Source organism: Providencia sp. PROV269, from assembly GCF_028477785.1.
Lineage (GTDB): Bacteria > Pseudomonadota > Gammaproteobacteria > Enterobacterales > Enterobacteriaceae > Providencia > Providencia rettgeri.
Window position 1 is genome coordinate 1 of the sequence record NZ_JAMPLV010000013.1, and the last position, 54275, is coordinate 54275.

Sequence of the window (54275 nt, forward strand, 5' to 3'; positions counted from 1 at the left end):
TTTCGAGTACTGATGGACTTAAAAAATCCTGCATATTTAAACGGTTAGGTATTGATATTTAACCGTTTTTTATTTTTAGTGTGAAATAAAAGCCCCCCAGTTAAGGGGGGAATAAGACTACCAACAGGGACTAGGAATGGAACTTAAATCTGAGCGATTAAGCGATACTTGCCATTTCTTGTTGAGCTTCTTTGGGCGTTACTTTTTTGACAATGGCATAAAGCACACCAGAAACCACCGTACCAGCTACTATCGCGAATAAATACATCAATACATGATTAATAGCTCCGGGTATTAACAGCACAAATAAACCACCGTGAGGTGCCATCAACTGAATACCAAAGTACATGGATAGCGCCCCAGTTATTGCACCACCAATGATACAAACAGGAAGAACACGGATAGGGTCTTTGGCGGCAAACGGAATAGCACCTTCTGAAATAAAACATAAACCGAGAACAAAAGAGGCTTTACCTGCTTCGCGTTCAGCGGGAACAAATTTATGTCTCGCTATTAATGTGGCAATCCCCATTGCCAGTGGCGGCACCATACCTGCAGCCATAATCGCTGCCATTGGTGCGTAGGTTTGTGAACTTAATAGGCCGACACCAAAGGCGTAAGCAGCTTTGTTGACCGGGCCTCCCATATCCGTACACATCATGGCACCCAATATTGCACCTAAGATCACTGCATTGGTGGTTCCCATGGTATTTAGCCAGTTGGTTAACCAGTCCATCAACCACGCTACAGGGTGACCAATCACATAGATCATGGCTAAACCGGTAAATAAAGTCGAAATCAATGGCACGATTAAAATCGGTTTTAACGCTTCCATTGTTTGCGGTAATTTTAATCGAGTGCTAATAAAGTGAGCACTGTAGCCCGCAAGGAAACCGGAAATGATCCCGCCTAAAAAACCTGCACCTAAGGTGGTCGCAAGTACCCCACCGACTAAACCCGGGGTTAGCCCTGTTCTGTCAGCAATGGAATAGGCGATATAACCCGATAGTACAGGCACCATTAATGCAAGGGCTGTTTGCCCACCAATTAGGCTAAGCGCCCAGGCCAGAGAGCCTTCTACATTGGATGCATCTAAACCAAAAGCAAATGAAAGTGCAGTACACAATCCTCCTGCCACAACCATCGGGAGCATATAAGACACACCTGTGAGTAAGTGCTTATAGACTCCGCGTTTTTCGTTGGATTGGCTTGATTGTGATGAGTTTTTGCCATTTTGTGGCGAAAATGTACTCGCCTCCTTTATCGCTCTATCTAATTCCTGTGCTGTTTTCTTCAATGCTGCACTGGTAGAGGTGCGGTACATTGGCTTTCCCGCAAATTTATCCACATTGACTTCGATATCAGCAGCGACAATGACTAAATCAGCTTGTGCAATTTCTTCTGGTGTAATTTCATTTCCAACCCCTACAGAACCACGGGTTTCTACTTTGATATTCCAGCCTCGTTTTTTTGCTTCAGCTTCAAGTGCTTCTGCGGACATATAAGTGTGAGCAACCCCTGTAGGGCAAGCTGTAACGGCCAATATAGAGAAAGTTTTTGTGTGCTGCGGTTCGGCAATTTGTTGTTCACAAAGTGTGGCTTCATTAATTGCTGATGTCAGGAATTCAGCAGGTTGCCTAACAGCGACATCGGGGTGGCCGAAATAGATTTTTTTGTCTGCACAATTGAAATCTTCAGGCAACTGAGTGTCAAAACAAATCACAATATCAGCATCAGTAAGCTGTTCAGTGAAGGAGATATTTTGTAAGGCAGATACATTCTTTAAGGCATCGATGGCTAGCCAGCAAATAGCAGGGCCTTGCTGGTGGCTTGGAGCGATTAATATTTTCATGTTTTTCATCCTCATTGAGCCGTAAACGGTTGTAAGTCAACCTTTGTCATCATATGTGCAAGTTGCGCTCGGTCTGTGATACCGACATTGGGTTGGGAGACTGCAAGTGCAGAAATGGCAGTAGCTAAGCGTAGTGTGTGCTCACTTGTCTGCCTCATCATTAGTCCGTAAATTAACCCTCCTACCATTGAGTCCCCTGCGCCAACGGTGCTGATAACGTCACATTCAGGTGGTTTAGCAAACCAAGCGCCTGATGAATTGACCCACATGGCACCTTTTTCGCCTAAAGAAACCACCACATGGGCAATACCTTGTTGGCGAAGTTGATTTGCGGCATCAACAATATCTTGATGAGTGGGAAGAGGTTTTCCTGCCCAAATTTCAAGTTCACGATGATTCGGTTTTACTAACCAAGGAGAAGCTTTGAGTCCAGCAACAAAAGCTTCACGGCTACTATCAAAAATGACACACATGCATTGTTCTCTAAGGCGTAACATCCATTGAGTAAAATCTTTTAAATCAACGCCTTGAGGTAAACTTCCACTGACGCAAATCATATCAAACTGACCCGCCCAGCTGAGTGAGTCGGTGACGAAACGTTGCCAATCCGCTTTAGTGACACTGAAGCCTGAAAAATTAAAATCGGTAACTGCACCGGTGTGCTCTGTCAGTTTTACATTGATACGGGTGCGGCCTTCGACAACCTGAAAGCGGTTAGCAATTCCTGTTTCGCTGAACGCTTTTTGGAAACCATCTTGGTTTTCTTTACCTAAAAAACCACCAACAGTGACATCAATTCCTAAGTTTTTAAGTACTTTGGCCACATTTATGCCTTTTCCAGCGGCATGAAGCCCAGCAGTTTTGACTAAATTCACATCACCTCTATGAATATCAGGTAAAAGCCCAACTAAATCATAGGCGGGGTTTAACGTGATAGTTGCGACTCTTCTGCTCATGCGATTTCTTCTCCAAGTCCTGAGTTAATTGCCTCGCCAATGGTAACGATAGCTTCTTGTGCATCTGTACCTTCTGCGTGAATTCGTAAACGGTGCCCACATTTAGCGCCTAAACTGACGATTTTCATTAAGCTGCGACCATTTACGGGAGTCGCAGTACCATCAAGATTACTCACAGTAATAGTGCTTTCGAACTGCTTAATGGTGGTGACTAACTGGGTGCTCGGGCGCGTATGTAGCCCATGTGGATTAAGAACGGTGAAGTCCTGAGTGATTCCGGATGTACTTGATGATTCACTTTCCGTGTGTGAATCTTCACTACGCAATAAATTAATTAGATTGTTAACGTTATCAGTGTTGTTAATTAGATTTAATTCTTTATTTTTCAATAAATTATTTATTTTAAGTAAAAAAGTTTCTATCTGATAATTAGCGTAAGAGAGAGTGATTAGGGCATTGACTGGGTTACCTTGAAAGCTAAATGTTTTTTTTACGGTCGTTATCGCAATCGCATTCTGAATATTTCCAATAGGGCTATCACTTAACCAAATACCTTGACCTAAATACGAAGGTGTTTGGGTGAGAACTTGGGTAATAAAGTCAGTACTAACAGCTCGGGCGTTTTGTAAGTTAATAATATTCTGTATTTTTAATGTGTTTATATTATCAACTTGAGCACTAACAGTGACCATTGAGTCATCAAGTTTCACTGGTTGAGTTTGGCGTTCACCCATTAGAAGTTGCTTTAAGGCTTCAGGGGTGTCAGCTTTGGCCATCGCGTCAGCTGTGTGCTCATCACTGATAATGTGGGTTAACTGGCGAAGTAATTCGAGATGTTCATTGGATTGAGCCGCAATGCCAATAACAATATAAGCAGTTTGGTTATCACCCCAGTCAATACCATTAGGGAATTGGAAAACAGCAAAACCTGTTTTCAACACTTGGTCTCGTGTCTGCGTTGTCCCGTGTGGGATTGCGATACCATTACCCAAAAAGGTGGGAGCTTGGGTTTCTCGGTTAAGCATTCCTTGTGCGTAACCGCTTTTTGCATAACCTGCATTTTCGAGAGCCTTAGCGACTTGTTCTATTGCATTTTTTTTATCAGATGCAGCAGCTGCAAGGTGGATATCGCTTATTGGTAAGTTAAACATAATTTCTCCTGATTATTATTTATTGCCGGATCAGCCAGAAGACTTGCAAGCGGATCTGATTGTTTGTTAATCATGTTATCGTTAACAAGGTTAGCTGAATCGTTTAGCCTTGTCTATGTCGCTAAGGTACGAAATACAAAAAATGAGAGCTAAGTTAAATTTTTTAAGGGGAGGAACTGAGTGTTTTTTATCTGTCTTATGACAAAGCTGAAGTAATTGCTGAAGCTTTTTGTTTTTGTAAACCAATAAGTTAAATTATCAATATGCTTGGTTATTTGAATGTTTAATACACTAAATATGGCTAAAGAAAAAATCTTCTAAAACCTCAAAAGAGCTTTGGTCGTTTTACAATAAATCGGATTATTTTGAACAAAGGGGGAAAGGGAGGTGGTTATTTATTATGCAAAGAGAGGTAAGCTGAAATTTTTCAGCTTACCTAAATGTATTATTCTACAACTTTAATTTTTTGGCTGCCCATTGAAACGATTTTACCCGCGACAATTTTACAGCGTTTACGTGTTTCGACCACACCATCAACTTCAACTAAGCCATCTGCAATCATGGCTTTTGCCATTGCACCGCTTTCCGCCCAGCCTTCAATTTTTAGCAAATCACACAGTTCGACGTGTGGGTGCCCATTTAAATTGAATATATCCATGATTACTCCAAAATTACATTAAATATCGTGGTACTCTTCACATGCTTGAAGGGTGTTTTGAATTAAAGTCGCAACGGTCATTGGGCCAACACCACCAGGCACTGGGGTGATCCAAGCTGCGTTTTTCGCGGCTTCGTCAAAATCGACATCTCCTGTGACTTTGCCGCTATCTAAGCGGTTGATACCGACATCGACCACAATCGCGCCAGGTTTAATCCATTCACCAGGAATAAAATTGGGTTTCCCCACTGCGACAACAACTAAATCAGCATGGCGAACGTGGTGTTCTAAATCTTTGGTAAAGCGATGCGTTACTGTTGTAGTGCAACCCGCTAGCAGAAGCTCTAAGCTCATTGGACGACCAACAATATTGGATGCGCCAATAATTACAGCGTTTAAACCATAAGTGTTGATACCGCAGCGCTCAAGTAGAGTAACAATCCCTTTAGGGGTGCATGGGCGAAGGCGCGGCGCACGTTGGCACAAGCGGCCGACATTATACGGATGAAAACCATCAACATCTTTGTCTGGATGAATACGCTCAATAACTTTGACGTTATCAATCCCCGCAGGTAATGGTAGTTGAACTAAAATTCCGTCAATTTCAGTATCTTGATTTAAATCATCAATCAGTTTGAGTAATTCAGCTTCTGTTGTTGTATCTGGCAAATCATAAGAACGTGAAATAAAACCGACTTCTTCACAAGCACGGCGTTTGCTGCCGACATAGATTTGTGACGCGGGGTTAGCGCCAACTAAAATCACAGCAAGCCCAGGGGCGCGTTTTCCTTGTTCTAAACGTAATTGTACTTTTTGAGCAACTTCTTGCCTAATTGTCTGCGCAATCGTTTTCCCATCAATAATTTTTGCTAACATCTGTAACTTAATCCATATATGAGACACGGTAATGACTCTATTTTGTCAGAAGTTAAGGTCATTGTCAGTTCAAACTATTACATAAAATGAGCATATAGTTATTTTAGTAGCGAAAAGCCATTGACTCAGCGCGCAGCAACCGTATAATTCAACGCCATCAGCCAGATAGGCTGCCCGCATTATCAATGCGCCCTTAGCTCAGTTGGATAGAGCAACGGCCTTCTAAGCCGTAGGTCACAGGTTCGAATCCTGTAGGGCGTACCATTAATTTTCAATCACTTACCATCATTTAAAATTCTCCACTTTTGCTAACTGGGACGTATTTGGGACGCAAGTACCGAAAATAGTGTCTATTTGCTTCGCATGTTCAGTTAAATGATTAGGTGCTAAGTGAGCGTATCTTCTCACCATATCAACCGATTCCCAGCCTCCCATTTCTTGTAGAACTGAAAGCGGGACGCCAGACTGAATTAACCAACTAGCCCATGTATGCCGCAGATCATGAAAGCGGAAGTTTTCTATTCCTGCTCTTTTTAGTGCGGCTCTCCATGCTGTGTTAGAATCAACTCGCATTTTTCTAACGCTTGGCGTTAATGTTCCGTCTGGCCTCTTTTGGGATTCAGTGTGAACAAATACCCATTTGTGATGGTTTCCTATTTGTTCCTTAAGAACCTGACAAGAGGTATCATTTAAAGCCACGCCGATAGCCTGACCTGATTTGCTTTCCTCTGGATTTATCCAAGCGACTTTTCTTTGCATATCAATCTGATTCCACTCTAAATTGATTATATTGGAACGTCGCAGCCCAGTAGCTAGAGCAAATATAACTACGGATTTCAGTGGCTCAGGGCATTCGCGGATCAGCCTTTGTGCTTCGTGATGCTCTAGCCACCGAACCCGCTTTTCTCTCACTGTTGGCACTTTAATAACAGGTGACTTTTCTAGCCATTTCCATTCTCTCTCAGCAGTTCTTAGCAATGACTTCATAATTGCCAAATGCTTTGCTTTGGTAGCTGTTGTTACTTGTACTTCTGAATAAGCAGGGATTTCCTTTCCCTTTCGATTAGCGGCTTCCGCTTGCTTTTCCCATCGCTCTCTAACCTTCCTATTTCTCATCTTGCTTACAGCTGCATAAATTTTTGCTTCTGTAATATCTTTCAGCTTCACACCTTCGAAGTGATCTAACCAAAAGGAAAGCCGACCTTTATCATCATCCAGTGATTTTTTATCAGCTTTTTCCTCTATCCAACGAACAATCGCTTCCTCAAATGTGACATCAGGGAAGTCACCAAGCTTTTCTATACGCCACAGTTCAGACTTTCGTTTGTCGTGTAACTCCTGTGCTTGCTTCTTGTTCGCTGTGCCAAGAGACTCCTTGATACGCTTGCCGCTTGGCGTCGTGTAGTCCCCGTACCAGATTTTTCCTCTTTGGAATATTGACATGGTTTCCTTTCTCCTGTCTCACCAGTGTTCACTGGTATAGTGTGAATTGATTTGTTGGCCGCTGCAATACATGCTGCTCTAGTGAATAAGTAAGGGGAATTTTTCTTTAGAGGGTTTTTCTTTGTGAATGCGATCATTCCTTGCTTGCACCACTGTGATAGTGTGTTTTCGGTTATACCAATTATTTCTGCCGCTTCTTTTCTAGATATGGTTATTCCTGTCACCATTAATCTCCTTATCTATCGTCATAACATAGTGATTGAGCCACATGTTAGGTGTGTACTTTTGTTTCTTATCGGATGGTAAATATTTAGTGAATTCGGGTAGGTGCTTGAGTAGAGTTTTGGTTGATATTTCGTTGGTTATTTTTTCGTATTTCTTCAGTTCTGTGTGGCATTTCCTTGCCACTGCTCGCAATCCGTTTTCATGCTCCTGTGGTGTCATAGGCCACCTATGCTATTTTCCATTCATTTAATATTTGATTGCCGATATTCATTAATTCATCTCTATCGACAGTGCTAATTATCTTTCGTGGCTTAATGTAAGGTCGCCATATTAAAAGCATTGAGCCTTTATTATTTCCGTTAACTGGCTTATTTGTTCCGGCATTAATAAAAGATATTCGACCTCCTGTAATTAATCTCACTTCATCAACTGTTTCCAGTGCAGAATTAAACCATCCGACGGAAGTATCAGACGGTATTAACATCACGACAGGCTGTAATTGTTTTTTACATTGTTCGGCGGCCTTATTAATCCAAGGCTGAATTTCGCTATATGGGGGATTTAAGAATATCGCGCCGTAGCTTTCCCAGTCACAATTTAGTGAGTCGTCTTTTTCGGTGAGATAATGAGTGCAAAGATGGTTATTATTATCGGCGGCGGTATCTAAATAGAAACCGAATTCAGCGTCCAATGCTGTGAATAAAGGTAGGGGAGTTTGCCATCTGTCACGCAATTCCTTTGGTGTGTGGCTACCTCCGTAGTCAGCCTTCATTCTTGCTATCACTTATATTAAAAGGCAATCCATCAGCTTCCATTGGCTTTATGTTAGTAAACGTACATGGGATAATTACACCGCCGAACTCTTGAGCAAACATCAATACTTGCTTCGCCTGAAGAGAAACGTATTTCCTTGGTAATGCTATTTGATAAGTAACGCCATCAATTAATACTAGCGTCGTCATTGCTTGAACTTGTTTCATTGATCATTCTCCGCATCCTTCATTAATAAATATGCAATACTAATCCCGCGCGATAAATTTGCTTCACTCACCATCGGTATGTGTATATTGCGAACAATCCAAGACTCACAGTCATTATTAAAGTCTGGATGAATTGATAATTTAGCTTCTAGTATTAATTGCCATGCATCGGATGGATAATTACACGGATTAAACTTTTGAGTCTGACCATTATTAAACTTTCTAAAAATAGTTTGTTCTTTTTCAAAATAAACATACCTATTCTTATTGTCCATTTCTGCTATTCGCCTGTTAATCTCGAAGTCAGATAGTTCAGTGTATTTATTCATTGTCATCCTCTAAGATTTCATTAATTGTGTCTCTAATATCAATTAAGTCTTGTTTTGTTACATCCATATTCCAAGACGGAGTGTTTAAAATAAAACAATCTTTTATTGTTGGTTCTATTTCAATGCAATCTCTATAATTTTCTAATCCAGCATAATATTTATCTTTCATTCCACACCTCGCCGCACTTAATCTCAACATCCCGCACATGCATTATCTGCATTGCGCGAGCCTCGCATTCTTGCTGTGTGTATATTTGCTCTGCAACAGGCACAGCAGAGCCCTGTATTACAAGAAGTAATACATATCCGATTATTATTTTCATATTTAATCTAATCGATATAGTGGAATTGAATTATCTTCTTTGCTCGGCTTAATTGCTGCATTTAATTTTCTTTTAATACATAACTGAGCTACAGGGTTAATATAACCAACAGGCTCCAAGCTATTAATTAAGCTCTCGCGTGATGCTTGCCAGCTAATCCACATTAAATCTACATATTGGTCAGCGTAATTTAACCCGTTATTGGCGCGTTTAAGTTTTAATTCAAATTCTGACGGGTCGCTGAGTGACTTTATTGTCTCTTCAAATTGCTGCCTTGATTTATCCATCACTCCACCTTTTTAAATTCAATCACCCATACCCATTCGTTATTCATCCAGCTATCAATTCCGTATATACCAATCCATACAGCATAGAAGTCAGATGTATATGAGTTTAATTTCCCATCGAACCCTTCGGCTTTAGCATCGCTTTCACTGATATCATTTACTTGCTGCAACCAAACATCAGTAATCTCAATTTTCCCTTTGATATTACCGTCTTTATCTGCAGCGTTAATGATGTCGCCAATTTCACCATACGGGCAATCAGGGTCAATAAAGCCATGCCGCCATGCTGCACATACTTGCTCTGATAGTGTGTAGCCATCTTGCCATGCACCTAACTTGCGTAATTCATCCTCGGTTACTTTTGGTTGTGGCTTAATCGGTCTGCGAGTCTGCGTTTTTCTGCCATTCATGACAGCCGTTAACATTGCATCGTTAAACTTAATTCTGTCTTTCATTGTTCCACCTTTTAATGTGTAAGAAAGTATTAATAACTAAAAGTTATCCTATTAAGATGATTGGTTTAAGAGTAATTTGTATGTGTGAGTTCTAGTCAGGATGAATAGCGTGATTTTCCATAAAAGAAATGATGATAATCAGCCAATAAATGCTATTGATACAATTGTTTGCGTATTAAAGTTCACAGTAACTCTTGTGACGATTAGCTGTTTTGTCACATTGATATTATTGCTTTTTGCTTGCGAACTTTAACTGGTATTCATTCCTCTTCATTTAATAACGCCAAACCTTCATCAGTAAGCTTTATCATGTGAGTATCATCAGCAAAGCCACTAAATCCACTATCGCTTATGAAGTCCATAAAAACATCAAGTTGCGTATCTAAATCACCATCGGGCTTACCGGCACATAAATAATCAGCCTCTATTCTTTCAACATATTTCCCGTTTAATCCATGTATTTTTGCTAAAACTGTGTAGAATTTCCCGCCAGAATTTTTAAAGTCTTTAACCGCTTTCTTAATTCTATTAAATGCCCGTTGCTGCTCAGGCGTCATTTCAATTAATTCTTGCGCTTCCATTATTCACTCCTCTTATTGCATCCCTGCGAGTTAAATTAAGCTGTCCGTAGCTTTTCGATTTCAGGATATAACTCACGAGTTATTTTTAATGCCTGTTCAGTGCTGACGGAACCTTCCATTTGCTTATTAAACCAAGCATCAATATCTCCAGCGTTCTTTTTCATTTCGTCGTAAAATTCTGAATCAATCCACTGGAATATACTTTGAGCCCATAAGTGAGCTTCTTTAGGGTTATTTTCTGAAAGGTAATGCTCAACCACTAAAAGCAATAAATTTAGCCTGTGTAACTCCCATGAATACACATGCCCGCGAGCTACCTCTTGCTGTAGTGAGCTAATTTCATCTTTGATTATGTCCGTCATATCTATCTCCTGTTTGCATCCTTGCAAATATATCCTTTGGTTATTTGATACTTTTCTTAATTAGGTAAGAAAGAAAACGTAATGCTCTCTGATAGAATTCAGGTCTATCATCCCAAATGTTGTAGCCAGCATATCCAGTGTCGGATTCATACGGCTCAGGCGGGTACTTCTTGAATATTCTCGCTTTAGCTTCGGCTTTGATTGCAGCTTCCTTGCTGAAATATCGCCTATTCCTAGTTGGCGAGTAATAGACTTTCACCACCTCAGTAGTTACAGGCATGGTTATATCCTTTGGTTAAATCACATAGGGAAGGGTCAGAATGGGATTTCCTGATCATCCCAATCCATTGGTGGCTCATTCTGCGGTGCTTGTGACTGCTGCGGTTGCCGCGCTGGCTGCTGGCTTCCTGCCTGATTGCCGCTGTTACCACCCAGCATCTGCATAGAGCCGCCTATATTTACGACCACTTCAGTGGTGTATCTGTCTTGACCGCTTTGGTCTTGCCATTTACGTGTTTGCAAAGAACCTTCGATATAGACTTGTGAGCCTTTTTTCAGATATTCGCCTGCAACCTCAGCCAACTTGCCGAAAATTACCACACGGTGAAACTCAGCTTTTTCTTTCTTTTGTCCTGTTTGTTTGTCAGTCCAGTAGTCATTTGTTGCTAATGTAAAGTTGGTGACAGCACCGCCATTTGGCATGTATCTAACAGTCGGGTCATCACAAGTATTTCCAATTAATATGACCTTATTTACGCCTCTAGACATTAGATGTGGCTCCATGTTTTTCTTCTGATAATTGAACTTATCGCAAGTTGCGATACTTTGTATTTAGCGGCTAATTCATACTGATTTAGCTGCTTTCTTTCATATGCATTTCTTATTTCTATAACTTGTATTGAGTTGAGTTTTGAATTGCCGTTATTCTCACCTCTTGCCGCATAGATTTTATCCTTTTGCCTGCCTTTCATTAGCATGTCACTTGTATTGCTTTTAATTGTTCCTAGCATTAAGTGATTTGGATTACAGCAAGAAGGGTTATCACAAGTATGGCAAACGATGTAGTTACTAATGATTGGTCCGTTTGCTAAAATAAATGCCACTCGGTGAGAGGTGAGGTATTTTTTATTTATTCTTACGTTCCCGTATCCTTTTGTCTTTTTTGCGCCATTCCATTCCCAGCACTCGTGATTATCACTCGTAATGGCAACTTTTGACCAAAAAGCAATTTCCTGATCCTTGGTAATTGCTAGTGATTCTTTACTTATGATTTCCATTTTCACCTCATCGGCTAAGCGGCCTCCAATTCTGATTTTCTAATGTCATAAACTTCTTTAGCTTTTGCTTGCTCTGGCGTGTTATCGAGCAACTTCCATGTTTTACCAAATTCAGCTTTTAACGTTTTTATGTTGCTAATATTCATAGCGTTTCCAGTAAACTCAGATAGGACAACATCAGGTTTGAAGTTTTTTTCCTGTTGCTTATGTTCATTGCTATCTGCATCTTTTGAATCATCAATAGCGAACAATCCATTTAAGCAATACTTACGAGCATATGAGCTTGTGGCCCCTGTTACCTGAGCGTCATCCATTCCTTTTTTTGACATCGGCTCTCTTGCTAAAGCTGATACGCTATGTGAATTCTCTCCATCCGTGAGAGTTGCGGTTGATTTAACGTAAATGCGATCACCGACAGCAATAACATCATCAGTGATACTTAACACCAAGCCATCAAGTAATGGTTTAACTGACTCTAAAATCCCTTCGCAACTCCTGTATGCGTAGTTCCCGAATGAGTTATTTAGGTTTTTTGGTGCTTTTAGGTTCTGTTGTATAGCTGCTATTTTCTGGAAGAATTCTTTACTCATATTTCTTCTCCATCCAATAATTAATACTAAACTCAACATCAGGGTCTAAATCAGGTTGGCCTAGCAGCCAAGTTAAATACCCTGCGTTTTCTTTCTTTACTTCGGTAAATGGGATCCCTTTGTACTTACCGAAGCGCAACCTGCTTAATAGTGATGGCTGATTAGTTATTTCTAACATTTCCGTATCTGACCACCCTGAATCATCCTTGATCCGCTTAAATAATGACGCTGTAACAATGCAGTCATATAGCGCTCTGTGAGCATGCAACCCCTCTGGCACGTGAACATCCAGTTTCAGTGCGTATCGCAGATATTGATTGCTGTGGCTTTCCAGCTCTGGCCATAAACGCCTTGCTAGTTTTAGAGTGCAAATAAAAGGCACGTCCATTTCTGGCATCATTCGTTTATCGAACTCGGCATTATGTGCAACCAGATAATCAGCGCCTTTATAAACATCAATTACATCTTCAATAAGCGGGGATAGTTCAACCATCTCATCGGTGATATGGTGAATAGCCATTGCGCTTATTGAGATTGGTTTCTGAGGGTTTACAAAGTGGGATTGCTGCGAGTTATAATCAATTTCCGTGTCGTTTAAATCGATACTTGCTATTTCAACTATTCCACTATCAAAATCACAAGTTTCGGTATCTATTGTTCTGTATTTAGTCGCCAACTTTTCTACCTCCCATTGGTAGTTCTGGAATATTTAAATAAGGGTCAAAGTTATCTTTGAATAAATGCCTTGCATATCGCTCCAAGTTAGCCTGTCTTCGTTGCGCTTGAATGTGTTCAGGTAGAGGAGGGTAGAATTGAGACATTTCTAAGTTTTGACTTTTAACTAGTGCGGCATGAGCTAATTCTAGTGTTGAAATCCTTTCAACTGGTTGAATTTCATTGCCCGTTAGGTCACGTACTCTTCGCCTTTCGATATCTTCATCAATCATTGATAAAGCATATTTCAGGGCAGCATCCTTGCTTTTATGACTGGGGAATGCAGGTATTAAATATTTACCCATATTCACCTCTCATCCACCTGCTAGGCGTTGATTGTGGCTGAATACCAAGGCTTTCCATGCGATAGTATTCAGCTTCTTCCTCGCGTTCCCTGCGTCGTCTTTCGGCATCCTGCCTTTGCTTGAGTTCATACTCTGAAATTCTCATGCTGCGTCCTCATACCGTTCCCTGAGTATCTTCTCCAACAGTTCCTTTGTTGGGTTTAAACTTAATATCAGCCACTCCATGGCATTGGTTTCTATCCCTGTGTGTGAATCAAATTCGAGTGATATGCGCTGTCCTTGGTGCGCTGCTGGCGATGAAGATATGTAAATCCCTTTACCTTCAATCGTTAGTGTTTGCATAAGTCACCTCGATATCAGCGTTAAAATAATGAGCAGGGCGATAACAACAGCTATCCAATCCCACTTAATTTTGTTTTTAACCTCATCCTTGAAGCTCTCGCTATTCAGTCGATAGCTGAGTTCCTGACGTTTTAATTCGTTAATTTTTGGCATAAGAAATCCCTCACTTATCGATTGATAGCGATTGTTATTAGTTGAAAGTTTCTGGTGTTGGTGCGGTGGGTATTAGTAATTCATTGTCATGTGGGGGATTTGGTTACTTGCAACTAGCTTAATAAATTCAGTCGCTAATTTTTCATCAAATCCGTTACTGACTAATGCTTGTAATGTTTCTTGGTTGTACTTGCGGCGATGTTCTTTATCTTCTTGACGCTTCGCATCTTCCTGACGTTTACGTTCTTCTTCTGCCAGTCGCGCTTGTTCAGCTTTAAGAGCTTTCTTGCGCTCAGCTTCGATAGCTGCTTGTTTTTCGCGCACAGCTCGTTCCTGAGCTTCTTTAGCGTCACGCTCAGCCTTTTCCTTGGCTTCTTTAGCTTCTTGCTCTGCACGTTGAATGGCTTCCTGCTTTTCACGCTCTGCACGTTCGGCGGCTTCCTTTGCTTCACGTTCGCGCTGTGCTGCTGCTTCGATTTCTTGCTGTGCTTTTTGTTCGGATTCTAACCTAGCTTGCTCTGCTGCTTGTTTCTTCAGCTCTTCTTCGTGTGCAATACGTTGGCGTTCTGCTTCGGCTTTAGCTTCTGCTAAATCACGGTCGAATTTCTCATTCATGAGCAGGGCGATTTCATGGTCTGACTCGATGCGTTCAGCAAGTGCCTTATCGAATGCTGCATTCATTTCTAGCGCTTCTTCGTGCCACGCGAACATTTGCTTTTCTGCTTCGATTCGCTCTTGCTCGGCTTCCCACTCAGTTAATGGCTGTCGAACTTTATCGCGCAATGTATCGAAACGCTCTCGCACAGTTCGGCGATTGGCGTCGATTAGCTTTGGTATTTCTTTTAACTCTGCTACTAAGTCTTTACCGAGCCCATCAAGGTAAGTTTTTGATTGAGCGACTTTGTAGGCCAATGAAGCAATTTCCTTGCGACCTTTAACGGTGGTGACATCAGGAATAAAAGAGTTAACTTCTTGCTCTACTTTACGAATGATATCTTCGACGCTATCCGATGACTTAAATACTTCAAGCGCCGTTGACTTCTCAATTACGACTAATTCATTTGCCATTTCCTATGTTCCTTATGTGCGTATTCCTCACTATTAATAGCGATATGAATGATTAAGTGGTGGGTTACTGCTGACTATTTGATGCGCTTTACTTGTTGGCGAGCAAATTTCTTTGTGTGACCTTCAGCGATTAGGCGTTTAACTTGATAATCACGATTGAGCTTTTTAGCCTCTTTCGTATTTTCAGGTTTAACTCCTCTGTTATATTTTTCGTTCATATCACCCCCTAGCCTTTAACATTGCATCTGCCATCTTGTAGGCTGATAGTGCTGTACTGTAGAAGTCACCTTCACATTCCTCCCTTAAAGACCATGGTAGCGGTATTGTGCCAATCATTGCATTCATAGCCTTAGCTGCTAGGTAATCTCTAAAAGAGATATCAGCTAACATCAGCTCAGGCTCTTTACCATCTGGACGCCACAGCAAATCATAATCGCCGTTATCGTCAAAGCTGGTTACTTGGTATTTCCAGCGGTGACCTTCATATTCGAAGGTTTCATTTATGCCGGATGAGTAACCTCTTTTTCTTGGGAATCGCGCTGTTAGATACTTACTATACTCAGGCGAGTCTTTATATACTTTCAGTGTTATTGCCATCTCTATCTCCTATCTATTAATCAACTCACCACAGCCCACCTTGATGGACTGTAATTAGTTAACTAGCCGAATTTAGGTAATAAAAAACCCCGCAGTTGCGAGGTTTATCTTTTCTTCCCTAGCGAGGGTAATACGCCTTGCATTGGTGGCGAACCGTTGTGTTTATTTATGCTTTTTAGCAGGTAATGTTTGTTCTTTATTGGCTTTTCGCTACCTAGAACCTTACGCTTGGCGTCTCTAATTTTAACCAGCTCATTATCACTTGCATTCGCATGGTACTTATCAATGTGATATTTAGGATTCATCGGGTTGAAAAGCCTTTTACATACAGGGCATTCAATTCTCATTGGCGCTTCCACTATATTAAGCTCTCGCAGTTACTTCTCCAGATTCCAACAGCGTACCAGATTTTCTATATTTAGCTGAGTAAATACTAGAATTCGGTAAGCAGGTGTTATCTGCTGAGTCATAAACTTTAGTGCTGCGAATTGAAATTGCTTTTTCAACTCGGTTAACCTTTGCCGTCTCAATAGTTGGTAATAGTGAATTTAATTTCAATTCAATCTCTTGCCTTGCAATGGCTTCAGCTTTTCTTCTTGCGTGACGTCTATTTGCTGATGAACCACGTAAAAACTCAGGCTTGCGTGATTTTTTCACTGTGATAGTTGCCATATATCCTCCAAACAATTGGCTTTGGTGATTGGAGGTAGGTGCTGATCTCCTACTTTCGGTGTTACGTCATGCGACACGCGACTTACTGAGTTATTGCCGATCCCTATCTAGCTAATCAGCCTTAGCGCTCACCAATCCCAAAACCTTTTGAGAAGGTTGTCGCTTTGTCAGCGACTCCATTCTGATAGCTAAACTAAATTGCTATCAACGTTGTTAAAGAACTAGGCGTATATTTCATGTTGCTTGCCTTCGATGTGACAATAATATGCATTTTACGCAAATGCGTCAAGCGCATATTTGAAAATAAATATATGCGTACATAGCGTTTTCACGCATGTTCATGATTTTGTTTATAAATTAATTTTATTTATTTTCTTGATGAGTGAGGAAAATCACACTGGCGGGGAATTTCGGGCACAAAAAAGCCCTCGCGGGGAGGGCTGGAAGGGCTAATCGTCAGATTTTAATTTCTTTAGAAGCTCTTCTTTTTTCTTTTTCTTATCAGCTCTATGTATCATTAAATTCTTAAACGACTGAATTTCATGCATTATTGAGCGAATGTATATGAGTGTTGATAGCGAAGAAAAAATCAAGCCAAAGCAAATAGAAATGATTGTGCTCATACTTATAAATTGCTGTTCAAGCAAAAATAGCACTACAAAAATTATGGCTGAAACGAAATAAAAGCAAATAAGAGCATACAGCCTATTTTGTTTTGCGGTTACTATCCCTTTTAACCTACGAATCTCCGAAGATGTTAGTTCGGTGTGCTCGCTAGACTCTGGTAATTTAAGCATAGCTTGCACAGAAAAGGTGGCTGGGAATAATAAAAGCGTCACGAGTATCCAAGGCGTTATTGTGGTGTTTATTGCCATGTAGTTAGACGCAATCTTAGTAACTAAAAAACCAATAATGAAGGCTACTATCATATTAAAAAGCAATTTTTTAGTGCTCATATAGCCTCCTATTTACTTAATCTTTAGCTCCGATCTCCCCCGCATCTACTTTGGATAAAAGCCATTTATGCATTTGCAAATATAAGTGATTTTCGTCAATTAGTCCATTGTTGTATTGAACGTTTAGATTGCCTCTTAGCCTTAGCTCACTGCCTTTTATCATACCTCCACCATCCAGATCTATTTGTATATCTTCCTCGTCAATATGTCTCATTGAGCTTGCTAAGCTGTCTAACACAGCTTGTCCTGATTTCGATGTTTTTCTAAAGTAAGTTATCTCTAAAGTAACTTGAATATTGGCATCATCTAAGGCGTCTTCTAATTTGAGGTTGCTGAATTCCTTATCCCCAAGCATGGCTCTGATTATATTGCCACCTCGTCCAGTTGGCATATATTTTATTTTTTTGACTCTTTCTTGCTTGCTTTCTGATTGGTGTTTAATTGAGATATCGCCATTTCCACTTTCTGCTTTAACTGGAACGCTGCCAAGTTTTATTTTTCGAACTGGGGTGCTTTCCATAATAGATATGGTTTTTTCTGCTGGCTTATCTTGCAAAATAAGACAACCATCATCATTTAACTGATCTGAAAAACTATGTATTAACCAGTTGAAGTGGGTTTCTATATCCTTTGATGTCAATGCCTTGGATTGAACTATCATTACGTGATTCTGGAAAACGCCGAAGTGTAGGATGGAGTCAATAAATTCCCTTTTTATTCTTTTTGTATCCTCTTTGGTTAGCTCCTCATCAGATAAAAGCTGTATTTGTTCAGATGTTATTGAGTTAATATCATAAAATTCAGAGTCTTCATTAATGGTCATCAAGGCTTGGCTTTTACCCTGCTCAAAAAGAATTAACTGACCAAATAATATCGTCTTATATAGCTCATTCTTGTTCACCATTCGGAATGGACTATTAGTGTCTAATGGAGATATTTTTTCCCTTCTATCAGACACTTTAGATGCAGTCCCGCCTTTGGATATAATGGAGCTTAATATTTCTTGCAGAGTTGCTTCACAATTAGGAATAACCGCTCTTTTGTAATGAACTACCTTGCTTCTAGTATCCTTAGCCATCCTTACCATTCCTATGAATTAAAATTATTTGATAATTTATATTAACACCACTCACACCCTAAAACGTGTCGTCACCCAAAGAAGCAGCCTTGTACATCATCTTCAACGAGCTTAATAGCGTCAGAGAAACTACCTAACATTTTTTCATCGTAGTTGTGCCAGTTGTTATCTTTATCCATCCAAAATAGAGACCAAGAGCTGTTAGATTTGTTATGTGTAATTTTAGCAATTGGCTCTTGAGCTTGGCCATTACTCCAAGTAAGGCGTCTTACTTCAAATATGACAACGGAGTCATCTTCAATGTTGTAGCTTAAATCTAGCTCATCTCTAAGGTGTTCAGCAGGCCTACGTTTCTCCATGAAAAATTCCATGCATCTCTTAATGTTCGCTACTTCAATATCGTTAAATGCCATACATCCCTCTAAAACGTATATTTACTCTACTCTGCATTGAAAATAGAAATCCAAGCAAAAGGTTCTTCTGCAAACTGTAATACTGCTCCAACTGCTAGCGCTATTATTAACATAACAATCAGCAGCTTATTTTTACTGATGAGTTCTAATAATCTTTTCATATCGAACCCTCACTAATTATCAAATGCAATCAGTAACAATAGAATGATATCCAGCACCGCAATAACAACTAGCAGTATCATTATGTTAGCGTTGGATATCAGTTCTAGCAGTTTCTTCATTTAAAACGTGTCGTCAGGCCACTGAGACTTATTGAACATATGGAGGCATATTTAATTTTGTTTCACGTTCCCATTTATCAATATACTTTGTAGGCTTAACAATCGCGGCTACATAGTGCATTTTATCCACTTGGCTAGGTTCTAGAGTTATAGGCTTATGCGCATTGTTAATGCTAGTAAATTGATAATCGCCATCTCTGGTTTTATTGAATACCTTGATCATGTTGTGACCATCTACAGTTCTAACAAAGACCTCATCACCAGACCTTACGCTAGTATTAGGCTCAACCACTACGTATTCGCCAGATTGGATTCTAGGCCACATGCTATCGCCTTTAACCTTCAATCCATAAGCATCCTTGTCATCACTGTAAATCTTTAACCAGCCGTTATGCTCTTCCATCATGTCTACTGCACCATCTATACCTAAAACAGCCTCACCGATAACCTTAACGGTGCCAGATGGCATTTCACCGATGTATTCAATTTCGTCTGGTTTTACTGGATCTTCAGTAAATAAATCAGCAACCGTGACTCCTAGGGCTGACGCTATTTTCACTAGCGTGTTTTCTGAATAGCCTTGCTTATTGGTTTCTAGGCGAGAAATATTGCCCACATCACTACCAATAGCTGTGGCTAGTTCAAGGATTGTCATCCCTTTGCTTTTTCGTATTTCGCGAATTCTAGTTCCTATTTTCATGCCTTAATTCAACTTTATTTATGCGTATTGCACAAAGCGTATTGCGCATATTTTTACTTGTGATAATATGCGTGTAGCGCATCTAAAAGGAGTGAGATATGCAAACACCATTAAGAAAAATTCGCCTAGAAGAGCAACTAACAATTTCTGAAGTTGCCAATGCTATCAATTGTGATGTTGGTAACTTAAGCAGATTAGAGCGAGGAACTCAGGCTGCTTCATTAGAATTAGCAGAAAGATTAGCGAGATTCTACGGCGATAAAATTACAGAAATGCAAATTCTGTATCCAAAAAGATATATGTAAAAAAAATGTTCTTTAACAATCGCAGGGTTATTTACTGCTACGGAGTCGCCGATAAAGCGACAGATTTACCAAGCAATACACACTCACAGGATCGTGAGCAACGGACTAACTACGTCAAAAGGAATTTAACAAATGGACTACGCAATTTCACGCAACGTGCGAGCTATTGAGGCTCGTATTCGAAAAGGGATCATCTTAACCACACCTAAGCAAGTTGCTAAGGCTGTCGGTGTACACGAATCCCAAATCACTAGATGGCAAGCTGAGAACGGCTTTGTTGAGAAGGCAGCAAGACTGCTAGACGCAATAGGGTTCGATGCGCCAATTCAAGATGTGATTATTCAGGGAGATGAGGCTAGGGCATTAATTCAGATGCTAGAGCATGTCAGATACCCAAAAAGAAAAGCCTCAACGGTGGCACCCGATGAGACTCAAATTAGTTTAAACATCTAATTGTAGTTACCCATTAATACTGGACGAATAATCAGTATTAGTCAAATGATTTGATCACTCATAGATAAGCTCATTAATTTATTTTTAATGGGCTTTAAATTCATGGAGTTAAAAAGTATATGGATAATTATGAGTATAACGTCAATGTTTTAATGCCAAGTTATTATTTTGAACAAGATGAAAACTGGATCAGGGAAATGTTATTGAGGCTAAGGCCATCAGTAAGACCAAAGGTATCAGTTAAATATTCTGAGGTTTATCAAGAGCATTTCGACGATGAGCCTATATCTTACAAAAAAATAAATGCTGGCAGAAAAGCAGCAAATACACGATTAAGAAACTTTGTAAAAAACTATGCTTCCTATCTCGATGGACATGTTTCTGATCCGAGAGTTTTTCAACAAGGCACTAGCCAGATGAACCAACCATCTCAAGGTGTCGCCTGAATCACCGAATTCCATACAAAAATATGGCCTGTTCCTTGGAAAGTGTAGCAATGCCGATACATGGCACTAGGCATAAGTATCTGATTCAAAAACCAAAAAATGAAAATCCGAGTTCTGAATTTACCCCTATAAGGACAAGGAGAGGGCAATTAAGAAATTCGTTAAAAATCATGAGGTTAATCAACATCAAAACGACAGGGTTTGTCGCTTTTTGCGACAGGTTCGGTCGCTTTGTTAAAAATCAATAGGTTACGATTTTATGCACAAATGGTCACGAGTTTTTAAAGCCAAGGAGCTGTTTAAACGAATGGCTGGATTGTCTCCCGTAGCAACGGAGCTGTACGGACATATCGTTGAGAATTGTGACTGGCGGCATGGGCGTTTTGTTGCGACTTCGGCAGAGGTAGCAAGCGAGTTAAACGTCACAGCGCGAAGTATTCAAAGAGCCAACAAAGAGCTTGAGGTTGCAGGTTTAATCAAGTTCAAGCGTGGCATATACGCAATAAATCCAGAATTTAACTGGGGGGGAAGGAGCTGGAATATATCGAAATCCTGTTACTACACGATGGACAGGAAAGGTGCTCAGGTTATTGATTTTAATGACGCAGCAGAAGCCATTAACTCAAAAAAGCTTGAGGAGATAGCCCGAAAAACCTTGAGGGAGGCAAACGGGCGTAACGCAAAAAGGAATTAATCATGCTCAGTATAACGCCAAAAGCTAAGCAAGTCACCGCATTGGATATGCTCAGAAGAAACTGGAATCAGCATCGAACGATGTTACTTTCGGCAAGTGTGGGGTTTGGTAAAACGGCAATAGCCGCATTCATGGCAGACGGCCTAGTCTCTAGGAAGCTGCGAGTTATGTTTGTAGCGCCTTACACAGTGTTATTAGACCAGACAGCAACACGGTTTGTTGAATATGGTTTGCCGCCAGACGAAATCAGTTATGTGTGGCGAGATCACCCACTGTATGACCCCGAAAAGCTAATTCAAATTGCATCAGCAGATACGCTAATTCGTCGCAAATTCCCTGACAATATCGATTTACTTATCATCGATGAAGCCCACATGAAGCGAAAAAAAATACTCGAAATCATTCGAGATACGGATATTCGTGTAGTTGGATTATCAGGAACACCATTTGCTGGGTGGATGGGGGAATACTACGAAACACTGATTAAACCAACGACGATGAAGGAGTTAATCGAAATTGGTGATCTGAGTCCTTACGAGTTTTATGCGCCAGATAATCCTGATGTTAGCGGTGTGAAAACATCAAAACTGTCGGCATTCGGCAATGACTACAACGAGGAGCAGTTAGCCAAAATCATGGGCGATTCTGATTTAGTCGGGAATATCGTCAAGTTTTGGTTAGAACATGGCGAGGATAGGCCAACAGTTTGTTTTTGCGTCAATGTTAGCCATGCAAACTACGTCACGATGGAATTTAACCGAGCGGGGATCAACGCTGAGGTGATGACAGCAGACACGCCACACGATGAGCGGCAGTTGATTATTAACCGTTTTGAAAGTGGAGCTACAAAAATCATCGTTAACGTTGGTGTTCTTGTTGCAGGGTTTGATAGTGATGTTCGCTGCATCATCTACGCAAGGCCAACAAAGTCAGAAATTAGATGGGTTCAGTGTCTTGGGCGCGGATTGAGAACAGCAAAGGGAAAAGACAAGTGTCTCATATTCGACCACTCAGGATCAGTTCACTTACTTGGCTTTCCTGATGATATCGAATACGACGATTTGCAAAAGAAAAATGACGGAATGAAAACTCAAAGTGGTTACAGCGAGAAAGAAAAAGCTGAGAAAAAACCTAAAGAGTGTCCATCGTGCCATTACATGAAGCCCGCAGGCGTTTACGTTTGCCCTAAGTGTGGATTTAAACCACTGATGGGGGAAAACGTTCAAGTCGATGAAACACGCGAACTCAAAAAGCTGAAAGCGGGTGAACAGATATTCACCAAAGAGCAAAAACAGAGTTGGTGGTCACAAATCAAGTTTTATCAAAAACAGCGTGAGATATCAGGCAAGCCGATTTCAGATGGTTGGTGTGCTCACACGTACAAGAAAAAATTTGGTGTATGGCCTCGTGGTTTACATGACTCACCGCAGGAAATAACACCCGAAGTCAGTAATTACATTCGGTCAAAAAATATCGCCTTTGCAAAAATGCAGGAGAAGCAAAACGCCAAAGAGGTAAAGCCGAAAACAGAGTCTGAAAAAATGGACTCTGCAAGGTCACACCTAAAAGGCATACGGGAACAACTCAGTTTAGGAGGTAATCGTGAAGACGGTAGAAGCAGTAGTAGGGCGATGGCCTGAAATATTTGAGTATTACAAATTACCGCCAATCACAGGGAAAAAACATTATCTAGGTGAATGCCCAATATGTGGCAAGAAAGGGAAATTCAGGATAGACGATAAAAACGGAAAGGGGTCTTGGATATGTTCATGTGGGGCTGGGGATGGTTGGAAATTACTGGAACTTACCCAACAAAAAGATTTTAGAGTTTTAGCTAGTGAGATAGACCGATTAATCGGAAACAGTTATTCAGGTCAAGCAGTACCGCAAACCCAATCAGATGTAAAAGCCACTCATTCAAAAGTAATCGCAAAGTTCGCCTCACTAATCCCACTTAAAGATACATCAGCTCACCGTTATTTGATGGGCAGGGGGATCAACGTTTTACCGTCTCAGCATATCAGATACAGCAGCACGCAACAGAACGGATTTACCTCACTCTGGTCAATAGCAACAGATGATCGCGGTGCTGGTTGTTATCTGCATAGGACGTTCTTGGATGGGGAAAAAAAGGCAAACTTTGAAGGGAATAAACGCCTTACCAAACTACAGGAAGATAACTATTTAGATTTTGCTGGCTCTATCGCTATTCGAATGACCCCAGTAGCATCAACGCTGGGGATTGCCGAGGGAATAGAAACAGCTCTTTCCTGTCAGCAAGTCTACGGCTGTAACACTTGGTCAACGTTAAATGCCAATTTCATGCGGAAGTTTAGAGCACCAAAAGGCGTTAAACACCTCATCATATTTGCAGACACGGACAGCAACGGCACAGGGCTAGCAGCCGCTTTTGAGTGCGGCAATCGAAATATTCTTAGCAACAACGATGTTGAGAAAGTCAGTGTCCGATGGATTGACGGAATAGGCGACTTTAACGACATGCTAGTCAATGGGGCAAAGGTATTTCAACAGGAGTTATGGCGCAAGCAAGCAGCCTAACACACCAAATCATAAGGACTTCTAGATGAGCATATTATTTCACAAGGATTACCCATATTCAGATTTAGATAACTGCTACAAAAATTATGAGTTGCTAATTGATAGCCAACAATGGGTAAACCACCCACTGGTAGACACCACAGATCACCCAATCAAAAGAAAAGCAACGCGATTGATTAGACAAATGAACAGATGCTTTCCAAGAGGTAAGGCATACATGCGAGTTAGCAAGCGTGAGTTTATGGCGGGCAATTAAGCGAGGTGTTGAGTGATGAAAGGAACAACGTTAACAGAGCTATTGGCAGCATGGAAAAATCACAAAGATATCATTTCAGCTAGGGCGCATGCAGCTGCTGGATATCCTGATAGAAAACGCTGGCGTGAAATAATGGCTGCTCGCAAAAGGAGGCTTAACAGAAGCCGAATATTTATTAGAGCTAGTGTCGTGGCTAGAGTGTTAGAAAATCATGAGCTTTTTCAATATATGAATGAGATTAGCGGCAGTAACGGACTACCTAAAATGATTCACACATTCGGCAATTCAGGCACAGCAAAAAGCCAGAGGGAGGCATCTAATGCGGGGAACTAATTGGGTTAAGGTGAGCGAGGGATTACCTAAAGATTACATGGTAGTTCTCACTAAGAACAATGGTGCAATAGTTAGAGCTATATTCATTCACGATGAAGAGAAAAAGCCGACATTTATTCATTTTAGCCGAAACGGGAAAGGCAGAATATTGGGTGATGTAACTGATTGGTACTCCCCCACCAATGCCAGAGGGTGAATGATGGAATCACCACTTGCACGAATGATTAAGCAGCAGGTATTCGACGCCAACGTCGACAGGCTTGTAAAACTAAACGATGAGCAATGGGATTTGATACTGAATGACCAAGACGAACGCGCATGGTCTGGCGGTAATTACTACGGTCACGATTATGACGAATGGGAAATTAACATTGCCTACGATATCAAATATGTGAAAACAGGATTACGGGAGCCGTTGTTATGATAGGAACAAAAGTAATTTATGACACAGGGAATAATTGGAATTGCTGGGCTGTAATAGTGTTTAGCTATGGTCGTTATATTGAATGTTACCGCCCATCCAAGCCAACAAAAAAGCAATTAAGAAAGATAAAAAAAGACTCCATTAGGATTATGAAACTTGACGATTAGGAGAGCTAACAGTGAGTGATGAAACATACAAATGGATAGTAGGCACGTTATCAATGATGGGCTACGTGTGGATTGTTACACAGGCGTTTTGCTGGTTCGTAAGTTTAATTTTCAGCAAGCTATTTAAACGCAAATCAAAGGAACGCAAGCAAGCGGCGATTGATGAGTTGTACGATGCGTTTGAACTAGGCGAAATTAAAGATAACCAGACTATTAAGTTTGCAACCAAAGGCGGCTTAGTCGTTATGATTTATCGTCAATAGGAGGTTAAATGTCACTAAAGACATACTATCTCAGTAGTAAAAACATCAGACAGAACGCCATCGAAGCAATACAAAACCTACCAATAGATTCAACCAAGCCCTACGAAGTAAAACTCTCCGAACCTAAACGAACCAAAGCACAAAATGACCGTATGTGGGCAACTCTTACTGATTTGTCTGAGCAGGTCATGTGGCAAGGTCAGCGGTACGACAAGGAGGACTGGAAAGACTTAATCACTGTGCTTAACAAGCAAGTTAAGGGCGAGGCTCAACGCTCGGCTGTCGGGTTAGGCGGCGGCATTGTTTATTTCGGTGAACGTACTAGCAAAATGCGAGTAAGGCAAATAGCGGATGTTATCGAATGTGCTCACTGGTTCGGCTCACAAAATGACGTGAAATTCACTGATGACGCAAAGAGAGAATTAGAGTGGGCGCAACGCATCGGTGACAAACAGAAACTCAAGGAGCAGCAAGAGAGATGAAAGAACCTCACATACACAAGCTTCTTACATACGAGGAAGCAGAAAGACTTTGTGAGCACTACAGGCGACAAGGTTATTCACCAGTAAAGATACTCAATATTAACCCTCAGTATTTCGATGTATCAGTCAATTTACCCACCCAAAAATGGCTCAAGCCAACACCGCGAACAATGATTAATAGGATGTGGAGATGAATAAAAATAATCACCCAACGTACAAAGAGACATTTCATAAGCACATGTTTAACTTTGACTTGTTATTCAAATACGGAAAATTTGTTTTGATTTGGTCTACCTTTGCTTTAGTGGCAGGTTTAATTGCGGAGGTAATACGTTGATATGTCACTAAAACGCGATAAATACGACATTGTATTTTCGCAGTTAGTCAGGGAACGAACAGATTACGAATGCGACTACTGCGGAAGACACTTTAGACACGAACCTTCAAAACTTCACTGCTCCCACTTCAAATCACGACGACACAAAGCAACTCGATACCATCCTCTCAATGCTTTCTCACACTGCGCAGGCTGTCACCGAAAATTAGGCGAAGACCCACACGAATTCAATGCTCATGCTGTTATCACTTACAGCGAGATGACTATTGATAGCGTGGCTCGTTTAGCTGGAACGGCTGTGAAGTTAAAACCATGGCAGATGGATGATTTATACCAGCATATGAAAGTTGAGCTTAAACGGCTTCAGGAGCTACGTAGCGAAGGTGTAACAGGTCGCATTGAGTTCACACTGCCTGATTGGTATCAGCACGACATAACTTATCAGATGGGGGATGTATGAAGGCAGAGATAACAACCATTCCAGAATTACTCATCAAAACGTATGGAAATATGGCAGAAGTTTCTAGATATCTAGGATGCTATCGAGCGACGGTAAAAAAATACTCAAAAGATGTTAACGCTGAAGGTCATGTAGTTATCAATGGTCGCCTAATGACAATATATAAAACAAGAGTGAATGGCACTTCCAGTCTCGCCAAAGAATTAGATAGTGCCGTTTCTATTGTTAAGTGTATTAAACCCGAAGCTGACTGCAAAAGCTCGCAAATTAACACGAGGTGAACAATGCGTGATATTCAACAAGTGTTAGAGCGTTGGGGAGCATGGGCGGCTGATAATACAGAATCAGTACAATGGTATTCTGTAGCGGCTGGGTTCAGTAGTTTAATTCCAAGCAAGGTGAAGTCACGAGACCAGTGCTGCGAAGATGATGCAATGATCATCTCTGAATGTATGGCGCAGCTAAATAGAAAAGATAGCGAAATGCATGATCTGCTACTCGATTATTATCTGTTTGGTATGACATTCATTCAGTTGGCTAAAAAGCATAAATGCTCTGACACTCACATTGGTAAAAAATTACAGAAAGCAGAGGGGCAAATTGATGGAATGTTGATGTGGTTGGATGTCACTTTGGAAATGGATAAATATGTAGAGATAATTCATTAAATTGCTTTACGATCGTAAAATAGCTGATATTGTGATAAGAGTGACAACAACGTCAGCAGCTTATAGAGCCTCACTTCGGTGGGGCTTTTTTATTGGATGAATTCCAACCACCAAAAGATATTTGGTAGTTCAACGTATCCTGTCGCCATAGAGCATTGTTAGCGCAATGCAGCCAGACTGAGCTATATCAGTCACCCATTCAAGAGGTCGCCCAGTGCGGCCTTTTTTGTTTCTACCATTTTGTTGACACTAACAAGATGGTCACTCATACGCCGCCACAGAATTCTAATCACACACACTTAATTGACGCATAGAGATTGTGCGCGGCTATTTATTAACTAAATTCCTCCTATGGGGAGGTGGGTATGAAACGTATGCCAGAAAAATTCGAATGGTGGGAGCAGATTTTACGCTGGCTGCAATCGGTGCTCCCACTCCTTGGTGGATTCACTATCGCTACAACCATTGCTTACATTCGAGAAAAGCAGGCTGGCTCCCAATGGAAGAGGGCGCTTGGTGAGGCAATAATGTGCGGCTTACTTAGTGTTGGAACCATTCGATTTATAGATTGGTGGTTATCACGTAGTGGTGATGCTGGTTCATGGGCTTTGCTTGCTGAGTTCTGCGGGGTTGTAATTGGCTTTTTAGGAACGAAGAAATTATATGCGCTGTTTGAAGGTGCAGTGAAGATAGTTAAAGTTAAATTTGGAGTGAGAGATGAGTAAAGTATCCCGCGGTATCCGTAACAATAACCCCGGCAATATTGATTATAACAAAGCCAATAATTGGAAAGGTCAATTACCACATGACCCAAGTGTTGAGTCTCGCTTCTGTCGGTTCGAAAGTCCTGCTTATGGCATTCGTGCATTAATCGCATTACTTCGAACTTATCAACGGAAATACGGATTAAAAACTGTATCAGGATTGATTAACCGCTGGGCTCCGACGAATGAAAACAACACAGGCGCATATATTAATGGTGTGGCTAAAGAGTTGGGTGTATCGCCTACTGCTATTGTCAGTCTTGATGATAAATCAACCGCCATCAAACTGGCAAAGGCAATCATTCGTCATGAAAACGGCTCACAGCCATATGATGAGGCCACATTCGAAAAAGCGTGGAGCTTACTGTGAAACTAGGTGAAACGATAATCTGCGTAGCTGTGATTTTATTTATGACGGTCTGCATTGGGTGGCAGAGTGGGAAAATCGACAACCTAAATAACCAATTATCAGCAAGCCAGCTACTAAACAAAGTAACCCAATCAGCAATAACTCTTCACTATCAAGTATCACTCGACAACATCAAAGCAAAGCAATTAGAGGACTCAGAACATGTCAAAGTTAAGACTGTTATCAAAACAGTACTCAAAGACAATGAGTGCGCTAATACTGCTGTGCCCGATGATGTTATTAGCAAGCTGCGGAAATACAAAAGAGGTATTGATTCCCGTTCAACCAGTACCGATACCAGCGCAACTAACCGCTGATTGCCCTCAGCCTGATATTCCTGAGAATGTTGATTGGGGCGATATGCCGCAACTGCTAGTTGATGCAATGAAATCAATAGCAAAGTGCAACTTGGACAAGAAAGCAATACGGGAAATTGAACAACAAAGAAATGCCCCAGATATCGGGGCGAAGCGAGAATAGTAGTTCATGAATGTAACGCAACTATACGTTAATCGTGAATGACCACAACCTTAAAAAGGTAGTAATCTCAAACGGATATTACAAATATGATCCTCCAATTAGGGGGCTTTTTAATGGCAAAAAAATAGCCCCTGGTGTTGAGGCTTAAAAGTGTAGGAATATATATGAAGTTAATAACTTAGCGATGTAATAACCATACCCCTCTTAATGTTACGTTACGAAAGTAAAGTTAAAAGAAAGTTACATTTATTCAAGTTTTGTAATCAGTAGTACGCATTTCACCCTGTGCACCACATGCACACACATCTAATAAACATCGAGCCAATATTTAGGTAATGAGTCTTTGAGGTAATCAGTTATAGCTGGTGCGCTTCGATGGGCTGATTTTCCTATGTGGCAAAGGCTCATTACTAAGTAAGGTAAGCACTATGAATGATTTAACACTGTTAGGAACAAAAGTCAGAGTAGACAAAGAAGGCATGATTTGCCTGACGGACATGTGGAAGGCAAGCGGCAAGAGCGAGTCTGAATCTCCTTATCACTACCTGAGAAACAAGCAAACGAAAGAGTTTCTATCGGAGCTTGAGAAAAACCACGAATCTGTGGTTTTCACTGTAAGAGGTGTAAATGGAGGTACTTACGGTGGCAAGTTCGTTGCTTATGACTACGCTGCGTGGCTAAACCCATCATTCAAATATGCGGCATACAAAGTTTTAGATTCTTACTTCTCAGGGCAATTAATCTCAGTTGCCAGCTTTATGGCTGAAGCGAATATGGCTGGGTATATATTCAATCAAGAATCATCAATCGTTAGTGACTGTGCAAGAACGATGAATTATTGGGGTAGAGGTGGAAGAAAAGCCCACTTGCTACACAATAAGCAAGAAGCAGAAAACAAACTGCAAATTGCACTGGAATACAAGTAGGTCGCTCAGCGGCCTTTTTTATTGGGTGGAATATGAAGAAATACACAGTAACAGCAACAAAGAAAGACGGCACAACATACGAAGGCTTAATGACAACTAAAGAACCTCGGGTGACTAATGGCCTAATCGCAATTGCACAAGCTGACGGTGCATGGATATACATTTCACCTGACGAAATCAGCAGCGTTGAGTATGTGCCTGTGGTTGAAGTTGCGGAATAACCAATCACAAAGCCAGTTTATGCGGACTGGCTTTTTAATTTGTTATGAGGATATGAATATGGCACTGACAATAAAGCAAGAGGCTTTCTGTCAGGCATACATAGAGAATAAAGGTAATGCTTCGGAGGCATACCGAACTGCGTATGCCACTGGAAAGATGAAAGCTACATCTATCAACTCCAAAGCCTATGAACTGTTAAACAACGGTGAGATTACGGTGAGGATTGCAGAGCTTCAGCAAGAACACAGGGATAAGCATGATGTAACGGTGGCTAGTTTGTTGGAAGAGCTAGAAGAGGCCAGAAAGGCCGCTTTGTCAGCCGAGACCCCACAATCGTCCGCAGCTGTAGCGGCTACAATGGGTAAGGCTAAACTCACTGGACTAGATAAACAAATAGTTGAACTAACAGGCAAGAATGGCGGCGCTGTTCAGGTTGTTTCAATGTCACCTGACGATATTAAAAGGGTGATGGAAAATGACGATTGCTGATGACCTGATTAGAGCAAAGATGTGTGAGACTGACGGATTGTACTTCTCTCGATACTTCTTCAAGCAGCGAACTGGCGGCAAGATGATTGTCGCGCCTCATCACCATGCAATACAGAACGCGCTTGATAGGGTTATTAGTGGCGAGATTACACGGCTAATAATTAATGTTCCTCCAGGTTATACAAAAACAGAACTCGCAACTATCAACATGATGGGACGAGGGATGGCGATAAATAACCGCGCTCGCTTCATGCATCTTTCATACTCCCATAACTTGGCATTACTTAACTCATCAACAACCCGCAGCATGGTTAAGTCACAAGCATTTCAATCTATGTGGCCAATGACTTTACGCGATGATGCAGATAGTAAGGCTATGTGGTGGAATGAGTTTGGCGGCGGTGTGTACGCTTCATCAGCCGCAGGTCAGGTAACAGGTTTTCGAGCGGGTCACATGGAGTCAGGCTGGCAAGGCGCATTGGTTATTGATGACCCAGTTAAGCCCGACGATGCATATAGTGAGACCGTTCGTGACGGTGTAAATAATCGCTTTAACGAAACAATAAAATCACGATTGGCTATAGAAACCACGCCAATGATTGTGATTATGCAGCGCATTCATTACCACGATTTAAGCGGTTATCTATTGCGTGGTGGCTCTGGTGAGAAGTGGCATCATCTTTACTTGCCCGTAGTCATTGATAATTCTCAATCGTATCAAGAGCTATTCCCTGAAAACTCTCACGCCATACCTATTGAGCATGGTCTTGACGATGGCTGGCTGTGGGAATTCAAACACAACGAATCACATCGAACCGCCTTAGAGTCACATCGTAGAACATTTGAAGCACAGTATATGCAACGACCTCGCAGATTTAACGAGGAAGGAGCGCTGTGGAATGAGCAAATGATTAATGCGGCTCGTGAGCTGAATATCATAGAGCCATTAGCTCGAACGGTAGTAGCTATTGACCCGCAAGCGACAAATTCAGATGAGAGTGACGAAAGCGGAATTGCAGTGGCTAGCGCATATGGTGGTGGTGATAAACGTCAATTCACTGTCGATGGTGATTATAGCGGCAAATACTCCCCGAATGGTTGGGCGACAAAAGCGATATGGGCCTATGAACATCATAAGGCTGACGCAATAGTCATTGAAACTAACCAAGGCGGTGATATGGCTGAAGATACCTTGAAGAATGCAGGTTTCAAAGGTCGTATTATCCGCATCCATGCCAGTAAGGGCAAGTTTGCCAGAGCTGAGCCAATATCAGCATTATATGCACAGGGTAGAGTTGGACACAGAGGAAACTTATTCACACTGGAAAACCAGATGATGGAATACGTACCACAAATAGCCAAGAAGTCACCCGACAGAATGGACGCCACAGTTTATGCATTGACTGAGCTGAGTGAGCCAGTAATTGTCGGAATGCTAGTTAGAAAACGTTAATGAGGGCAAAAATGGAAGTAAATCAACAGCGGCTATCATTAGCGGTTAATAACGCATTGAAAGCTGCACAAAGAGCTAGAATGTCCTACGTTCAGTCGCTAGGAACTGGCAACACTAAAAGGCCTCGGATATGGAATGAGTTTGGCTGGCCTGAGAATCTAAATTTTGATGATTTTTACAGGGCGTATGATCGCAATGCGTTAGGCGGTGCTGCGGTTGATAGATACATATCTGGGTGTTGGATTGATTACCCTGAAGTATTCGAGGGTGACGAGAAAGCAGACAAAGACGGCTCAACTGATTGGGATAACGGCTTAAACAAACTACTTAAAAAACACTGGGAACAAGTTGTAGAGGCTGATAAGCGTAATTTAGTTGGACGTTATTCTGGCTTAATTATTCAGATCAGAGATAACAGAAAATGGAATGAGCCTGTAGATACTGGCATTGTCAAAAAACTGAAAGATAAGGCTATTGTTCGCTTAATCCCTGCGTGGGAAGCACAGCTGGATGTCAAAACTTGGGATGAAGACCAAACAAGTGAAAACTACAGCATGCCAACAATGTACTCGTTTACTGAAATGGCAGTGGGGGATGATAGCGACGGTTCACCATCTAGAATTATTGATGTCCACCCTGACAGAGTGATACTGCTTATCGAAGGTGCGGCAGATGGCAAAATGTCATCAGGAATTCCCCTGCTAAGAAAAGGTTACAACGACTTACTTGATATTGAAAAAGTGTCAGGTGGTAGCGCTGAGGGCTTTTTAAAGAATGCCAGCCGACAACTCAACTATGCATTTAGCAAAGAGACTGACTTTAACTCATTAGCTGAGGCATTAGGAACCGATATAAGCGGACTTGCTGACGCTCTTGATGAACAAGTTAGACGGCTAAATCAAAGCATCGATGCTTCTGTATTAATGCAGGAAGGCTCTGCCAGCGTTCTATCCGTTCAGCCAGCCGACCCAGAGCCGACTTGGCGCACGCTTCTAGCGGCTTTTGCGGCATCAATCAACATGCCAGTTAAGGTGCTTATCGGTCAAATTACAGGTGAACGCGCCTCGACAGAGGACATGAAAGACTGGGCTAAAACGTGCAAATCAAGACGAGAGGGGTTTCTTGCTAAAGTCATCACCGACCTAATTCATCAACTTGGAAAACTTGGCGTTATTGAGCAAAAAGATGAGATAACAGTAAGCTGGTCTGATTTGCTCGCACCAAGCCAAGCTGAAAAACTGGACAACATGAGTAAAGCTGCTGATGTTGCACAGAAAACACAGGCTGCATATGGTCGACCTGTGGTATTGGAGAATGAAGTTAGGGCGCTCGGTGAATTCAAAACCCTTAAAGAGTTTGAAAATGACGAACCACCAGAGTCAGGCCCTAAAGGAGACCCATTAGTAGATGATGAAGAATCAAAAGATAGGGTCGCCGATAATACCAAGGAATAAGGCTGACCCAACACAATCAGGGCGGCAAGTTAGAAAGATGTTCCGTGATATTGACAATCGGTATTACGAACTCAAGAAAGCACTCAAGCAACTCTTCGACCTGTCATTTACTGGCAGAGAGAAATCGCAATCACCCACTCAAAGCTACATACTCGCTAAAAACGCACAGGATGAGCCTGACACGATTTTTAAGGTTAACTCTGGCGTTTATATATATGACCTAGCGGAACGTCCTACAGAGTACGCTAGATTCCTCGAAAGACTGCAATCAATACTTGATGACTACCTTCTCGAAGGTGGCGACGAGAGATTGTGGGCGTTTGGGTATGTATCTGATGAGTATGAACGCGGCACCTTGAATGCTTACACTAACTTAGCCGTTCAATCTGAAGTCTACGCACAGCAAACAACACTTACTTATCTACTATCACAGTCAGCTTATCAGAATCAGGTCGCAGCGGCGTTTATCTCTACCTATAGCGATTGGCGAGGACTGTCTGATGCTGCACGAACTGACCTAGCAAATGTAATCGGCACATCGATAGCAAGAGGCATAAACCCACGCGAAACAGCGCGGATAGTTAGCCAGCGGTTAGATGTATCGATGACCCGAGCAAAGGCTATCGCACAGACGGAGCAAGTTGGCGCACTTCGTAGGGCAAATTGGAATGAGACGACATGGGCTAGCGAAAGGTTAGGGCTGAAAACTGGCATCTTATGGATATCAGCACTTAAGCCGACCACTAGACCAAGTCATGCAGCACGTAGCGGTAAGATATTCACTGTTGAGGAGGTGGAATATTTCTACTCAATCAATGGTAATCGCTACAACTGCTACTGTGCTAATCAACCAGTATTGCTTAATGAAGATGGCACGCTGCATAACCCTAGCATTTTAGACAGGCTCATTCAGTCGCGTGATGAGTGGGAAGAAAAGCGAACAAACAAAGAGGCTGCATAATGGCTGACATTATTAAGAATCAAATAGTTAATGGATTAATCCCTGTCTCACATAACGGTCGAATTACCGCCTGCACATCTGATGGAAAAGTTATCGGAGGCATCATTAGCTGTAGCGTTGAAAGCGATTGCCGCGACATTGTGAGAATGACGCTGACTGTCGAAGTTCAAAATCGTGAAGGTAACTTGGTAATAGGTCGATTTAGTAAGGCAGAAAAGCAGGAAATCGAAACAAACTTTTCTTTGAAGTAATCCATAAGAGGCCAACACATGAAGCTATCCAGCATTCATGTTAAATCACTGGCTGTCAACTCCTCCAATATCTCAACTGAAACTATTGATGGTGATGAGCATATCGTCATTCGCGGCGTTGTGCCTGTCATCGATGATGTTGTGATGAATGGTGGCTTGTATCCAGCTAGTGAAATTAACAGTAGTTTTAAGTCAATGGAGGGGCGGCAGTGTCCATACGGTCACCCTAAAATCGGCACTGATTATGTATCGGCAGACATGCCCCGAGCGGTAAATCAATATCACATTGGGGCATGGGCTGAAAACGTCCGTAAGGATGGCGAAAAGGTCATCATGGATGTGAAAGTTAATCGTCGTTTTGCTGATGGCTGCGAGAAGGGGAAAGAATTCCTATCCAGAATTGATGACATTATCGCGGGCAATAGTTCCGATCCCATTCATGTATCAACGGGATTATTGCTCCAGCGCGAGCAGAACAAAGGCAAGTCAAAGGGTAAAGCCTACACATGGGTTGCCCGAAACATGCACTTTGACCACATCGCTATTTTACCCGCATCAGAACCAGGAGCAGCTACACCAGAAGAAGGCGTGGGAATGTTCGTGAATAGCGAGGGTGAGAAGCTAGAAACTGAAACGGCAGAGCTTATTGATGCAGCAAACTGCACACAAGAAGGCTTATTCAACAAAGCTAAGTTCTTTTTCGCTAATAATTCATTCTCATTTGAAGATATCTATTCCGCATTACGTGCGGCATTACGCAATGCTTCTAGTGGCGATGATTGGCCTTATCACGAAATGGTATGGCCCGATAAATTCATTTACTACAAATCAGGTAAAACCTACCAACAAAAATACCTCATGAACGATGACGGAGACGCCGAACTCGTTGGTGAGCCTATCGAAGTTGTGCGCAAGCCAACAGAGTACGAAGTTAAAACCAATAAGGAAACTAACCCGATGAAAGAACTCATCATCAATAAGCTGAAGGCGAAAGGCATCGAAACAGAAGGTAAATCTGATGCTGAATTACTTGATGCGTACAGCCAAATGAACGCCGAAGAAAAGAAAGAGGAAACGCCAGAAGAAAAAGCTGCGCGTGAGAAAAAAGAGAAAGCGGAAAAGGATAAAACCGACACCGCAAACAACAGTGAACTACAGCAACAAATCACAGCCGCTGTAAACGCTGCTATTGCCCCACTTCAAGCGCAGTTGAATGCTAATGCAGACAAAGAAGTAAATGCCATGCGTGACGCTGTGAAAGCTAAATTCGGTATGTCCGACATCGCTGTTAATGCGCTAAGTGGCGACCCACTGAAAGAGCTATACGCTCGGTGCAATGTATCACATGGCCTGAATGGTTCATTCCAACAAGTCAATTCCTCTCAATCAGTTTCAGATATGCCGGAGTAAAACATGGCGAATAAAAAACGTGTAATTCATGCGGGTGGTGTATTTCCTAATCCGCTATTAAATCGTGAAGGTGCGGCTGCGGCTGACACTAAAGCGGGTGTTATCGGCTTCTATGATGAGACCACAGCTAAATTTACGCCATCTGTCGATGGTAAAGAAGCGAATATTTTGTATGTGGCCAACTTTGATTATCTGCGCTGCCAGACAGTTGATGATGTAATCAAGGCTGGTGATTGGGTTGTTGCAATTCAACCAATGCAAGGTCTGTTCCTAAACGTGCGTGCCGCCGCTGGCACTTACAAGAAAGGTCAAGCGGTTATTGTTGCTAATGGTCAAATCACACTGGCAACGGGCGCAGAAGGCGAAGCAGTATTTGCCTATGTCGAAGAAGATACAGCCTTAACCGTTACGGCGGGTGAGCTGGTTCGTGTTGTGTTCAAGTAAGGAGAACTGAATGTTTTATTTTTCAACTAAGAAGGCAACCGAAACGGGGAACCTTGAAGCTAACCAAGCGCAATTCGGTGCGTTGAGTTTGGAGCGTAACTCATCTGCTCAGGCTGTGGCTGACTTTATTTCTCGCGCTCGTAATGTGCCAGTTTTAGATGCTGCCAATGCAGTGGACGACATTAAACGTCTGTACAAAGCGTATGACCAGACTGTGTTAGCTGAATTCCAGCCAAACACTGAATTCACTTTGTTAAACGACCTTATGGGACTATCTCGCTCTGTTCGTATTGATGAGTCGGTCTATGAGTATGCTCGTAAAGGCGGAGGTGGTGTGGCTCACACGTCAATGAGTGGTCAGGTCGGTGCGTTACTTGAGGCTAGTGCTTATAGCTTCGATGGAACAATGGTGCCAATTCATGACACTGGCTTTAAGTTCACATGGCGTGACCCGATTTTCGGTAAAGGCTCTGCATTGGCTTCGTTATCTGACGCTCAGAAAGACTCTGTTGATACTGTTCGCCGTAAGTACCTCGATTTTATCTGGAATGGTTTTCGTGATGCTGCGGGTAACTTCATTGCGTTTGATGGCAAAACCTTTAAAGGCCTGCGTAGTGATGAGCGCGTTGCTCAGGTGACATTGAATATCAATCTCGCAACTGAGCAAGATGGCAAGAAAATTCGCACTGAAATCATCAAACTGCGTGACGTTCTGAAGCTGCAAAATCTGCAATACGGCGAGCAGACTTGGTACGTATCTGGCGAAATCCTGTCTAACTGGGAGTCTGTCTACTTCGATGTTAACCAAACCCGCACCATTCTTGAAGAAATTAAGAAAATCACGGGCATTAAAGACATCAAAGAAGACTATGAGCTGAAAGGTAACGAAGTTCTTATTGTTCCGCTGGGTGCTGGTGTTATCGCGCCTATCGTCGGTCAAGCGTTCGGTACTGTTGCTGACCCGCGTCAGTTCTACAACTCAGACTATGTATGGCGCACATGGGGTGCTGCTGGTCTGATGGTTAAGCAAGACATCGCTGGTCACTTCTCAGTTATCCACGCTAAAGGCGCATAAGGGGGATTCATGGCACTGGTAAAGGTTATCTCAAGTAACTTCTTTGCTGGTGCCGACCTCAAAAAACAAGAGGTTGGCGCTCAGCTGGATGTCTCAGAAGAAACCGCTGAAACATGGCTACGGGCTGGTCTGGTCGAGCGAATCGAAGAACGAAAACTCGAAGTCGCCACGCCAGAGAAGAAAAAGGGTAAAGGTAAATCAGATGGTGATAACACTTGATGATGTAAAGCCAATGATAGCCGAGCTTGGGTTTACATTGCCTGATTCCGTGCTGTTGTTGCTACTGGATCAAGTGAATGCGAAATCTGAATGCTTGGCGGCTAACTATGATGAATCATTGCAAAAGCTACTTCTAGTTTATGCCATGGTTCGTATCGCCTCATTGTCTGGCGCTCGAAAGATATCATCACAAGGCGCTCCTAACGGGGCGTCACGCTCGTTTACTTATGACTCTGCTGGTACGGATCATTTACTGAAACAGTTGAGAGCGTGGGATACGGCAGGGTGTTTATTATCGTTACCACTGGCGAGTAAATCGGTTGGATTCTTTGGTGTGGTAGGGGGTTACTCGTGAGTAATACGGCTAACTGGTCATATACCAATGTCGCTACTGTTTACCCTGTCATTCGCGGCGGTGGTAAATGGGATGACACAATCACCTATGGCACTCCATATCTTATCGACTGCACATTTCGAGGTAGTAACGAGGTAGCGAAAGATGATTTCGGGACTGAGTTTGTTACTAAAGACTTGTACAACACCGAGATGAAACATAAAGGTCAGCCTGTTCGTCATCCTGTCCGTGGTGATTATATCGCGCAGGAAGACACAACAGCCATTCTTGACCCAAGGTTAGCGAATGCGAGTCAAATCGTTGTGGTAAGCAAAGATGACATGAGTTTCTTTGGGGAAGAATATGACTACGTGATAAGGACTTAATCATGGGCGTAAAAGTCAAAGGTATCAGGCGAGTTAGAGGAAATATCAATAGCGAGTTAGAGCTTATTGCTACCCAACGAACCGCCAGAGTTATGCAGGAGATATCTATCACTGGTGCGGCTTATGCTGCGGCAATTACCCCCATCGACACATCTAATCTAATCAACAGTCAGTATCGCCAATTGCAGAAAATACCCAGCGGTTATGAGGCTAGAGTTGGTTATTCAGCCAACTATGCCGCAGCGGTTAGTCAGATGAAAGGTAAGCTTAAAGGCCAGCCAAGGGAAGATTTTGGTAAAACTCGAAGCGGTGTCTCATTTGGTGGCGGTACTGGCAAGGGGAGATATTGGGATCCTAACGCCGAGCCTGATTTCTTACGCAAAGGCTTTGAAAACGCAGCGTCAGAAATACAGGAAATCATTAAACGAGGCTACAAAATATGAAGTCAAGCGATGTATTCGAAGCTATTGCTGATTGGCTTGAATCACATGGCTTCAATGCAGGGTATAAGTTGCAAAAGAGGTTCTGGCACGAAACGGAGAATAGCCAACTTATTAGGTTTATGCTTATTCAGAATATGAGCGATGGCAGGTCTGAAGAGGCATTTGTTGATGATAGTTACAGGATAGTTCTAATTTCTGCAAGAAACGAAACCAATGTTGACGATATTGATGATTTAGCATCGATGATCCGAAACACCATGATTGATGATTACAAATCAGGCTGCATCACCATGATGCGACCTATAGGCGGTGGCTCAAGCTTTATGAGTGAAAACCGCACCTTTTTCGAAATCAATTTCAACACAATAATCTCACGATAACGGAGTAAATAAACATGGCATGTGAATCAGGTGCATTCACAGGGCGCGACGTCGTTGTATTTTATGCAATTGCGTGTCCTGAGAACAAACCATCACCAATCGATTACGGTCGCCTTGGTATGATGCGCGGAAAGTCGTCTGCTACTGAATGGGAAACGGTAGACGCAACGGGTGATATGTCGCCACAAAATACACAGGAAAGCTTAGTTTCGTATAAAAACGTCACTTTCTCGGGTGATGGCGTATCTCGTAAAGAGTCTTTATACGGTCAGAAAGAGCTTAAGCGCCACGTTAACAACCCTGAAACCACATCAGGTCAGCCTTATGTATGGTTCAAGATTGTTAGCCCTACAGATATCACAGAAGGCTGTTTCTTAGTGACTAGCTGGAGTGATGAATATCCGCACGATGATGTAGCGACTTGGTCTATTGAAGCCAATAGCGCAGGTGGTGTCGATATCCGTGATATTCCAGAAGAAATCGTAATCACTAAACAGCCAGTAGACCAGACTTTAACTGTAGGCCAAACGCTAACTCTGTCTGTGGAAGCTAAATCCACCGATGGCTCAGCGTTAACTTACCAGTGGAAGAAAGGTAACAGTAATGTGTCTGGCGGTACTGCTGCGACATTCACCAAGCAGGCAACGATTGCAGGTGATGCAGGGGAATATACTTGCGTCATTACTTCAACGTCTGCGGGTAGTGTTACTTCAAGTCAGGCAACAGTCACCATTTCTTAATCTAAGGGGCGCAAGCCCCTCTATTGAGGTCTCATGCAAGTATTAACGGATGTAGGGCAATTTACAGCAATAGTAGATGGTAAAGCGTATTGTTTTACACCTTCATTTTCTGCGATGGCCAGACTAGCGAAGGACTCACTAACAAGATTGACTGATGTTTTCGTTACAATTCATGGCGGTAAATTCCCAAAAATAAACAATCCTGATATCGCTAAGCAAGTGGAGCCAGTCTGCTTTGCAAGAATGGCTATGGCATGCAAGGAAGTGATGGAGGTGTGCTGTAACGAAAATATCAGTAATTTAATCGGCTCACTTAGCATTAATAGAAAGGGCTGGTTAAGTTATCGAGCGGGGTATATTGAGCTTGAGGATATTATTAAGCTTGCCCGTCACCTTATGCGCCACGGCATCATGGGCGACCAAAAGCCTGATGAAGACGAAGAACCACAAGGGAAATTCACAAACGAGTTCGACCCACGCGTCTATGTCTATCTTGCCGTAGCCCATTTGGGTATTAGCGAACAGGAAGCATGGGGAATGACAATGACAGGTTTCCGCGCTGCAATGGAAGCTAAATTCCCCCGTAGCGAGAAAGATAAAATCCCATCCAATAAGCGGTATGAAGAAGCTATGGATTGGGCTGATAAAATTATTATGCGTGATAATGCGAGGTAGGGTATGTATTTACAAGTTCTTCATGGTGGCGATCCGAAACGAAAGCCAAAAGAGGAAATCATTAAAATTTCTAAAATACAGCACGTTGAAGATTTAGTTGCTGGATTACCTGACAAAAAGAATTTTGGCGAATGCCTTCTTGTCAGAGCTATTGACCAGCCAAATGGGCGAGGTGAAATCATTTATCAGATGGAAGATGGTGATATTTACAGAGTGTTAAGTGAAAGTGGCGCTATTCTGAAAGAATACAGGAAATAGCGCATAGCCAATTATTTCTTGTCTGTAGTAATGATCTCAATATTTTTTGCATATTCAATAGCTTTCATCATTGATTCCATATCATCACCTTGCACTACAATTTCAACGCCATCCCTTTTAATTGTTATTTTCTTATGCTTATTTTTTCTGATAAGAGAAATTATAACGTATGCCAGTGAGCCCCAAATTGCAGTAGAGTTGATGAGCTCAATAATGACTTCTGGTAAGGTTGATGAATTGACCTGTAACGATGGGCCAGATGATTGCTGTGGTTTTGTTAGGCTGCTTTTTATTACGGAGTATCTCATGCCATTATCTAGCAAAGATGTACACAAATCAGCACTAACCGATTCTGGAAAGGATAGCTTAACTGGTGGTGTGGACATAAAAATTTCCTTTTCTTCTTTCTGCCGTAGGGTGTATGGATTTATCACTTGCCTAAATATGGCTTTCCGTTCCTTGGTATATGGAGAAATGACTGTTCATATTGACAAGGAAACATTGAAAGACATCATTAAAAATAGTTAGATAACAGACTCATATCGACTAGAACCCCAACCTTCAGCGTTCATTTTGTTTTGAATGTTTGTGATTTTCTCTTGCTCACCTAGTTCTTTGTATATTTTGCAAAGGGCTTCGGCTGCATAATGCGAAGGGTAGTAGAATTTATTATCTGGCGACCGTCGGCCTGTAACTGAAAAGTATTCAGCACATTCTCCGCGCTTCTTTTCAATCATGGCTTCAAGCACTATATTGGATATGGATATAGCCTGCTCACAAACGCTAATAGCATCTTTAAGGTTGTGCGGATTATGGCGCAAGTTGTATTGGTACTTTACTTCTTCTTGCATCCTAAAATGTAGGTCAATAATCTTGGCATAGCTCAATGTGTAAATGCGCTCTATATCCTTATCAAACTTTTTCATTTGTTATCCTTGTCGTAAAGCTTCACTAGGGAGTCATAAACAACCTTCTTAAATTCTTCTGCTTGGATTGCTGCTTGGTGCTCTGCGCTTGTTTGCGGCGTAGTTGATGCCGCGTCTACAGCTTCTTGCAGTATCATTACTATTTCTGAATTTAATGATCTGCCATTCTGTGCAGCCCTTACAGTTAGTTTCTCTTTTAAATCATCCGTCATTCTTACGCCGAATGGTGCAATGCTTCTCATGCCTTTCATATTCACTCTCACTGTTGTGTGATATCACAGTGTAGTGAATATTTTTTTGACTTAATACTCTCACCGTGTAATGATAGTGAAATCAAAACGGAGGTGTTAAATGAAAGTAAGGGATATTGCACCATTTGGTGTAAGAATGGAGCCAAGTCTCAAAGAGGCTCTAAAGAAGTCAGCAAAAGATGAGGGTAGATCGTTAAACTCTGAAATAATCCAGAGATTAATAAAAAGCCTAAAAGCTGATGGGATATTGAGTGCGTAAAATAGAGAAGCCCCAACTACTTGCAATAGTCAGGGCTTCAAGTTTAGTCCGAAACCTAGAGAGAAACGAACTATGAATACTATATCAACAATTAACGTACCTTTCCACGGTGATAATCTATATGTGGTTAATTACAACGGTGAGCCGCATGTACCGATGAAGCCAATTGTAGAAGGCATGGGGTTAGACTGGAAAAGCCAATTCAGCAAGATTAAATCAAGGTTTTCTAAAGGCATGGTGGAAATCACCATACCCACAAAAGGCGGTGAGCAATCAATGATTTGCCTAGCCCTCCGTAAACTTACTGGCTGGCTTCACACTATCAGCCCTAACAAAGTTAAAGCTGAAATCCGTGATAAGGTAATCCAGTATCAAGAAGAATGCGACGACGTACTCTATGAGTATTGGACTACTGGCGAGGTTAAGGCTAAGCCACGTAAGCAGGTTAAACAAATCGCTGGTCGTATTACCTCAGAGCAGCAAGAAGCAATTAAGCAACTCGTTTTAAATCGCGGCAAAGCATTGCCCAAAGAGAAGCAAGCAAAAGCAATGATAACTATGTGGTCGTCGCTAAAAAGTCATTTTGGTTGCACGTACAAAGAAATTGATAGTGACAAGTTCACAGAGGCATTATCACTGGCTGCGCGTGTTCCGCTCGAAGGTGAGTATTTACCGAAGCAAGCTGAGCTACCTACGCCAAAGCTTGAGATTGATTATCCGCTTACTTGGTATCCAGACAATTTCCCATTTGTAGATATGTGCTTCTACAAAAACGGGCAATTAAAAGTAACTCAGTCAATGCTTACTGAGACCAAAAGCCCAAGCAAAGAAATTTTAAGCAAGTTAGAAAGTGCTGGCTACGATGTAACAGCAGCTAAGGCTGAAATTGAGTCACTACGCCACACTATGATTGAAATGTCATGGGCGCTAGGTCAAATAGCTTCTTTTGCCAAAATGAAAGATGTTGTGAACAAGACGTTTACAGCCTAACCACCTAGCCCAAGGATGGGCTTGTATCTCACCAAATAGGTATCATTGTATATGTATACAGTGTTTTTTAGTCATCTATCAATCGTTAAGTATCGCTATCGATCGCTAAATTCGCACAACTGGGGTTGTTAAGTTAGCTTAAAAACTCTAATATACTCCAAGGTATATTTAGCAATTTGATAAGGCATGAAAATGAATCCTTTACTAAAACATTGTTTTGCGATTTTAGCGAGTGGAGTGCTCAGCATTCCTTCGTATTCGCTAGCTGACGCATGTAATGATAAGGAGCCACATGTCATGAAAAGAAATGTGATTGATAATGTTATAGAGCTTAAGTCTGAGTATGCAGAAAGAAATCAGATAGTTAATAAGCTAGCTGATGAAATAAACGCGTACTACTTTAATCTGCTAGAGATGGACGATTATCAAGCTCATGGCGTTATGCTTCAAAATGGGCTTGTTGAAAACAAAGCTTGCGAAGCTGCTTTAAGAGGATTTGAAAATGTTCTTAAAGTAATGGTTAAGCAAGACGACTTGTCCGATGAAGAAAAAACGGAAATGAAATCATACTTGCGAACAGTTGCTAAGGCTAGACATGCAATAGCTCGTTTAAATGATTTTTCTCGTCAGTTATTCACTATCCCTAAGACATTCGAAAGTGATATTGACTTTAATGCTTTAAGGGAATTGGCTGATCACACAACTAAGAAAATAATTTCAGGTGACTATTCCTTTACTGGCTAATTCATGGACGAAATAGAAGTAACTATAAACGAGCAAACAAGAAATCATTTTTTTGGCGACTTATTCCAAAAACATTTAGATCTCGAAGCTAAGCTACTCAAAGACTTTAAAAAGTATAAGTCAGATGAGGGGATCCCTAGTTATTTCGGAAGAGATGTTTCATACGTTAAGCCATATTCAGCTGAAAAAGCTTGTTTGATGCATATTCATTTAAAAATACCGCCAGATAAATTTCCAGATGATAGAGTTCAATATTATAGAACTCACAAAAAAGGAAATCCTGAAAAAGATATCTGCTTGGTGTATGTGCAGGGGCTTATTGAAGATCACCGATACTCAATTATAGCCATACTACATCCTGATGCTCACCTGAAAGCACAAGACTATAAGTTCATGGATGAGTTGGCGCAAATAGCCCAAAAATTTAGAGATGAAAATTAACCTGCTTCGGCAGGTTTTTTGTTTGCTTCAATTTGCATCCTCGCTGCGCTAACATTACTGAAACTAATTGATGGGATGGTGAGATGAATAAGATTTTAGGTTTATTTGCGTTTGTAGTTTTCTGTGTTACTGCCTACTTTGCATTTAGGGAGCCTGTTTCATTATTTATTATTGTTCCTGCATGTATATTTATTGGTGCCAAATCGGATGTTTTAGGCGCTAAAGTATCATCTGTTGGGGTAATAGTTGTCTGTGTGGTGGCGCTTTTTGGGGTTAACTCAAAGGCTCCTATCTTTGGTGAGCGCTACGAAAATAAATTAGCTATTGAACGATATAAAGATGCGGAGAGGCAAGAAAAAATAGAAGAAATGAATCGCGTGTCATTAGGAGAAAATAAGCTAAAGGATTCATTAAAGGATCCATCATCCGCAGAAATAAAAAACAGCCGTTCTGGTAAATCAGGAGTTACATGTGGTGAGGTAAATGCTAAAAACAGCTTTGGAGCGTTTACTGGCTATAAAAACTTCATACAAATTGGCTCAACTACTTTAATAGATGATGGTTCTTCTGAATTCACAAAAGAATGGAATGAGATGTGTCGGTAATTAAACTTTAACTTTACAGGCCCTGCTTAATAGCAGGGTTTTTTATTTTAGCTAAAGGCCCATGTATTAATTTGCATGGGCTTTCTTTTTTTAAAGAGGTTAACAATGACGCTCAATGCTGGTTCAGTAGAATTTATTATTAAAGCAGATACTGAAGCTCTGCTAGTTGCAAATAAGCAAGTGGAAAGAAGCTTAAGCGATCTCGACTCGGGATTTAATAAAACATCTAAATCTGTTGATAAAACAGAAAAATCAATGCTTTCTCTATCTAAAGCCGCGGCAGCTGTAGCCTCTGCTTTATCCATAGGTGTAGTTGTTAGCGCGGTGGATGAGTGGGGGCAGGTAGCAGCTAGAATAAAAATGGCTTTGAAGTCTGTAGAGGGGGATGTTGAGAAATACGCTGCCATACAGGAGCGTTTTTTAGAAATAAGTAATCGAAATGGTAAGGCTGTTGAAATAACTCAATTGCTGTATGTAGAAGCCGCAACATCCATGCAAGAGCTTGGTTATAACACCGAGCAAACAGTTGATTACATTGAGTCTCTATCATCGGCGTTAACTGCAAATGCCACTAGTGCAAACCAAACACAATCAATGTTAAATGCGCTTAGTAAATCAATGGTGTCTGGAAAAGTTGCTGGAGAAAACTGGAACTCAATTATGAATGCGACCCCAACACTGATCGGGGATATCGCTAAGCAATTATCTTTAATGCGTGGCGGGGTAAAAGTTACAGAGCAAGATGTTAAAAAGCTAGCCGCTGAAGGGAAAATATCATTCCAATTATTTGCCGATGCGATCATTAAAGCTAGAGATGCAAATAATGCAATGGCCGACTCAATGGATAACACTGTCGCTGATGGGTTCACGAAATTAACAAACTCAGCAAAGGCTTATTATGGTGAGCTGAATCAGACATTAGGCATAACAAGAAGTGTTTCGGCTGGATTTGCTGTACTAACTGAGAATTTTGATAAGGTCTCTACCGCCGCAATGGCTCTAGCTGCTGTTATGGGGGCTAGAATGGCAGGCGCTATGAGTAACTCTGTTAAGGCTAAAATTGCCGATGTTGCCGCAAGTACAGCCCAAGCCAAGGCAACTCACCAAGCGGCACTAGCTGAACAATATGCAGCAACTGCAACAGTGAAGAAAACACTAGCCGATAAGGCTGCCGCTGCATCTTCATTAGCTCTTGCTCAGGCTGAATATAATGTAGCTAAAGGAACAAATGCCGAGGTTACAGCGCTAGAAAACTTAATAGCCAAAAAGACAATTGCTAGGAATGCGTCATTAGCTCACGCGCAAGCATTAAAGGCTGAGACTGTAGCAATAACTACAACTGGTAACGCTGCAAGAGCTGCGAACGTTGGACTGACAGCTTTAAGGGCTGGATTGGCATTGATTGGTGGACCAATGGGCGCAGCCATGATCGCCGCTGGTGCTGTATTCTATTTTTACCAAAAAAGCCAAGAAGCAAAAGAGGAAGCATTGGCATTTGCTGATTCTATCGAAGAGTTAAAAAATAGAATGAAAGAGCTATCCGCTGTAGCGCTAGAAGCGGAAATGGCTAAAGCCAGAAGATCAATTAACGAGCAAAAGGATGTAATAAAAGAATTAGAAAGTGAAATAGAGATGCTGAAAACATCTTACAAACTAACATCTGAAAGCATGGCGCTGTTTTTAGATAAAGAAAAGAAACTAAGTGAGATAAGTGATGATCTAAAAATAAAAGTAAATGACCTAGAAGAGAAAAAAGCTAGATTAGCTGAAACGATCGGGTTTGTATCTAAAGCAACCGAAGAAATGAATGCAAGACTTGATGATGCTTCAAAAATGTTCGGTGGAGCTACCAACGGTGCGGATAAGCTAGGTAATGCAGTTCAATGGATGGGGCAAAAAATAAAAGAAGCTGCGGATGCTCAGCGTGCTCTCAATGACGCGCAAAAGGAAGCGCCAAAAACCGATGAAGGTGCAAAAGCAATACTGTCTTTGAAAGAACAGAATGAGTTACTAAAAATCAAAGATAAGCGGCAAAGAGCCATTAGAAAAGCTGAAATGGAAGCTGGCAAGTTAACGCAAAATAAAGGTCAGGCGGATGAGTTAATAGCAGAAGCTACAGCCTTTTATGATTTAACTGAAGCAGACAGAGAAAGAGAAAAACAGTCCAAATCATCATCTAAAACCACAGATTCAGTAACGGAAGCAATTAAACGCCAAATAGCCGAAATCGAACGCCTTAATAAAGGTTACGAAGAAGGCTCTAAGAAGTTAGCGCAATATGATGCTGGTAAGGCATTGGGTGATAAGGCAAGTCCTCAGCAGATAGCAGAAGCGGAGCGTTTAGCTGGTGAGTTGTACGACATTCAGCAACGATTAGCAGACAAACGAGCAGCGCTAGAAGCTGATGTGATCGCCAAAGCAGATAAGTTGAAAACTGATGAATTGGCACAGATAGAAAGACAACTGAAAGCGGGTGATATTTCTTTCGAAGAATCACAGCGCCGTAGGTTAGAAATCGCGTCTGAATACGCCACTAAAATTGCAGAGGCCACAGCCAATAATATCATCACACCAGTAGCAGAGAACCGCGCTAAGTTCGACCCTGTACAAGCATTACAAAACGAAAATACCCGCAAATTAGCCTTGATGAGAGAGTATTACAATCAAGAGCAGCAGTTACTAGAAAATTCCTACACTAAACAGCAAATGTCGCATGAGCAATTTACAGCAGCAAAACAAGCTACTGACATGCAATACAGAGCGCTTATTACAGCGATGGATAATCAGTACCAACAACAGCAAACAGCCGCACAATGGGAGCTAATGAGGAATCAATCATTAAGCTACGAAATGCTGGCGTCTGCGGTTGATTCGTTCGCGGGTAATGCTTCCAATGTAATGACAGGGTTAATGACGGGTACAATGTCGGCAGCTGATGCTATGCGCTCATTGGGTAACACGATTCTAAACAGTGTCGTTAACTCAATCGTGCAGGTCGGTGTCGAAATGCTGAAAAACTTTATCATCAGTAAAACGATGGGGGTTGCAGCACAAACAGCGAACGCAGCGGCAGCAGTAGCAGGTGGTGCGGCAGCGTTGGCAGCTTGGACACCTGCGGCAATAGCGGCATCTATCGCAACAGGTGGGGCAGCAGCAGGTAGCGGATTAGCTTCTTTCCAATCGTCAATGCTAGCTGGTCAATCGATGTCATTACTCGGCGGTCGTCGCTACGGCGGTAACGTATCAGGCGGAAATCCATATCGTATTAATGAATCGGGTGAATCTGAGATATTCCAGACTTACGACGGGAAACAGGCTTTCATTCCTAATAAGTCAGGGAAGGTTATTCCTGCGGATAAGGCCAGTAATGGTGCTGCAAATATATCGGTAACAATTATCCATACAGGCCAGCCATTCTCAGTTGAAGACCAGAGAGTCAAACAAGGCAATGACGGACAGATGATGTTAGAGCTAATCACTCGAAGCATTGACGAGGGAAGCACTGTAAGCCAAGCAATTGAGCGAAACTTTAATACAAATCGCAGAGCAAGAGGTGGTTACTAAATGGGTGACTTTAACGAAGAAATTATTGATTACCCTCGCGGTATGCCATTGCCGATTAGGGCAGACAAAAACATGACCATCGATACGGGATTTAGGACTGACCAGCCACAGGTTGGCGCTCCTATTTTCCAGCCTCTGACGGATGATTTAAAAACTGTTTGGAGTGTGCGATGGGTATTGAGGCGAGAGCAGGAAAGGCGCTTTGCTCAATGGCTGCGAAGTCCTAACTATCTTGATAACGGTAAGCGCTGGTTTCGCATGGAGATTGATTTGGGCGGTAGTGGACTGCAAGAGCAAATAGTTCACTTCGTTCAAATGCCAGTGCAGACCTCGATAGTTGCGGGCGTGGTGACGTGGACGGGAAGCATTATTTGCCGAAAACTGAACAATACAGATGATGAGTTTGGAGACTTGATTGTCGAGTTATTGCCAGAAGAATGGGGTCTGCTCGATATCGTTGTAACCGAGCGATTGCCACGATGCAAGGAGGGCGAATGAAGCTAAGAGAGTACAGAGCGCAACGACCGATGCGCACATTCTACGAGACCATTCAATTCTATCACCCATCATTCGGAAACATTCATTTAGTCAGTTTGCAGATAGAGCCCAAAGTGCTTGGTGGCGTTGAGTATCAGCCGTGCAACTTCGAACTTGCTGAAAGCCAGCAGAGTAAAACGCCGATTATCGATGCTTCTGTTAAGTTTAGCCGAGTAGCGCAGGACTTTAAGCAGCAGCTCAAGCTATGGCGATCAAACACTCGAATGAAGCCAATTATCGCAACGTTTAGGCTATTTGATTCTGCTGACAAAGATAATCCGATAAGTGAATGGTCGCTGTACGTAAAAGACTGCTCACTCGATGCCGAGTCGGTCACTGTCACGCTGTCGATGAATAACCCGCTGAATAAGAACATTGGCAGAATATACACGATGGAAGAATTCACAGGCTTGGAGACTGTTTAATGACGAGAAATGAATTCATAAACAAGATGATAGGTAAGCCGTGGAAGAATCGGGCGTGTACGTTTGAAGCGTGTGACTGCTGGGGCTTGGTGGTCTTATATTTTAGGTACGTACTAGGTACGGAAATTCATCATGACGCTGGCTACGAATCGGACCATGATTTTGTGACCTGCTATGAGAATGAAGTCGAATTCTGGCAACGTACCGAGCACCCAGCAGATGATGGGATATTCATTGGCTATCGCGGCTCTCAACCAGCTCACATCGGCTTAATCATCGATGGTAATGCATTTCATAGTCGCGGAGAGAATGGGGCTGTAAGAATGGATAGGCTCATTGTGCTTGAGAAGAAATTCACGAAATTGGAGTTTATGAAATATGCCGATAGTTGAAATTCAGCGAGTGGCTGGAACACCGAAAGAAAGAGTCGATTTAACAGTCGGCTCTTTTTTTTATAGCGATTTTCTAGTGCATCAGCAGTTGCATACCGATGTGGTGATTATCGTTAACGGTCGTGAGCTGCAAGACGATGACGAGTTAGATTTCGAGATAACACCGACTCACTATATTCAAGTGTTCGACCAGCCAAAAGGCGTTATCGGCGATATCCTGAATCCAGTGTTTAACTTGGTTACGAAAGTATTTTCGTTTCTTGCACCGAAAACACCGTCATTTTCTGCGGCTGAGTCGAATGTCAAAGATAGCCCGAATAACCGACTCACAGGGCAAACAAACGTTGCTCGGGCATACCAAGCAAGACCAGAAATTCACGGTCAGGTGAGGGCTTTCCCCGACCTTATCCAGCAGTCTATGTTTGAGTATAACAACAATCTCAAGACAGTAACCGAGTGGCTAAACATCGGCATTGGCGAATATAGAACGGAAAGCATCAGATTTGCCGAATCTGATTTTACAGCAATGGCAGGTGCTAGCTACAAGATATACAAGCCAAAAGAGGTTATCCCACTGATTAACGAAGGTTTCGAGTTTCCTGATATCGACGGTCAAGAATTACCGGGACCTAACGAAAGCAAAGATATCCCACAGCAAACAGCAACAGCAAACGAGGTTGTTTCTGGCGAGATAAAAGGCGGTGAAGCTGCGATTAAAATCGTTAAGCAAGATGAGTTTGAGTACTTCTACGAGCTTACAAAGCCGCGCTCTATCTCAATGACTGTTAACGTGAGTTACGACACACCGCAGGGCCCTGTTAATAAAGATGTGAAAATAGATGCTCAGTTAGTTGATGTGCAAGTTAGCGATGACGGCTCATTGATTAACCCTGTTGAGTATTACGAGTTCTTCTTTACTAACCTAAGTGGTACTGATTTAGCACAACTTCCACCGAATGCAGTAGTGAATACGACAAAATTCATTCTGTATGACAATCAGTTTTTAACAGTGGGCCCGTTCTTTTCTCCTGTTGACGGCGACCAAATGTGGATCCATCTGCAAGCGCAACTTGGCGGAGGTGACAACTGCAATGCAACCGTCGAAATCTGGAAGATAAACACGGATAACGAGGAAATATCAGGCACTCGTCAAAGCTTCAATACTGCCTTGAGTGCTAACAACGGCGCACGAGTTTATTACAAAACTGACAAAGTAACGCTTAATTCAGGGCGTGGACGCTACGCTGTACAACTCACTCGGCGCAATAACAGCAGTGACCAGAGTGTGATGAAAATCGAAAACGCTCACATTGTCCGAGTCCGTGAGAATGTTATTTTTGAGAATGACACCATTGTTAATGTATCTGTGAGAGCAACGGAAGCGCCAACAGGAGCGAGAGAGCGGAAATACAATCTATTGGCTACTCGGATGGTTATTTCATATGACCGAGTATCAAAGCAAGTTGATTATGCACTTAGACCATCACGGAGCTTTGCTGATGCAGTGCTGCATACTTGGCTGATTACTGCTGGTGAAAGTGAGAGGAATATCGACATCGACGGGCTATATCGAATTAACGATAGTTTGCCTGATGAGAGGTTGGGATATTTCGATTACACCTTTGACGATGAAGACATCTCACTAGGCCAACGTATCGAAACTATCTGTAATTCCGCAAGGGTAACCGCTTATTTCGACAATGCTGTACTCACATTCTCCCGTGAGCAGTCCAGCGAATTCCCAATGACTACATTCAACCGCTCAAATATCACTGGTAACGATATGAAGATATCGTATGACATGTCGATGCCATCTGGTTATGACGGAATTGAGCTTGAATATGTCGAGCCAGTTCGCAACAAGAAAGACTATATCCGCTTTCGAGTTGATGAAAACGGAATTACGGAAGGGCTATCGCGCACACCAAACAAAATAGTTTTACAAGGCTGTAGGAATCGCTACCAAGCACTAGATAGGGCGCTACTCGAAGCTAATCGACTCATTCACCAACGCACAAGCATCAGCTTAACAACCCTTGCTGACGGCGGGAATGTGTACCCTAGCGATATGGTTCTGATTGCTGATACCTACGACTCAAACCAGCAAGCGGGCTACATCACTGAACGAAATGGAGAGGTATTTACAACTAGTGAGAAAATTAAATTCGATGAAGAGATGTGGGTTTATCTCACTGATTCTATGGGGTACACAACGCAGAAGTTTAAAGCGGAGCCTAGGCCAGATACCGAGTTCGGCTTTATCGCAAGTGTGCCAGAAGATATTGAGCTCAATTTATATGACGGATATCGAGTGCAGTCACCATCGCGGTACGTTATCGCAACTTCAGTGGAGACCGACAATATCAAATGGGTGATAACTGATAAACGCCCACTTGGTGGTGAACGCTACACAATAACTGCAACCGAATATTTCGACGCAAAACCAGACTATAACGCATAACAGTAATCATTAACCAACAAGCCAGCCATTAGAGCTGGCTTTTTTATTGGAAATAATAAGCATGAGAGAAGTCAAGCCAACGCAGAAACCAGTCCCAAGTAGTGATATCAAAGACCTTTTCTTTAACTCAGGGTTATTAGATATATGGGCCACATCACTAGAACATAAATATATTGACCGTTTTGGGAGCTGCCATTTAACAGCGGCAGGAATGGAGTGGATTTTTAATGAGCTAGTCACCAAGTTTAAAATTGAATCTGAACAAGCATTATTAGCAGCAGGATATGCCCCAGCAGGAACATTCCAAGAAGGAGCTGAAGTCGTTAGCCGAAATGGGACGGTGCTTTGGAAACTGCCTGACGGCGATGGCGACCATTATCGTTGGGATGGTGATTTACCTAAACAAGTACCAGCAGGTTCAACTCCACAATCAACTGGCGGTATAGGTAAAGGTGCTTGGGTTAGTGTTGGCGATGCGGCATTGCGTTCGGATTTAAAAAATAAAGCTGGTTCATCACTGGTTACTTACACAAATCCAAATGGACCCGGCATGCCAATGCCGTTAGATGTACGCATTGGACAGGTTTATTTTATGTCTGATTTTGGAGTTTCCCCTAATTCTACCGCAGCAGAAAACACAGCAAGGATAAATGCCACATTCGCAGCGTTGAGCGGCAAGAGTTATATAGCGCAATTTATTTTTGATTGTAAGGGTAGCGTTTATGTTAATGGCGTGCTACTACCTCCTGATAATACAGATATAGTTATTGAATCTGGTACAAACATTATCAATGTTGCTGGAACAAATCGCCCAATATTTGCAAGTCAATACTGGTACACAACAATTGCTAATCCGTCTGATTTAAGTAAAAAGTCTAACTATTTAGGCATACATGGTGGCGGTGAGGTCAATTATAATAAATCGGGTACAGCACCGGGTGGATTAAATACTCACGCTATCTGTATTGCAGGGGTTAAGCGCTTAAAATTAGGTGGAGGGTTAAAAGTTGGTGGCGCATTTAAATACGCTTATCTCGTTGCTAATATTGATTATTTGGATGCTCAAAATCTGCAATTTGATAACGGTTCCGATGGGTTACATTTACAGCCGCCAATCTATCACGCCTATGTTCGTAATTTACGAGGCCATACGGGCGACGATTTATTTGCGATGACGGGAGGAGATTACAAGTCTTATGACCTTGGAACTCGCGGAGATTTTACATTTATCGATGTTGAGGGTTTATATAATGACAATACATTATGCGCTGTGAAGATTGCAGGGAATGATGGCGTTGAATTTAAACACGTTTCAGTGAAAGGGATTTACGGTTCATGTCAGCACGCGGTTTTTAGAATATGGGCTGACCATGACTTATTGAATACTATTGTTCGTCACGTTTCTGTCGATGAAGTAGCAGCGATACCACAAAACG

At 42.0% G+C, this 54275-nt stretch carries 80 protein-coding genes and 1 tRNA gene (1 of these 81 running past the window's edge); 48 read left to right on the forward strand and 33 right to left on the reverse strand.

What is annotated here, in order from left to right:
• Positions 1-157 precede the first annotated feature (157 nt).
• The 5 genes from fruA to folD all read right to left on the reverse strand — a co-directional run bounded on the left by fruA (position 158) and on the right by folD (position 5493).
• Positions 158-1852, reverse strand: a complete 1695-nt coding sequence (gene fruA, locus PR683_RS14760; protein ID WP_272571672.1) for a PTS fructose transporter subunit IIBC — start codon at positions 1850-1852, stop codon at positions 158-160.
• An 11-nt stretch (positions 1853-1863) separates the two neighbouring features.
• Positions 1864-2808, reverse strand: coding sequence for a 1-phosphofructokinase (gene fruK, locus PR683_RS14765; protein ID WP_109912080.1), 945 nt, complete (start codon positions 2806-2808; stop codon positions 1864-1866).
• Positions 2805-3959, reverse strand: a complete 1155-nt coding sequence (gene fruB / locus PR683_RS14770; protein ID WP_123382354.1) for a fused PTS fructose transporter subunit IIA/HPr protein — start codon at positions 3957-3959, stop codon at positions 2805-2807. The genes fruK and fruB overlap by 4 nt, the downstream gene beginning before the upstream one ends.
• Positions 3960-4404: 445 nt before the next feature.
• Positions 4405-4617 (reverse strand): ribosome-associated protein YbcJ, encoded by a 213-nt coding sequence (ybcJ, locus tag PR683_RS14775; RefSeq protein ID WP_004913522.1) that lies wholly within the window; start codon positions 4615-4617, stop codon positions 4405-4407.
• 18 nt (positions 4618-4635) lie between these two features.
• Positions 4636-5493 (reverse strand): bifunctional methylenetetrahydrofolate dehydrogenase/methenyltetrahydrofolate cyclohydrolase FolD, encoded by an 858-nt coding sequence (gene folD / locus PR683_RS14780; RefSeq protein ID WP_004913518.1) that lies wholly within the window; start codon positions 5491-5493, stop codon positions 4636-4638.
• A gap of 187 nt (positions 5494-5680) precedes the next feature.
• Here folD and PR683_RS14785 point away from each other — a divergent pair.
• Positions 5681-5757: transfer RNA gene (locus tag PR683_RS14785), tRNA-Arg, on the forward strand.
• Between the two features lie 21 nt (positions 5758-5778).
• On the opposite strand, the gene PR683_RS14790 is transcribed toward PR683_RS14785, so the two are convergent.
• The 25 genes from PR683_RS14790 to PR683_RS14910 all read right to left on the reverse strand — a co-directional run bounded on the left by PR683_RS14790 (position 5779) and on the right by PR683_RS14910 (position 19624).
• Entirely contained in the window at positions 5779-6936 is a 1158-nt protein-coding gene (locus tag PR683_RS14790) for a tyrosine-type recombinase/integrase (RefSeq protein ID WP_272581835.1), read from the reverse strand.
• Between the two features lie 451 nt (positions 6937-7387).
• Positions 7388-7933: a phage N-6-adenine-methyltransferase gene (locus PR683_RS14795; protein ID WP_272581836.1), complete on the reverse strand. Its 546-nt coding sequence runs from the start codon at positions 7931-7933 to the stop codon at positions 7388-7390.
• Positions 7923-8141 (reverse strand): hypothetical protein, encoded by a 219-nt coding sequence (locus tag PR683_RS14800; protein WP_272581837.1) that lies wholly within the window; start codon positions 8139-8141, stop codon positions 7923-7925. The genes PR683_RS14795 and PR683_RS14800 overlap by 11 nt, the downstream gene beginning before the upstream one ends.
• Positions 8138-8470, reverse strand: coding sequence for a phage protein NinX family protein (locus tag PR683_RS14805; protein ID WP_272581838.1), 333 nt, complete (start codon positions 8468-8470; stop codon positions 8138-8140). The genes PR683_RS14800 and PR683_RS14805 overlap by 4 nt, the downstream gene beginning before the upstream one ends.
• The gene (locus tag PR683_RS14810) at positions 8463-8639 is read right to left on the reverse strand and encodes a hypothetical protein (protein ID WP_272581839.1); all 177 of its coding nucleotides are present in this window, start codon (positions 8637-8639) and stop codon (positions 8463-8465) included. Before PR683_RS14810 ends, PR683_RS14805 begins: the two co-directional genes overlap by 8 nt.
• A gap of 156 nt (positions 8640-8795) precedes the next feature.
• Entirely contained in the window at positions 8796-9080 is a 285-nt protein-coding gene (locus tag PR683_RS14815; RefSeq protein ID WP_272581840.1) for a hypothetical protein, read from the reverse strand.
• The gene (locus PR683_RS14820; RefSeq protein WP_272581841.1) at positions 9080-9535 is read right to left on the reverse strand and encodes an ASCH domain-containing protein; all 456 of its coding nucleotides are present in this window, start codon (positions 9533-9535) and stop codon (positions 9080-9082) included. The genes PR683_RS14815 and PR683_RS14820 overlap by 1 nt, the downstream gene beginning before the upstream one ends.
• 260 nt (positions 9536-9795) lie before the next feature.
• Entirely contained in the window at positions 9796-10116 is a 321-nt protein-coding gene (locus PR683_RS14825; RefSeq protein WP_272581842.1) for a hypothetical protein, read from the reverse strand.
• 35 nt (positions 10117-10151) lie between these two features.
• Positions 10152-10478: a hypothetical protein gene (locus PR683_RS14830; protein ID WP_272581843.1), complete on the reverse strand. Its 327-nt coding sequence runs from the start codon at positions 10476-10478 to the stop codon at positions 10152-10154.
• Between the two features lie 315 nt (positions 10479-10793).
• Positions 10794-11261: a single-stranded DNA-binding protein gene (gene ssb, locus PR683_RS14835; protein ID WP_272581844.1), complete on the reverse strand. Its 468-nt coding sequence runs from the start codon at positions 11259-11261 to the stop codon at positions 10794-10796.
• The gene (locus PR683_RS14840; protein ID WP_217008186.1) at positions 11246-11755 is read right to left on the reverse strand and encodes an HNH endonuclease signature motif containing protein; all 510 of its coding nucleotides are present in this window, start codon (positions 11753-11755) and stop codon (positions 11246-11248) included. The genes ssb and PR683_RS14840 overlap by 16 nt, the downstream gene beginning before the upstream one ends.
• A 14-nt stretch (positions 11756-11769) precedes the next feature.
• Positions 11770-12345, reverse strand: coding sequence for an ERF family protein (locus PR683_RS14845; RefSeq protein WP_136134465.1), 576 nt, complete (start codon positions 12343-12345; stop codon positions 11770-11772).
• Complete coding sequence (exoX, locus tag PR683_RS14850) at positions 12338-13021, reverse strand: exodeoxyribonuclease X (RefSeq protein ID WP_272581845.1); 684 nt, start codon at positions 13019-13021, stop codon at positions 12338-12340. The genes PR683_RS14845 and exoX overlap by 8 nt, the downstream gene beginning before the upstream one ends.
• The gene (locus PR683_RS14855; protein ID WP_213942437.1) at positions 13011-13364 is read right to left on the reverse strand and encodes a hypothetical protein; all 354 of its coding nucleotides are present in this window, start codon (positions 13362-13364) and stop codon (positions 13011-13013) included. The genes exoX and PR683_RS14855 overlap by 11 nt, the downstream gene beginning before the upstream one ends.
• A gap of 345 nt (positions 13365-13709) precedes the next feature.
• Complete coding sequence (locus PR683_RS14860) at positions 13710-13859, reverse strand: hypothetical protein (RefSeq protein ID WP_165568291.1); 150 nt, start codon at positions 13857-13859, stop codon at positions 13710-13712.
• A 72-nt stretch (positions 13860-13931) separates the two neighbouring features.
• Positions 13932-14927, reverse strand: a complete 996-nt coding sequence (locus PR683_RS14865) for a cell envelope biogenesis protein TolA (protein ID WP_272581846.1) — start codon at positions 14925-14927, stop codon at positions 13932-13934.
• A gap of 74 nt (positions 14928-15001) precedes the next feature.
• The gene (locus tag PR683_RS14870) at positions 15002-15145 is read right to left on the reverse strand and encodes a hypothetical protein (protein WP_272581847.1); all 144 of its coding nucleotides are present in this window, start codon (positions 15143-15145) and stop codon (positions 15002-15004) included.
• Between the two features lies 1 nt (position 15146).
• Positions 15147-15524, reverse strand: coding sequence for a hypothetical protein (locus tag PR683_RS14875; RefSeq protein WP_272581848.1), 378 nt, complete (start codon positions 15522-15524; stop codon positions 15147-15149).
• 104 nt (positions 15525-15628) lie between these two features.
• Complete coding sequence (locus tag PR683_RS14880) at positions 15629-15871, reverse strand: hypothetical protein (RefSeq protein WP_272581849.1); 243 nt, start codon at positions 15869-15871, stop codon at positions 15629-15631.
• Positions 15872-15887: 16 nt separating this feature from the next.
• Complete coding sequence (locus tag PR683_RS14885) at positions 15888-16196, reverse strand: transcriptional antitermination N peptide (RefSeq protein ID WP_129467313.1); 309 nt, start codon at positions 16194-16196, stop codon at positions 15888-15890.
• A 449-nt stretch (positions 16197-16645) separates the two neighbouring features.
• Complete coding sequence (locus PR683_RS14890) at positions 16646-17152, reverse strand: hypothetical protein (protein ID WP_105881157.1); 507 nt, start codon at positions 17150-17152, stop codon at positions 16646-16648.
• Between the two features lie 16 nt (positions 17153-17168).
• The gene (locus tag PR683_RS14895; protein ID WP_129467312.1) at positions 17169-18230 is read right to left on the reverse strand and encodes a hypothetical protein; all 1062 of its coding nucleotides are present in this window, start codon (positions 18228-18230) and stop codon (positions 17169-17171) included.
• A gap of 71 nt (positions 18231-18301) precedes the next feature.
• Positions 18302-18643: a DUF3024 domain-containing protein gene (locus PR683_RS14900; RefSeq protein WP_129467311.1), complete on the reverse strand. Its 342-nt coding sequence runs from the start codon at positions 18641-18643 to the stop codon at positions 18302-18304.
• A 26-nt stretch (positions 18644-18669) separates the two neighbouring features.
• The gene (locus PR683_RS14905; RefSeq protein WP_255254513.1) at positions 18670-18804 is read right to left on the reverse strand and encodes a hypothetical protein; all 135 of its coding nucleotides are present in this window, start codon (positions 18802-18804) and stop codon (positions 18670-18672) included.
• A 148-nt stretch (positions 18805-18952) separates the two neighbouring features.
• Positions 18953-19624 carry an XRE family transcriptional regulator gene (locus tag PR683_RS14910; RefSeq protein WP_129467310.1) on the reverse strand — a complete coding sequence of 224 codons (672 nt, stop codon included), beginning with the start codon at positions 19622-19624 and terminating at the stop codon, positions 18953-18955.
• A gap of 98 nt (positions 19625-19722) precedes the next feature.
• Here PR683_RS14910 and PR683_RS14915 point away from each other — a divergent pair, with 98 nt between their 5' ends.
• From PR683_RS14915 to PR683_RS15090, 36 genes are all read left to right on the forward strand, one after another.
• Positions 19723-19929 carry a helix-turn-helix domain-containing protein gene (locus PR683_RS14915; protein WP_105881154.1) on the forward strand — a complete coding sequence of 69 codons (207 nt, stop codon included), beginning with the start codon at positions 19723-19725 and terminating at the stop codon, positions 19927-19929.
• Between the two features lie 132 nt (positions 19930-20061).
• Entirely contained in the window at positions 20062-20382 is a 321-nt protein-coding gene (locus tag PR683_RS14920) for a CII family transcriptional regulator (protein WP_217008193.1), read from the forward strand.
• Between the two features lie 119 nt (positions 20383-20501).
• Positions 20502-20828 (forward strand): hypothetical protein, encoded by a 327-nt coding sequence (locus tag PR683_RS14925; protein ID WP_140180822.1) that lies wholly within the window; start codon positions 20502-20504, stop codon positions 20826-20828.
• 307 nt (positions 20829-21135) lie between these two features.
• Complete coding sequence (locus PR683_RS14930; protein ID WP_226693973.1) at positions 21136-21522, forward strand: hypothetical protein; 387 nt, start codon at positions 21136-21138, stop codon at positions 21520-21522.
• Positions 21523-21524: 2 nt separating this feature from the next.
• Positions 21525-23162 (forward strand): DEAD/DEAH box helicase, encoded by a 1638-nt coding sequence (locus tag PR683_RS14935; protein ID WP_272581850.1) that lies wholly within the window; start codon positions 21525-21527, stop codon positions 23160-23162.
• The gene (locus PR683_RS14940; RefSeq protein ID WP_272581851.1) at positions 23125-24081 is read left to right on the forward strand and encodes a primase-helicase zinc-binding domain-containing protein; all 957 of its coding nucleotides are present in this window, start codon (positions 23125-23127) and stop codon (positions 24079-24081) included. The genes PR683_RS14935 and PR683_RS14940 overlap by 38 nt, the downstream gene beginning before the upstream one ends.
• A 25-nt stretch (positions 24082-24106) precedes the next feature.
• The gene (locus PR683_RS14945) at positions 24107-24337 is read left to right on the forward strand and encodes a hypothetical protein (protein ID WP_272581852.1); all 231 of its coding nucleotides are present in this window, start codon (positions 24107-24109) and stop codon (positions 24335-24337) included.
• Positions 24338-24352: 15 nt separating this feature from the next.
• Positions 24353-24670 carry a hypothetical protein gene (locus tag PR683_RS14950; protein ID WP_272581853.1) on the forward strand — a complete coding sequence of 106 codons (318 nt, stop codon included), beginning with the start codon at positions 24353-24355 and terminating at the stop codon, positions 24668-24670.
• Positions 24657-24866 carry a hypothetical protein gene (locus PR683_RS14955; protein WP_272581854.1) on the forward strand — a complete coding sequence of 70 codons (210 nt, stop codon included), beginning with the start codon at positions 24657-24659 and terminating at the stop codon, positions 24864-24866. The genes PR683_RS14950 and PR683_RS14955 overlap by 14 nt, the downstream gene beginning before the upstream one ends.
• Entirely contained in the window at positions 24867-25094 is a 228-nt protein-coding gene (locus tag PR683_RS14960) for a hypothetical protein (protein WP_272581855.1), read from the forward strand.
• A 178-nt stretch (positions 25095-25272) separates the two neighbouring features.
• Entirely contained in the window at positions 25273-25524 is a 252-nt protein-coding gene (locus PR683_RS14965; protein WP_272581856.1) for a DUF4752 family protein, read from the forward strand.
• A gap of 8 nt (positions 25525-25532) precedes the next feature.
• Positions 25533-26006 (forward strand): recombination protein NinB, encoded by a 474-nt coding sequence (locus PR683_RS14970; RefSeq protein WP_272581857.1) that lies wholly within the window; start codon positions 25533-25535, stop codon positions 26004-26006.
• Between the two features lie 635 nt (positions 26007-26641).
• Positions 26642-26803 carry a hypothetical protein gene (locus PR683_RS14975; protein WP_272581858.1) on the forward strand — a complete coding sequence of 54 codons (162 nt, stop codon included), beginning with the start codon at positions 26642-26644 and terminating at the stop codon, positions 26801-26803.
• Positions 26800-27084: a hypothetical protein gene (locus PR683_RS14980; RefSeq protein ID WP_140180799.1), complete on the forward strand. Its 285-nt coding sequence runs from the start codon at positions 26800-26802 to the stop codon at positions 27082-27084. Before PR683_RS14975 ends, PR683_RS14980 begins: the two co-directional genes overlap by 4 nt.
• Positions 27085-27087: 3 nt before the next feature.
• Entirely contained in the window at positions 27088-27471 is a 384-nt protein-coding gene (locus tag PR683_RS14985; RefSeq protein ID WP_181488398.1) for an antiterminator Q family protein, read from the forward strand.
• Positions 27472-27836: 365 nt separating this feature from the next.
• Entirely contained in the window at positions 27837-28196 is a 360-nt protein-coding gene (locus PR683_RS14990) for a phage holin family protein (RefSeq protein ID WP_262410969.1), read from the forward strand.
• Positions 28189-28605, forward strand: coding sequence for a structural protein (locus PR683_RS14995; RefSeq protein WP_272581859.1), 417 nt, complete (start codon positions 28189-28191; stop codon positions 28603-28605). Before PR683_RS14990 ends, PR683_RS14995 begins: the two co-directional genes overlap by 8 nt.
• Before the next feature lie 201 nt (positions 28606-28806).
• A complete protein-coding gene (gene lysC, locus PR683_RS15000) occupies positions 28807-29124 on the forward strand; it encodes an Rz1-like lysis system protein LysC (protein WP_272581860.1) in 318 nt (105 codons plus the stop codon).
• A gap of 428 nt (positions 29125-29552) precedes the next feature.
• Positions 29553-30050: a KilA-N domain-containing protein gene (locus tag PR683_RS15005; protein WP_272581861.1), complete on the forward strand. Its 498-nt coding sequence runs from the start codon at positions 29553-29555 to the stop codon at positions 30048-30050.
• Between the two features lie 32 nt (positions 30051-30082).
• Positions 30083-30271 carry a hypothetical protein gene (locus tag PR683_RS15010; protein ID WP_042847873.1) on the forward strand — a complete coding sequence of 63 codons (189 nt, stop codon included), beginning with the start codon at positions 30083-30085 and terminating at the stop codon, positions 30269-30271.
• Positions 30272-30329: 58 nt separating this feature from the next.
• The gene (locus PR683_RS15015; protein ID WP_181488390.1) at positions 30330-30761 is read left to right on the forward strand and encodes a terminase small subunit; all 432 of its coding nucleotides are present in this window, start codon (positions 30330-30332) and stop codon (positions 30759-30761) included.
• Positions 30748-32214, forward strand: coding sequence for a phage terminase large subunit family protein (locus tag PR683_RS15020; protein WP_272581862.1), 1467 nt, complete (start codon positions 30748-30750; stop codon positions 32212-32214). Before PR683_RS15015 ends, PR683_RS15020 begins: the two co-directional genes overlap by 14 nt.
• Before the next feature lie 11 nt (positions 32215-32225).
• A complete protein-coding gene (locus PR683_RS15025) occupies positions 32226-33668 on the forward strand; it encodes an anti-CBASS protein Acb1 family protein (RefSeq protein ID WP_231138079.1) in 1443 nt (480 codons plus the stop codon).
• A complete protein-coding gene (locus PR683_RS15030; RefSeq protein WP_272581863.1) occupies positions 33622-34629 on the forward strand; it encodes a phage minor head protein in 1008 nt (335 codons plus the stop codon). Before PR683_RS15025 ends, PR683_RS15030 begins: the two co-directional genes overlap by 47 nt.
• Positions 34629-34880 carry a hypothetical protein gene (locus PR683_RS15035; RefSeq protein ID WP_210848410.1) on the forward strand — a complete coding sequence of 84 codons (252 nt, stop codon included), beginning with the start codon at positions 34629-34631 and terminating at the stop codon, positions 34878-34880. Before PR683_RS15030 ends, PR683_RS15035 begins: the two co-directional genes overlap by 1 nt.
• Before the next feature lie 18 nt (positions 34881-34898).
• A complete protein-coding gene (locus PR683_RS15040) occupies positions 34899-36290 on the forward strand; it encodes a DUF2213 domain-containing protein (RefSeq protein ID WP_272581864.1) in 1392 nt (463 codons plus the stop codon).
• A 3-nt stretch (positions 36291-36293) separates the two neighbouring features.
• Positions 36294-36734, forward strand: a complete 441-nt coding sequence (locus tag PR683_RS15045) for a hypothetical protein (protein ID WP_126437294.1) — start codon at positions 36294-36296, stop codon at positions 36732-36734.
• A gap of 10 nt (positions 36735-36744) precedes the next feature.
• Positions 36745-37809, forward strand: coding sequence for a major capsid protein (locus PR683_RS15050; RefSeq protein WP_272581865.1), 1065 nt, complete (start codon positions 36745-36747; stop codon positions 37807-37809).
• A 9-nt stretch (positions 37810-37818) separates the two neighbouring features.
• The gene (locus PR683_RS15055) at positions 37819-38028 is read left to right on the forward strand and encodes a hypothetical protein (protein WP_136135541.1); all 210 of its coding nucleotides are present in this window, start codon (positions 37819-37821) and stop codon (positions 38026-38028) included.
• Entirely contained in the window at positions 38012-38383 is a 372-nt protein-coding gene (locus PR683_RS15060; RefSeq protein ID WP_272581866.1) for a DUF7370 family protein, read from the forward strand. Before PR683_RS15055 ends, PR683_RS15060 begins: the two co-directional genes overlap by 17 nt.
• The gene (locus PR683_RS15065) at positions 38380-38748 is read left to right on the forward strand and encodes a hypothetical protein (protein WP_272581867.1); all 369 of its coding nucleotides are present in this window, start codon (positions 38380-38382) and stop codon (positions 38746-38748) included. The genes PR683_RS15060 and PR683_RS15065 overlap by 4 nt, the downstream gene beginning before the upstream one ends.
• Positions 38749-38750: 2 nt before the next feature.
• On the forward strand, positions 38751-39191 hold the full coding sequence (locus PR683_RS15070) for a hypothetical protein (protein WP_210786671.1): 441 nt from the start codon (positions 38751-38753) through the stop codon (positions 39189-39191).
• Complete coding sequence (locus PR683_RS15075) at positions 39188-39571, forward strand: phage tail termination protein (RefSeq protein WP_272581868.1); 384 nt, start codon at positions 39188-39190, stop codon at positions 39569-39571. Before PR683_RS15070 ends, PR683_RS15075 begins: the two co-directional genes overlap by 4 nt.
• A 14-nt stretch (positions 39572-39585) precedes the next feature.
• Complete coding sequence (locus PR683_RS15080; RefSeq protein WP_272581869.1) at positions 39586-40311, forward strand: phage tail tube protein; 726 nt, start codon at positions 39586-39588, stop codon at positions 40309-40311.
• A 33-nt stretch (positions 40312-40344) separates the two neighbouring features.
• Positions 40345-40986, forward strand: coding sequence for a DUF6246 family protein (locus PR683_RS15085; RefSeq protein WP_136135563.1), 642 nt, complete (start codon positions 40345-40347; stop codon positions 40984-40986).
• A gap of 3 nt (positions 40987-40989) precedes the next feature.
• Positions 40990-41244 (forward strand): hypothetical protein, encoded by a 255-nt coding sequence (locus PR683_RS15090; protein ID WP_272581870.1) that lies wholly within the window; start codon positions 40990-40992, stop codon positions 41242-41244.
• A gap of 11 nt (positions 41245-41255) precedes the next feature.
• Here PR683_RS15090 and PR683_RS15095 read toward each other — a convergent pair whose 3' ends face one another.
• The 3 genes from PR683_RS15095 to PR683_RS15105 all read right to left on the reverse strand — a co-directional run bounded on the left by PR683_RS15095 (position 41256) and on the right by PR683_RS15105 (position 42421).
• Positions 41256-41630 carry a hypothetical protein gene (locus PR683_RS15095; RefSeq protein WP_238563479.1) on the reverse strand — a complete coding sequence of 125 codons (375 nt, stop codon included), beginning with the start codon at positions 41628-41630 and terminating at the stop codon, positions 41256-41258.
• Between the two features lie 138 nt (positions 41631-41768).
• Positions 41769-42170: a hypothetical protein gene (locus PR683_RS15100; RefSeq protein ID WP_272581871.1), complete on the reverse strand. Its 402-nt coding sequence runs from the start codon at positions 42168-42170 to the stop codon at positions 41769-41771.
• Positions 42167-42421, reverse strand: coding sequence for an Arc family DNA-binding protein (locus tag PR683_RS15105; RefSeq protein ID WP_239354344.1), 255 nt, complete (start codon positions 42419-42421; stop codon positions 42167-42169). Before PR683_RS15105 ends, PR683_RS15100 begins: the two co-directional genes overlap by 4 nt.
• Before the next feature lie 100 nt (positions 42422-42521).
• On the opposite strand from PR683_RS15105, the gene PR683_RS15110 reads away from it, so the two are divergent.
• The 11 genes from PR683_RS15110 to PR683_RS15160 all read left to right on the forward strand — a co-directional run.
• Positions 42522-42680: an Arc family DNA-binding protein gene (locus PR683_RS15110; protein WP_165880893.1), complete on the forward strand. Its 159-nt coding sequence runs from the start codon at positions 42522-42524 to the stop codon at positions 42678-42680.
• Positions 42681-42752: 72 nt separating this feature from the next.
• Positions 42753-43670 carry a phage antirepressor N-terminal domain-containing protein gene (locus tag PR683_RS15115; protein WP_239354341.1) on the forward strand — a complete coding sequence of 306 codons (918 nt, stop codon included), beginning with the start codon at positions 42753-42755 and terminating at the stop codon, positions 43668-43670.
• 192 nt (positions 43671-43862) lie between these two features.
• Positions 43863-44414 (forward strand): hypothetical protein, encoded by a 552-nt coding sequence (locus PR683_RS15120; RefSeq protein WP_272581872.1) that lies wholly within the window; start codon positions 43863-43865, stop codon positions 44412-44414.
• 3 nt (positions 44415-44417) lie between these two features.
• A complete protein-coding gene (locus tag PR683_RS15125) occupies positions 44418-44855 on the forward strand; it encodes a type II toxin-antitoxin system YafO family toxin (protein ID WP_272581873.1) in 438 nt (145 codons plus the stop codon).
• Between the two features lie 83 nt (positions 44856-44938).
• The gene (locus tag PR683_RS15130) at positions 44939-45460 is read left to right on the forward strand and encodes a hypothetical protein (RefSeq protein WP_272581874.1); all 522 of its coding nucleotides are present in this window, start codon (positions 44939-44941) and stop codon (positions 45458-45460) included.
• A 105-nt stretch (positions 45461-45565) separates the two neighbouring features.
• Entirely contained in the window at positions 45566-49024 is a 3459-nt protein-coding gene (locus PR683_RS15135; RefSeq protein ID WP_272581875.1) for a tape measure protein, read from the forward strand.
• On the forward strand, positions 49025-49522 hold the full coding sequence (locus PR683_RS15140; RefSeq protein ID WP_210815459.1) for a hypothetical protein: 498 nt from the start codon (positions 49025-49027) through the stop codon (positions 49520-49522).
• Positions 49519-49986: a DUF1833 family protein gene (locus PR683_RS15145; RefSeq protein WP_144141802.1), complete on the forward strand. Its 468-nt coding sequence runs from the start codon at positions 49519-49521 to the stop codon at positions 49984-49986. The genes PR683_RS15140 and PR683_RS15145 overlap by 4 nt, the downstream gene beginning before the upstream one ends.
• A gap of 26 nt (positions 49987-50012) precedes the next feature.
• The gene (locus PR683_RS15150) at positions 50013-50378 is read left to right on the forward strand and encodes an NlpC/P60 family protein (RefSeq protein ID WP_336297730.1); all 366 of its coding nucleotides are present in this window, start codon (positions 50013-50015) and stop codon (positions 50376-50378) included.
• A gap of 76 nt (positions 50379-50454) precedes the next feature.
• Positions 50455-52839 carry a host specificity factor TipJ family phage tail protein gene (locus PR683_RS15155; protein ID WP_272581877.1) on the forward strand — a complete coding sequence of 795 codons (2385 nt, stop codon included), beginning with the start codon at positions 50455-50457 and terminating at the stop codon, positions 52837-52839.
• 61 nt (positions 52840-52900) lie between these two features.
• Positions 52901-54275, forward strand: partial view of a hypothetical protein gene (locus PR683_RS15160; RefSeq protein WP_272581878.1) — the 5' portion only. 842 nt of this gene lie beyond the right edge of the window; 1375 of the gene's 2217 nt are visible here — the first part of the coding sequence; its start codon is at positions 52901-52903; the stop codon falls past the right edge of the window.

Coding starts and splice junctions, on each gene's coding strand:
- PR683_RS14925 (WP_140180822.1), top strand. CDS start 20,502: ATGGATAATTATGAGTATAACGTCAATGTTTTAATGCCAAGTTATTAT.
- PR683_RS15010 (WP_042847873.1), top strand. CDS start 30,083: ATGAAGAAATACACAGTAACAGCAACAAAGAAAGACGGCACAACATAC.
- PR683_RS14880 (WP_272581849.1), bottom strand. CDS start 15,871: ATGAGAATTGAATGCCCTGTATGTAAAAGGCTTTTCAACCCGATGAAT.
- PR683_RS15120 (WP_272581872.1), top strand. CDS start 43,863: ATGAATCCTTTACTAAAACATTGTTTTGCGATTTTAGCGAGTGGAGTG.
- PR683_RS15055 (WP_136135541.1), top strand. CDS start 37,819: ATGGCACTGGTAAAGGTTATCTCAAGTAACTTCTTTGCTGGTGCCGAC.
- PR683_RS14905 (WP_255254513.1), bottom strand. CDS start 18,804: ATGAAAAGATTATTAGAACTCATCAGTAAAAATAAGCTGCTGATTGTT.
- PR683_RS14795 (WP_272581836.1), bottom strand. CDS start 7,933: ATGAAGGCTGACTACGGAGGTAGCCACACACCAAAGGAATTGCGTGAC.
- PR683_RS14990 (WP_262410969.1), top strand. CDS start 27,837: ATGAAACGTATGCCAGAAAAATTCGAATGGTGGGAGCAGATTTTACGC.
- PR683_RS14825 (WP_272581842.1), bottom strand. CDS start 10,116: ATGGAAGCGCAAGAATTAATTGAAATGACGCCTGAGCAGCAACGGGCA.
- PR683_RS14865 (WP_272581846.1), bottom strand. CDS start 14,927: ATGGCAAATGAATTAGTCGTAATTGAGAAGTCAACGGCGCTTGAAGTA.
- PR683_RS14815 (WP_272581840.1), bottom strand. CDS start 9,080: ATGGATAAATCAAGGCAGCAATTTGAAGAGACAATAAAGTCACTCAGC.
- PR683_RS15070 (WP_210786671.1), top strand. CDS start 38,751: ATGGGCGTAAAAGTCAAAGGTATCAGGCGAGTTAGAGGAAATATCAAT.
- PR683_RS15015 (WP_181488390.1), top strand. CDS start 30,330: ATGGCACTGACAATAAAGCAAGAGGCTTTCTGTCAGGCATACATAGAG.
- folD (WP_004913518.1), bottom strand. CDS start 5,493: ATGTTAGCAAAAATTATTGATGGGAAAACGATTGCGCAGACAATTAGG.
- PR683_RS15075 (WP_272581868.1), top strand. CDS start 39,188: ATGAAGTCAAGCGATGTATTCGAAGCTATTGCTGATTGGCTTGAATCA.
- PR683_RS15030 (WP_272581863.1), top strand. CDS start 33,622: ATGATGAAGAATCAAAAGATAGGGTCGCCGATAATACCAAGGAATAAG.
- PR683_RS15100 (WP_272581871.1), bottom strand. CDS start 42,170: ATGAAAAAGTTTGATAAGGATATAGAGCGCATTTACACATTGAGCTAT.
- PR683_RS15085 (WP_136135563.1), top strand. CDS start 40,345: ATGCAAGTATTAACGGATGTAGGGCAATTTACAGCAATAGTAGATGGT.
- PR683_RS14910 (WP_129467310.1), bottom strand. CDS start 19,624: ATGAAAATAGGAACTAGAATTCGCGAAATACGAAAAAGCAAAGGGATG.
- PR683_RS14805 (WP_272581838.1), bottom strand. CDS start 8,470: ATGAATAAATACACTGAACTATCTGACTTCGAGATTAACAGGCGAATA.
- PR683_RS14930 (WP_226693973.1), top strand. CDS start 21,136: ATGGCTGGATTGTCTCCCGTAGCAACGGAGCTGTACGGACATATCGTT.
- PR683_RS14790 (WP_272581835.1), bottom strand. CDS start 6,936: ATGTCAATATTCCAAAGAGGAAAAATCTGGTACGGGGACTACACGACG.
- PR683_RS14895 (WP_129467312.1), bottom strand. CDS start 18,230: ATGGCTAAGGATACTAGAAGCAAGGTAGTTCATTACAAAAGAGCGGTT.
- PR683_RS15060 (WP_272581866.1), top strand. CDS start 38,012: ATGGTGATAACACTTGATGATGTAAAGCCAATGATAGCCGAGCTTGGG.
- PR683_RS15090 (WP_272581870.1), top strand. CDS start 40,990: ATGTATTTACAAGTTCTTCATGGTGGCGATCCGAAACGAAAGCCAAAA.
- fruA (WP_272571672.1), bottom strand. CDS start 1,852: ATGAAAATATTAATCGCTCCAAGCCACCAGCAAGGCCCTGCTATTTGC.
- fruK (WP_109912080.1), bottom strand. CDS start 2,808: ATGAGCAGAAGAGTCGCAACTATCACGTTAAACCCCGCCTATGATTTA.
- PR683_RS15125 (WP_272581873.1), top strand. CDS start 44,418: ATGGACGAAATAGAAGTAACTATAAACGAGCAAACAAGAAATCATTTT.
- PR683_RS14845 (WP_136134465.1), bottom strand. CDS start 12,345: ATGAGTAAAGAATTCTTCCAGAAAATAGCAGCTATACAACAGAACCTA.
- PR683_RS14985 (WP_181488398.1), top strand. CDS start 27,088: ATGCGTGATATTCAACAAGTGTTAGAGCGTTGGGGAGCATGGGCGGCT.
- PR683_RS15095 (WP_238563479.1), bottom strand. CDS start 41,630: ATGTCCACACCACCAGTTAAGCTATCCTTTCCAGAATCGGTTAGTGCT.
- PR683_RS14855 (WP_213942437.1), bottom strand. CDS start 13,364: ATGGGTAAATATTTAATACCTGCATTCCCCAGTCATAAAAGCAAGGAT.
- PR683_RS14955 (WP_272581854.1), top strand. CDS start 24,657: ATGCGGGGAACTAATTGGGTTAAGGTGAGCGAGGGATTACCTAAAGAT.
- PR683_RS15035 (WP_210848410.1), top strand. CDS start 34,629: ATGGCTGACATTATTAAGAATCAAATAGTTAATGGATTAATCCCTGTC.
- PR683_RS14820 (WP_272581841.1), bottom strand. CDS start 9,535: ATGAAAGACAGAATTAAGTTTAACGATGCAATGTTAACGGCTGTCATG.
- PR683_RS15025 (WP_231138079.1), top strand. CDS start 32,226: ATGGAAGTAAATCAACAGCGGCTATCATTAGCGGTTAATAACGCATTG.
- PR683_RS14885 (WP_129467313.1), bottom strand. CDS start 16,196: ATGGCAACTATCACAGTGAAAAAATCACGCAAGCCTGAGTTTTTACGT.
- PR683_RS15150 (WP_336297730.1), top strand. CDS start 50,013: ATGATAGGTAAGCCGTGGAAGAATCGGGCGTGTACGTTTGAAGCGTGT.
- PR683_RS14840 (WP_217008186.1), bottom strand. CDS start 11,755: ATGGAAATCATAAGTAAAGAATCACTAGCAATTACCAAGGATCAGGAA.
- PR683_RS14915 (WP_105881154.1), top strand. CDS start 19,723: ATGCAAACACCATTAAGAAAAATTCGCCTAGAAGAGCAACTAACAATT.
- PR683_RS15115 (WP_239354341.1), top strand. CDS start 42,753: ATGAATACTATATCAACAATTAACGTACCTTTCCACGGTGATAATCTA.
- PR683_RS15135 (WP_272581875.1), top strand. CDS start 45,566: ATGACGCTCAATGCTGGTTCAGTAGAATTTATTATTAAAGCAGATACT.
- PR683_RS14900 (WP_129467311.1), bottom strand. CDS start 18,643: ATGGCATTTAACGATATTGAAGTAGCGAACATTAAGAGATGCATGGAA.
- fruB (WP_123382354.1), bottom strand. CDS start 3,959: ATGTTTAACTTACCAATAAGCGATATCCACCTTGCAGCTGCTGCATCT.
- PR683_RS14800 (WP_272581837.1), bottom strand. CDS start 8,141: ATGAAACAAGTTCAAGCAATGACGACGCTAGTATTAATTGATGGCGTT.
- PR683_RS14945 (WP_272581852.1), top strand. CDS start 24,107: ATGAGCATATTATTTCACAAGGATTACCCATATTCAGATTTAGATAAC.
- PR683_RS15045 (WP_126437294.1), top strand. CDS start 36,294: ATGGCGAATAAAAAACGTGTAATTCATGCGGGTGGTGTATTTCCTAAT.
- PR683_RS15005 (WP_272581861.1), top strand. CDS start 29,553: ATGAATGATTTAACACTGTTAGGAACAAAAGTCAGAGTAGACAAAGAA.
- PR683_RS14810 (WP_272581839.1), bottom strand. CDS start 8,639: ATGAAAGATAAATATTATGCTGGATTAGAAAATTATAGAGATTGCATT.
- lysC (WP_272581860.1), top strand. CDS start 28,807: ATGTCAAAGTTAAGACTGTTATCAAAACAGTACTCAAAGACAATGAGT.
- PR683_RS15105 (WP_239354344.1), bottom strand. CDS start 42,421: ATGAAAGGCATGAGAAGCATTGCACCATTCGGCGTAAGAATGACGGAT.
- PR683_RS14970 (WP_272581857.1), top strand. CDS start 25,533: ATGTCACTAAAGACATACTATCTCAGTAGTAAAAACATCAGACAGAAC.
- PR683_RS14980 (WP_140180799.1), top strand. CDS start 26,800: ATGAAGGCAGAGATAACAACCATTCCAGAATTACTCATCAAAACGTAT.
- ssb (WP_272581844.1), bottom strand. CDS start 11,261: ATGGAGCCACATCTAATGTCTAGAGGCGTAAATAAGGTCATATTAATT.
- PR683_RS15140 (WP_210815459.1), top strand. CDS start 49,025: ATGGGTGACTTTAACGAAGAAATTATTGATTACCCTCGCGGTATGCCA.
- PR683_RS15050 (WP_272581865.1), top strand. CDS start 36,745: ATGTTTTATTTTTCAACTAAGAAGGCAACCGAAACGGGGAACCTTGAA.
- PR683_RS14960 (WP_272581855.1), top strand. CDS start 24,867: ATGATGGAATCACCACTTGCACGAATGATTAAGCAGCAGGTATTCGAC.
- PR683_RS15080 (WP_272581869.1), top strand. CDS start 39,586: ATGGCATGTGAATCAGGTGCATTCACAGGGCGCGACGTCGTTGTATTT.
- PR683_RS14920 (WP_217008193.1), top strand. CDS start 20,062: ATGGACTACGCAATTTCACGCAACGTGCGAGCTATTGAGGCTCGTATT.
- PR683_RS14950 (WP_272581853.1), top strand. CDS start 24,353: ATGAAAGGAACAACGTTAACAGAGCTATTGGCAGCATGGAAAAATCAC.
- PR683_RS15110 (WP_165880893.1), top strand. CDS start 42,522: ATGAAAGTAAGGGATATTGCACCATTTGGTGTAAGAATGGAGCCAAGT.
- PR683_RS14870 (WP_272581847.1), bottom strand. CDS start 15,145: ATGAACGAAAAATATAACAGAGGAGTTAAACCTGAAAATACGAAAGAG.
- PR683_RS15020 (WP_272581862.1), top strand. CDS start 30,748: ATGACGATTGCTGATGACCTGATTAGAGCAAAGATGTGTGAGACTGAC.
- PR683_RS14995 (WP_272581859.1), top strand. CDS start 28,189: ATGAGTAAAGTATCCCGCGGTATCCGTAACAATAACCCCGGCAATATT.
- PR683_RS15130 (WP_272581874.1), top strand. CDS start 44,939: ATGAATAAGATTTTAGGTTTATTTGCGTTTGTAGTTTTCTGTGTTACT.
- PR683_RS14830 (WP_272581843.1), bottom strand. CDS start 10,478: ATGACGGACATAATCAAAGATGAAATTAGCTCACTACAGCAAGAGGTA.
- PR683_RS14875 (WP_272581848.1), bottom strand. CDS start 15,524: ATGGCAATAACACTGAAAGTATATAAAGACTCGCCTGAGTATAGTAAG.
- PR683_RS15040 (WP_272581864.1), top strand. CDS start 34,899: ATGAAGCTATCCAGCATTCATGTTAAATCACTGGCTGTCAACTCCTCC.
- PR683_RS14890 (WP_105881157.1), bottom strand. CDS start 17,152: ATGAGCACTAAAAAATTGCTTTTTAATATGATAGTAGCCTTCATTATT.
- PR683_RS14935 (WP_272581850.1), top strand. CDS start 21,525: ATGCTCAGTATAACGCCAAAAGCTAAGCAAGTCACCGCATTGGATATG.
- PR683_RS15145 (WP_144141802.1), top strand. CDS start 49,519: ATGAAGCTAAGAGAGTACAGAGCGCAACGACCGATGCGCACATTCTAC.
- ybcJ (WP_004913522.1), bottom strand. CDS start 4,617: ATGGATATATTCAATTTAAATGGGCACCCACACGTCGAACTGTGTGAT.
- PR683_RS14860 (WP_165568291.1), bottom strand. CDS start 13,859: ATGCCAAAAATTAACGAATTAAAACGTCAGGAACTCAGCTATCGACTG.